The organism is Streptomyces sp. RK62 (genome assembly GCF_018070255.1).
Taxonomy (GTDB): domain Bacteria; phylum Actinomycetota; class Actinomycetes; order Streptomycetales; family Streptomycetaceae; genus Streptomyces; species Streptomyces nigra.
The window spans coordinates 449,093-503,441 of sequence record NZ_JAGPYD010000003.1; the positions used below are offsets into that span (position 1 = coordinate 449,093).

The 54,349-nt window shown below is 72.5% G+C and carries 57 protein-coding genes and 1 riboswitch (2 of these 58 cut by a window edge); of the genes, 25 read left to right on the forward strand and 32 right to left on the reverse strand.

Annotation, left to right across the window (positions count from 1 at the left end):
- The 3 genes in view from KBY32_RS08370 to KBY32_RS08380 are tightly spaced (at most 50 nt apart) and all read right to left on the reverse strand, a layout consistent with a single transcriptional unit that may run on beyond the window.
- A protein-coding gene (locus KBY32_RS08370; protein WP_055622225.1) for a low specificity L-threonine aldolase crosses the window boundary here: on the reverse strand, positions 1-511 show its start. It extends 560 nt beyond the left edge of the window; only the first 511 of its 1,071 coding nucleotides appear in the window; it begins with the start codon at positions 509-511; its stop codon lies beyond the left edge, outside the window.
- Entirely contained in the window at positions 508-1,257 is a 750-nt protein-coding gene (locus tag KBY32_RS08375) for an SDR family NAD(P)-dependent oxidoreductase (RefSeq protein WP_210979448.1), read from the reverse strand. Before KBY32_RS08375 ends, KBY32_RS08370 begins: the two co-directional genes overlap by 4 nt.
- 50 nt (positions 1,258-1,307) lie before the next feature.
- A complete protein-coding gene (locus KBY32_RS08380; RefSeq protein ID WP_210979449.1) occupies positions 1,308-2,705 on the reverse strand; it encodes a DUF6421 family protein in 1,398 nt (465 codons plus the stop codon).
- Positions 2,706-3,093: 388 nt separating this feature from the next.
- On the opposite strand from KBY32_RS08380, the gene KBY32_RS08385 reads away from it, so the two are divergent.
- On the forward strand, positions 3,094-3,777 hold the full coding sequence (locus KBY32_RS08385; RefSeq protein WP_055622228.1) for a glycerophosphodiester phosphodiesterase family protein: 684 nt from the start codon (positions 3,094-3,096) through the stop codon (positions 3,775-3,777).
- A gap of 25 nt (positions 3,778-3,802) precedes the next feature.
- Here the strand turns inward: KBY32_RS08385 and KBY32_RS08390 are convergent, their stop codons facing one another.
- On the reverse strand, positions 3,803-4,354 hold the full coding sequence (locus KBY32_RS08390; RefSeq protein WP_210979450.1) for a GNAT family N-acetyltransferase: 552 nt from the start codon (positions 4,352-4,354) through the stop codon (positions 3,803-3,805).
- A gap of 71 nt (positions 4,355-4,425) precedes the next feature.
- Between KBY32_RS08390 and KBY32_RS08395 the strand changes: the two genes are divergently transcribed.
- The gene (locus tag KBY32_RS08395; protein ID WP_210979451.1) at positions 4,426-4,818 is read left to right on the forward strand and encodes a VOC family protein; all 393 of its coding nucleotides are present in this window, start codon (positions 4,426-4,428) and stop codon (positions 4,816-4,818) included.
- Between the two features lie 15 nt (positions 4,819-4,833).
- On the opposite strand, the gene KBY32_RS08400 is transcribed toward KBY32_RS08395, so the two are convergent.
- A complete protein-coding gene (locus KBY32_RS08400; protein ID WP_055622231.1) occupies positions 4,834-5,370 on the reverse strand; it encodes a MarR family winged helix-turn-helix transcriptional regulator in 537 nt (178 codons plus the stop codon).
- The gene (locus tag KBY32_RS08405; RefSeq protein WP_308293675.1) at positions 5,367-6,833 is read right to left on the reverse strand and encodes an FUSC family protein; all 1,467 of its coding nucleotides are present in this window, start codon (positions 6,831-6,833) and stop codon (positions 5,367-5,369) included. The genes KBY32_RS08400 and KBY32_RS08405 overlap by 4 nt, the downstream gene beginning before the upstream one ends.
- A gap of 144 nt (positions 6,834-6,977) precedes the next feature.
- Between KBY32_RS08405 and KBY32_RS08410 the strand changes: the two genes are divergently transcribed.
- From KBY32_RS08410 to KBY32_RS08420, 3 genes are all read left to right on the forward strand, one after another.
- On the forward strand, positions 6,978-7,517 hold the full coding sequence (locus KBY32_RS08410) for a DUF5134 domain-containing protein (RefSeq protein ID WP_210979452.1): 540 nt from the start codon (positions 6,978-6,980) through the stop codon (positions 7,515-7,517).
- A 169-nt stretch (positions 7,518-7,686) separates the two neighbouring features.
- Positions 7,687-8,394 carry a phosphatase PAP2 family protein gene (locus KBY32_RS08415; protein WP_210979453.1) on the forward strand — a complete coding sequence of 236 codons (708 nt, stop codon included), beginning with the start codon at positions 7,687-7,689 and terminating at the stop codon, positions 8,392-8,394.
- A 75-nt stretch (positions 8,395-8,469) separates the two neighbouring features.
- Complete coding sequence (locus KBY32_RS08420) at positions 8,470-9,159, forward strand: HAD family hydrolase (RefSeq protein ID WP_210979454.1); 690 nt, start codon at positions 8,470-8,472, stop codon at positions 9,157-9,159.
- Between the two features lie 97 nt (positions 9,160-9,256).
- On the opposite strand, the gene KBY32_RS08425 is transcribed toward KBY32_RS08420, so the two are convergent.
- A complete protein-coding gene (locus KBY32_RS08425) occupies positions 9,257-9,772 on the reverse strand; it encodes a hypothetical protein (RefSeq protein WP_247689135.1) in 516 nt (171 codons plus the stop codon).
- A gap of 334 nt (positions 9,773-10,106) precedes the next feature.
- On the opposite strand from KBY32_RS08425, the gene KBY32_RS08430 reads away from it, so the two are divergent.
- Positions 10,107-10,799, forward strand: coding sequence for a TetR/AcrR family transcriptional regulator (locus KBY32_RS08430; RefSeq protein ID WP_210979455.1), 693 nt, complete (start codon positions 10,107-10,109; stop codon positions 10,797-10,799).
- On the opposite strand, the gene KBY32_RS08435 is transcribed toward KBY32_RS08430, so the two are convergent.
- Complete coding sequence (locus KBY32_RS08435; RefSeq protein ID WP_210979456.1) at positions 10,787-12,283, reverse strand: LVIVD repeat-containing protein; 1,497 nt, start codon at positions 12,281-12,283, stop codon at positions 10,787-10,789. The two genes, KBY32_RS08430 and KBY32_RS08435, sit on opposite strands and share 13 nt — an antisense overlap.
- Positions 12,284-12,346: 63 nt before the next feature.
- Here KBY32_RS08435 and KBY32_RS08440 point away from each other — a divergent pair, with 63 nt between their 5' ends.
- Positions 12,347-13,030 carry a DUF305 domain-containing protein gene (locus tag KBY32_RS08440; RefSeq protein ID WP_210979457.1) on the forward strand — a complete coding sequence of 228 codons (684 nt, stop codon included), beginning with the start codon at positions 12,347-12,349 and terminating at the stop codon, positions 13,028-13,030.
- An 82-nt stretch (positions 13,031-13,112) separates the two neighbouring features.
- On the opposite strand, the gene KBY32_RS08445 is transcribed toward KBY32_RS08440, so the two are convergent.
- Positions 13,113-13,568 carry a DUF6214 family protein gene (locus KBY32_RS08445; RefSeq protein WP_210979458.1) on the reverse strand — a complete coding sequence of 152 codons (456 nt, stop codon included), beginning with the start codon at positions 13,566-13,568 and terminating at the stop codon, positions 13,113-13,115.
- 200 nt (positions 13,569-13,768) lie between these two features.
- Between KBY32_RS08445 and KBY32_RS08450 the strand changes: the two genes are divergently transcribed.
- On the forward strand, positions 13,769-15,112 hold the full coding sequence (locus KBY32_RS08450; RefSeq protein WP_210979459.1) for an FAD-dependent oxidoreductase: 1,344 nt from the start codon (positions 13,769-13,771) through the stop codon (positions 15,110-15,112).
- 38 nt (positions 15,113-15,150) lie between these two features.
- Here KBY32_RS08450 and KBY32_RS08455 read toward each other — a convergent pair whose 3' ends face one another.
- Complete coding sequence (locus KBY32_RS08455) at positions 15,151-15,510, reverse strand: helix-turn-helix transcriptional regulator (RefSeq protein ID WP_210979460.1); 360 nt, start codon at positions 15,508-15,510, stop codon at positions 15,151-15,153.
- 147 nt (positions 15,511-15,657) lie between these two features.
- Here KBY32_RS08455 and KBY32_RS08460 point away from each other — a divergent pair, with 147 nt between their 5' ends.
- Positions 15,658-16,737, forward strand: coding sequence for an NADH:flavin oxidoreductase/NADH oxidase (locus tag KBY32_RS08460; protein ID WP_210979461.1), 1,080 nt, complete (start codon positions 15,658-15,660; stop codon positions 16,735-16,737).
- Positions 16,738-16,801: 64 nt separating this feature from the next.
- Here the strand turns inward: KBY32_RS08460 and KBY32_RS08465 are convergent, their stop codons facing one another.
- Positions 16,802-17,563: a PaaX family transcriptional regulator C-terminal domain-containing protein gene (locus KBY32_RS08465; protein WP_210979462.1), complete on the reverse strand. Its 762-nt coding sequence runs from the start codon at positions 17,561-17,563 to the stop codon at positions 16,802-16,804.
- A 75-nt stretch (positions 17,564-17,638) separates the two neighbouring features.
- On the opposite strand from KBY32_RS08465, the gene KBY32_RS08470 reads away from it, so the two are divergent.
- Complete coding sequence (locus KBY32_RS08470) at positions 17,639-19,333, forward strand: DNA alkylation response protein (RefSeq protein ID WP_210979463.1); 1,695 nt, start codon at positions 17,639-17,641, stop codon at positions 19,331-19,333.
- A gap of 90 nt (positions 19,334-19,423) precedes the next feature.
- On the opposite strand, the gene KBY32_RS08475 is transcribed toward KBY32_RS08470, so the two are convergent.
- Positions 19,424-20,011, reverse strand: a complete 588-nt coding sequence (locus KBY32_RS08475) for a hypothetical protein (RefSeq protein ID WP_210979464.1) — start codon at positions 20,009-20,011, stop codon at positions 19,424-19,426.
- 221 nt (positions 20,012-20,232) lie between these two features.
- Between KBY32_RS08475 and KBY32_RS08480 the strand changes: the two genes are divergently transcribed.
- The 4 genes from KBY32_RS08480 (at position 20,233) to KBY32_RS08495 (ending at position 24,177) form a co-directional block, all read left to right on the forward strand.
- The gene (locus tag KBY32_RS08480; RefSeq protein ID WP_210979465.1) at positions 20,233-21,375 is read left to right on the forward strand and encodes a sialidase family protein; all 1,143 of its coding nucleotides are present in this window, start codon (positions 20,233-20,235) and stop codon (positions 21,373-21,375) included.
- 73 nt (positions 21,376-21,448) lie between these two features.
- Complete coding sequence (locus KBY32_RS08485; RefSeq protein ID WP_210979466.1) at positions 21,449-22,126, forward strand: uracil-DNA glycosylase; 678 nt, start codon at positions 21,449-21,451, stop codon at positions 22,124-22,126.
- Positions 22,123-23,133, forward strand: coding sequence for a BadF/BadG/BcrA/BcrD ATPase family protein (locus KBY32_RS08490; RefSeq protein WP_210979467.1), 1,011 nt, complete (start codon positions 22,123-22,125; stop codon positions 23,131-23,133). The genes KBY32_RS08485 and KBY32_RS08490 overlap by 4 nt, the downstream gene beginning before the upstream one ends.
- 120 nt (positions 23,134-23,253) lie before the next feature.
- Complete coding sequence (locus tag KBY32_RS08495) at positions 23,254-24,177, forward strand: sirohydrochlorin chelatase (RefSeq protein WP_210979468.1); 924 nt, start codon at positions 23,254-23,256, stop codon at positions 24,175-24,177.
- A 72-nt stretch (positions 24,178-24,249) separates the two neighbouring features.
- Here KBY32_RS08495 and KBY32_RS08500 read toward each other — a convergent pair whose 3' ends face one another.
- Together KBY32_RS08500 and KBY32_RS08505 are read right to left on the reverse strand one after the other, a co-directional pair.
- A complete protein-coding gene (locus tag KBY32_RS08500) occupies positions 24,250-25,299 on the reverse strand; it encodes a lactonase family protein (RefSeq protein ID WP_210979469.1) in 1,050 nt (349 codons plus the stop codon).
- Positions 25,300-25,387: 88 nt separating this feature from the next.
- Positions 25,388-26,884, reverse strand: coding sequence for an FUSC family protein (locus KBY32_RS08505; RefSeq protein ID WP_210979470.1), 1,497 nt, complete (start codon positions 26,882-26,884; stop codon positions 25,388-25,390).
- Between the two features lie 198 nt (positions 26,885-27,082).
- Between KBY32_RS08505 and KBY32_RS08510 the strand changes: the two genes are divergently transcribed.
- Both KBY32_RS08510 and KBY32_RS08515 read left to right on the forward strand, forming a co-directional pair.
- A complete protein-coding gene (locus tag KBY32_RS08510) occupies positions 27,083-27,562 on the forward strand; it encodes an Lrp/AsnC family transcriptional regulator (RefSeq protein ID WP_055622249.1) in 480 nt (159 codons plus the stop codon).
- 19 nt (positions 27,563-27,581) lie between these two features.
- Positions 27,582-28,268 carry an HAD family phosphatase gene (locus tag KBY32_RS08515; protein WP_210979471.1) on the forward strand — a complete coding sequence of 229 codons (687 nt, stop codon included), beginning with the start codon at positions 27,582-27,584 and terminating at the stop codon, positions 28,266-28,268.
- Position 28,269: 1 nt separating this feature from the next.
- Here the strand turns inward: KBY32_RS08515 and KBY32_RS08520 are convergent, their stop codons facing one another.
- Positions 28,270-29,049, reverse strand: a complete 780-nt coding sequence (locus tag KBY32_RS08520; protein WP_210979472.1) for a LysR family substrate-binding domain-containing protein — start codon at positions 29,047-29,049, stop codon at positions 28,270-28,272.
- A gap of 58 nt (positions 29,050-29,107) precedes the next feature.
- On the opposite strand from KBY32_RS08520, the gene KBY32_RS08525 reads away from it, so the two are divergent.
- Positions 29,108-29,500 (forward strand): DUF5997 family protein, encoded by a 393-nt coding sequence (locus tag KBY32_RS08525; RefSeq protein ID WP_115505996.1) that lies wholly within the window; start codon positions 29,108-29,110, stop codon positions 29,498-29,500.
- A gap of 66 nt (positions 29,501-29,566) precedes the next feature.
- On the opposite strand, the gene paaE is transcribed toward KBY32_RS08525, so the two are convergent.
- The 5 genes from paaE to paaA are packed head-to-tail and all read right to left on the reverse strand — an operon-like array spanning position 29,567 to position 33,290.
- Positions 29,567-30,682, reverse strand: coding sequence for a 1,2-phenylacetyl-CoA epoxidase subunit PaaE (gene paaE / locus KBY32_RS08530; protein WP_210979473.1), 1,116 nt, complete (start codon positions 30,680-30,682; stop codon positions 29,567-29,569).
- Positions 30,682-31,191, reverse strand: a complete 510-nt coding sequence (paaD, locus tag KBY32_RS08535) for a 1,2-phenylacetyl-CoA epoxidase subunit PaaD (RefSeq protein WP_210979474.1) — start codon at positions 31,189-31,191, stop codon at positions 30,682-30,684. Before paaD ends, paaE begins: the two co-directional genes overlap by 1 nt.
- Positions 31,185-32,012, reverse strand: a complete 828-nt coding sequence (gene paaC / locus KBY32_RS08540) for a 1,2-phenylacetyl-CoA epoxidase subunit PaaC (protein ID WP_055622254.1) — start codon at positions 32,010-32,012, stop codon at positions 31,185-31,187. Before paaC ends, paaD begins: the two co-directional genes overlap by 7 nt.
- Before the next feature lie 10 nt (positions 32,013-32,022).
- Positions 32,023-32,316 (reverse strand): 1,2-phenylacetyl-CoA epoxidase subunit PaaB, encoded by a 294-nt coding sequence (gene paaB, locus KBY32_RS08545; protein ID WP_055622255.1) that lies wholly within the window; start codon positions 32,314-32,316, stop codon positions 32,023-32,025.
- On the reverse strand, positions 32,313-33,290 hold the full coding sequence (gene paaA / locus KBY32_RS08550; RefSeq protein ID WP_055622256.1) for a 1,2-phenylacetyl-CoA epoxidase subunit PaaA: 978 nt from the start codon (positions 33,288-33,290) through the stop codon (positions 32,313-32,315). Before paaA ends, paaB begins: the two co-directional genes overlap by 4 nt.
- A 279-nt stretch (positions 33,291-33,569) precedes the next feature.
- A riboswitch (cyclic di-AMP (ydaO/yuaA leader) is annotated at positions 33,570-33,741 on the forward strand.
- 8 nt (positions 33,742-33,749) lie between these two features.
- Between paaA and KBY32_RS35805 the strand changes: the two genes are divergently transcribed.
- Positions 33,750-35,450, forward strand: coding sequence for a C40 family peptidase (locus KBY32_RS35805; RefSeq protein ID WP_308293677.1), 1,701 nt, complete (start codon positions 33,750-33,752; stop codon positions 35,448-35,450).
- Positions 35,451-35,505: 55 nt separating this feature from the next.
- Here KBY32_RS35805 and tgmB read toward each other — a convergent pair whose 3' ends face one another.
- The 8 genes from tgmB to KBY32_RS08595 all read right to left on the reverse strand — a co-directional run bounded on the left by tgmB (position 35,506) and on the right by KBY32_RS08595 (position 42,982).
- A complete protein-coding gene (gene tgmB / locus KBY32_RS08560) occupies positions 35,506-36,474 on the reverse strand; it encodes an ATP-grasp ribosomal peptide maturase (protein WP_210979475.1) in 969 nt (322 codons plus the stop codon).
- Positions 36,475-36,489: 15 nt separating this feature from the next.
- Entirely contained in the window at positions 36,490-36,681 is a 192-nt protein-coding gene (gene tgmA / locus KBY32_RS08565; RefSeq protein WP_055622259.1) for a putative ATP-grasp-modified RiPP, read from the reverse strand.
- Positions 36,682-36,832: 151 nt separating this feature from the next.
- Positions 36,833-38,311, reverse strand: a complete 1,479-nt coding sequence (locus KBY32_RS08570) for an MFS transporter (protein WP_055622260.1) — start codon at positions 38,309-38,311, stop codon at positions 36,833-36,835.
- Between the two features lie 277 nt (positions 38,312-38,588).
- A complete protein-coding gene (locus KBY32_RS08575) occupies positions 38,589-39,983 on the reverse strand; it encodes an FAD-binding oxidoreductase (protein WP_210979476.1) in 1,395 nt (464 codons plus the stop codon).
- Positions 39,984-40,212: 229 nt separating this feature from the next.
- A complete protein-coding gene (locus KBY32_RS08580; protein ID WP_308293678.1) occupies positions 40,213-40,890 on the reverse strand; it encodes a sigma-70 family RNA polymerase sigma factor in 678 nt (225 codons plus the stop codon).
- A gap of 239 nt (positions 40,891-41,129) precedes the next feature.
- Entirely contained in the window at positions 41,130-41,840 is a 711-nt protein-coding gene (locus KBY32_RS08585; protein ID WP_210979478.1) for a hypothetical protein, read from the reverse strand.
- Between the two features lie 50 nt (positions 41,841-41,890).
- Positions 41,891-42,490, reverse strand: coding sequence for a DUF998 domain-containing protein (locus KBY32_RS08590; protein ID WP_210979479.1), 600 nt, complete (start codon positions 42,488-42,490; stop codon positions 41,891-41,893).
- Between the two features lie 87 nt (positions 42,491-42,577).
- Positions 42,578-42,982: a hypothetical protein gene (locus tag KBY32_RS08595; protein WP_210979480.1), complete on the reverse strand. Its 405-nt coding sequence runs from the start codon at positions 42,980-42,982 to the stop codon at positions 42,578-42,580.
- A gap of 288 nt (positions 42,983-43,270) precedes the next feature.
- On the opposite strand from KBY32_RS08595, the gene KBY32_RS08600 reads away from it, so the two are divergent.
- Complete coding sequence (locus tag KBY32_RS08600; RefSeq protein ID WP_055622265.1) at positions 43,271-43,771, forward strand: hypothetical protein; 501 nt, start codon at positions 43,271-43,273, stop codon at positions 43,769-43,771.
- Between the two features lie 19 nt (positions 43,772-43,790).
- Here KBY32_RS08600 and KBY32_RS08605 read toward each other — a convergent pair whose 3' ends face one another.
- The gene (locus KBY32_RS08605) at positions 43,791-44,213 is read right to left on the reverse strand and encodes a secondary thiamine-phosphate synthase enzyme YjbQ (RefSeq protein ID WP_210979481.1); all 423 of its coding nucleotides are present in this window, start codon (positions 44,211-44,213) and stop codon (positions 43,791-43,793) included.
- Between the two features lie 60 nt (positions 44,214-44,273).
- On the opposite strand from KBY32_RS08605, the gene KBY32_RS08610 reads away from it, so the two are divergent.
- Entirely contained in the window at positions 44,274-45,359 is a 1,086-nt protein-coding gene (locus tag KBY32_RS08610) for an NAD(P)-binding domain-containing protein (RefSeq protein ID WP_210979482.1), read from the forward strand.
- Between the two features lie 102 nt (positions 45,360-45,461).
- Here the strand turns inward: KBY32_RS08610 and mltG are convergent, their stop codons facing one another.
- Together mltG and KBY32_RS08620 are read right to left on the reverse strand one after the other, a co-directional pair.
- Positions 45,462-46,316 (reverse strand): endolytic transglycosylase MltG, encoded by an 855-nt coding sequence (gene mltG / locus KBY32_RS08615; protein ID WP_210979483.1) that lies wholly within the window; start codon positions 46,314-46,316, stop codon positions 45,462-45,464.
- Between the two features lie 43 nt (positions 46,317-46,359).
- Positions 46,360-48,162, reverse strand: a complete 1,803-nt coding sequence (locus KBY32_RS08620; protein ID WP_210979484.1) for an ABC transporter ATP-binding protein — start codon at positions 48,160-48,162, stop codon at positions 46,360-46,362.
- A gap of 94 nt (positions 48,163-48,256) precedes the next feature.
- Between KBY32_RS08620 and KBY32_RS08625 the strand changes: the two genes are divergently transcribed.
- Entirely contained in the window at positions 48,257-48,706 is a 450-nt protein-coding gene (locus KBY32_RS08625) for a MarR family winged helix-turn-helix transcriptional regulator (RefSeq protein WP_210979485.1), read from the forward strand.
- Positions 48,707-48,765: 59 nt separating this feature from the next.
- Here KBY32_RS08625 and KBY32_RS08630 read toward each other — a convergent pair whose 3' ends face one another.
- Positions 48,766-49,509 (reverse strand): L,D-transpeptidase family protein, encoded by a 744-nt coding sequence (locus tag KBY32_RS08630; RefSeq protein ID WP_210979486.1) that lies wholly within the window; start codon positions 49,507-49,509, stop codon positions 48,766-48,768.
- Positions 49,510-49,727: 218 nt separating this feature from the next.
- Between KBY32_RS08630 and KBY32_RS08635 the strand changes: the two genes are divergently transcribed.
- The 4 genes from KBY32_RS08635 to KBY32_RS08650 all read left to right on the forward strand — a co-directional run.
- The gene (locus tag KBY32_RS08635) at positions 49,728-51,566 is read left to right on the forward strand and encodes an ABC transporter ATP-binding protein (RefSeq protein WP_210979487.1); all 1,839 of its coding nucleotides are present in this window, start codon (positions 49,728-49,730) and stop codon (positions 51,564-51,566) included.
- Complete coding sequence (locus KBY32_RS08640) at positions 51,563-53,350, forward strand: ABC transporter ATP-binding protein (RefSeq protein ID WP_210979488.1); 1,788 nt, start codon at positions 51,563-51,565, stop codon at positions 53,348-53,350. Before KBY32_RS08635 ends, KBY32_RS08640 begins: the two co-directional genes overlap by 4 nt.
- A gap of 291 nt (positions 53,351-53,641) precedes the next feature.
- Positions 53,642-54,112: a DUF5709 domain-containing protein gene (locus KBY32_RS08645; RefSeq protein WP_055622272.1), complete on the forward strand. Its 471-nt coding sequence runs from the start codon at positions 53,642-53,644 to the stop codon at positions 54,110-54,112.
- Positions 54,113-54,199: 87 nt separating this feature from the next.
- Positions 54,200-54,349, forward strand: the 5' portion of a protein-coding gene (locus KBY32_RS08650) for a type B 50S ribosomal protein L31 (protein ID WP_115506012.1). It continues 114 nt past the right edge of the window; only the first 150 of its 264 coding nucleotides appear in the window; its start codon is at positions 54,200-54,202; its stop codon lies off the right edge, out of view.

Below are 54,349 nucleotides of genomic sequence, written 5' to 3' on the forward strand. Positions count from 1 at the left end.
AGATCGCGCGGATCTCCGCCGGGGTGTAGAGGGTGCCCAGCTCGGTGCTCTGGGTGATCGAGACGACCTGGGGCATGGCCCGGTGTTCGTCGTCCCAGCCGTACGCCTGCCGGTCGATCAGCTCGGGGGTGAGCTTGCCGTCCGGGGTGGGCACCGTGAGCAGCTTCAGTCCGCCGACCCGCTCCGGCGCCCCGCACTCGTCGACGTTGATGTGGGCGCTCTCGGCGCAGATCACCGCGCCCCAGCGGTCGGTGACCGCCTGGAGCGCGACGACGTTGGCTCCGGTGCCGTTGAAGACCGGGAACGCCTCCGCCGTGGCACCGAAGTGCCCGCGGACGATCTGCTGGAGGTTCTCCGTGTAGGCGTCCTCGCCGTACGCCACCTGGTGCCCGCCGTTGGCCAGGGCCAGGGCGGCGAGCACCTCGGGGTGGGCGCCGGCGTAGTTGTCGCTGGCGAAGCCGCGGACGTCCGGGTCGTGATGACGGCGGGCGTCGGTCTTCGGAGGGTTCACGGCTGCTCGGTCAGCCACAGGCGCTTTCCGTTCACTTCGGCGGCGGGCTGGTCCCAGACGCCCACGACCGCGTCGGCCAGGTCGTGGACGTCCGTGAAGCCCGCGAACTTCGCGTTGGGGCGGTCGGCGCGCATCGCGTCGTGGACCAACGCCTTGACCACCAGGATGGCAGCCGCCGAGGTCGGGCCCTCGGGGCCCCCCGCCTTGCGGAAGGCGTCGGCGAGCGCGAGCGTCCACGCCTCGGCGGCGGCCTTGGCGGCGGCGTACGAGGCGTTGCCCGCGGTCGGCTTGGTGGCGCCGGCCGCGCTGATCAGCACATAGCGCCCCCGGTCGCTGCGCTGGAGGGCCTCGAAGAAGGCGAGCGAGGTGTGCTGCACGGTGCGGATCAGCAGCAGCTCCAGGAAGTCCCAGTCGTCGAGGCTGGTCTTGATGAAGGTCTCGCTGCCGCGCCAGCCACCCACGAGGTGGACGAGCCCGTCGACGCGCCCGAACTCCTTCTCGGTGCGCAGCGCCCAGTCACGGGTGGACTCCAGATCGAGCAGGTCGACCGTCTCCCCGGTCACGGTCGCCCCGCCGGAGGCGTAGCGGGCCGCGTCGACGGCCTCGGCGAGCCGCTCGGGGTCGTTGTCCGCGCCGACGACGGTGGCGCCCGCCTCGGCGAGCCGCCGCAGTGCCGCCCGGCCGGCGGGTCCGCCCGCTCCGGCCACCGCGATCACCGCACCGTTGAGTGCACCGTTCCCCACCATGCGCCTCGCCTCCTGGGCAGCCTGAGCCGTGTTGCCTGTGTCCCGGTCGCTCACGCGGCGATCCGCTCGGCGTCGTCCGCGGTGATACCCCGGGTCGAGGCGATCACGTTCTTGAGCTTCTTGGACAGGGCCTCATAGAACATGCTCAGCGGAAACTCGTCCGGAAGCACGTCATCGACGAGTTTCCGGGGCGGCTGGCTCAGGTCGAGGGCGTCGGGGCCCTTGGCCCACTTGGATCCCGGGTGCGGTGCCAGGTAGGTGGAGACCAGCTCGTAGCCGGCGAACCAGTGGACGAGCTTCGGGCGGTCGATGCCGTCGCGGTACAGCTTCTCGATCTCGGCGCACAGCTGGTTGGTGACCTGCGGGGCGCGGTCCCAGTCGATGTGCAGCTTGTTGTCCGTCCAGCGGACCACGTCGTGCTTGTGCAGGTAGGCGAAGAGCAGCTGGCCGCCGAGGCCGTCGTAGTTGCGCACGCGCTCACCGGTGACGGGGAAGCGGAACATGCGGTCGAAGAGGACGGCGAACTGCACGTCACGGGCCTGGGAGACGCCCTCGGCCTCCAGCTTCACGGCCTCCTTGAAGGCGGTGAGGTCGCAGCGCAGCTCCTCCAGGCCGTACATCCAGAACGGCTGACGCTGCTTGATCATGAAGGGGTCGAACGGCAGGTCGCCGTGGCTGTGGGTGCGGTCGTGGACCATGTCCCACAGGACGAACGCCTCCTCGCAGCGCTTCTGGTCGTGGACCATCGCGGCGATGTCCTCGGGCAGCTCCAGGCCCAGGATGTCGACGGCGGCGTCGGTGACACGGCGGAAGCGCGCCGCCTCGCGGTCGCAGAAGATGCCGCCCCAGGTGAAGCGCTCGGGCGCCTCGCGCACGGCGATCGTCTCCGGGAAGAGCACCGCGGAGTTGGTGTCGTAGCCCGCGGTGAAGTCCTCGAACTTGATGCCGCAGAACAGCGGGTTGTCGTAGCGGGTGCGCTCCAGCTCGGCCAGCCAGTCCGGCCAGACCATGCGCAGGACGACGGCCTCGAGGTTGCGGTCGGGGTTGCCGTTCTGCGTGTACATCGGGAAGACGACCAGGTGCTGGAGGCCGTCCGCACGGCCCGCGGCGGGCTGGAAGGCCAGCAGCGAGTCCAGGAAGTCGGGTATGGCGAAGCCGCCCTCGGCCCAGCGGGTCAGGTCCTTCACCAGGGCCTGGTGGTACGCGGCGTCGTGCGGCAGGAGCGGCGAAAGCTCCTCCACGGCCTCCACGACACGCCGTACGGCGGCCTCGGCGTCACCGCGCTCGGGTGCGCCCTCGGCCGAGAAGTCGATCGACCCGTCCTTGGACTGCCATGGCCGGATCCGCTCCACGGCATCCTTGAGCACGGGCCATGCCGGGTGCTCCACCACCCTGGTCACGGGAGGAATCTGGTCCCCCGAAGCCGCCTGCACAAGAATTTCCGTCATGTCCCATCCTCCACGGGAGAACCTCGCGTAAAGAGACCGTATACATACGAGGTTCCTCCCAGCAAGAGGAGGCTCGGGAAATTATCCTGCGCACCCTCAAGGTCACCGCACTTTTTCCTGTCGCACCCGAGGAATGCGATTGAGCCGCCGTCAGATGGGCATACGTCGCTCCTACCCAGCAAGCCCCGGTCAATCCCCACAGGACTCGCCCACCCCAGGGTGACGGCCCACCGCCGTGTCTGCCAGCCGTGCCCTGTCACGCAGCGCGAACCCCGTGCACATGTGGGGTTCATCACGCGCGGCGGCCACTAGGCTCGGGCTGCCACGCGAACAGTGCCCTCCGGTTCGCCTGCGTGCCGAGCCGCCGTCGACGGAAGCGAGTTGAGTCTTGAACTTCCTTACCATCGGTCACCGCGGAGTCATGGGTCTCGAACCCGAGAACACCCTCCGTTCCTTCGTCGCCGCCCAGCAGGCCGGCCTCGACGTCATCGAACTCGACCTCCACCTGAGCAAGGACGGCGCCCTCGTCGTCATGCACGACACCGACGTGGACCGCACGACCGACGGAACCGGCGCGATCGCCGACAAGACCCTCGCCGAGCTCCGCGCCCTGGACGCGGGCCGCGGCGAGCGCGTACCGGTGTTCGAAGAGGTGCTGGACGCGGTACGGACGCCGCTGCAGGCGGAGATCAAGGACGTGGCCGCCGCCCGGGCGCTCGCCGAGGTGATCACCCGCCGCGATCTCGTCTCCCGCGTGGAGGTGTCCTCGTTCCACGACGACGCCGTCGCCGAGATCGCCCGCCTGGTGCCCGGGATCCGCACCGCGCTGATCGCCAGCCGCTACGGCACCGACATCGTGGACCGCGCGGTCGCCGTGGGCGCGGCGACGGTCTGTCTCAACATCCGACGTCTCACCCTGGAGATCGTCGAGCACGCCCGCAAGGCCGACCTCAGGATCATCGGCTGGGTCGTCAACACGCAGGACCATCTGCGGCTCGTCCGCGCCCTGGAACTGGACGGCGCGACCACCGACTACCCGGAGATCAAGCGCACCGGCCGCTTCACCGCGTAGCCGCCCCCGCAGGGGCGCGTACCGCTCAGCCGAGCTCCTTGACCAGCAGCTCGAACTGGAGGTCGTCGCGCTGTGGGATGCCGAAGCGCTCGTCGCCGTACGGGAACGGCGTCATCCGGCCCGTACGGCGGTAGCCGCGCCGCTCGTACCAGGCGATCAGATCGTTCCGTACCGAGATCACCGTCATGTGCATCTCGGTCACCCCCCAGGTCGCACGGGCCTGCCGCTCCGCCTCCGCGATGATCACCTTGCCGAGACCGGCGCCCTGCAGCTCCGGGCTGACCGCGAACATCCCGAAATAGGCGTACGTCCCGCGGTGCTCGAGCTGGCAGCAGGCCACGATCCGGCCGTCGCGCTCGACGGTGAGCAGCCGGCTGTCGGGCGACTTGACGACCTGCAGCACACCCTCGGGGTCGGTCCGCTGCCCTTCGAGGATGTCGGCTTCGGTCGTCCAGCCGGCGCGGCTGGAGTCCCCGCGGTAGGCCGACTCGACGAGCGCGACGATCGAGTCCACATCGGCGTCGGTGGCGTCCCGGAAGACGAGTCCGGCACGGGCGTCGGGCGCGGCGGTGTCCATGGTGCGTTCTCCCCCATCTCGGGCGCGGCTAGGGCACCGCAGAGCCTAACGCGCCACTAGTCTGCGGCTGCATGGTGCATGTACTGAGCGGCCGGACCCTCCTGCGTCCCACCGACCCCGAGCGGTCCCGAGCGTTCTACGGCGAGCAGCTGGGCCTCGCGGTGTACCGCGAGTTCGGGACGGGCGCCGAGCGCGGCACCGTCTACTTCCTCGGCGGGGGCTTCCTGGAGGTCTCCGGCCGGTCCGAGACCCCGCCGTCACCGGCGATCCGGCTGTGGATGCAGGTCGAGGACGTGGCGGCCGCGCACGAGGAGCTGGTGGCGAAGGGCGTCGAGATCGTCCGGCCGCCGCTGCGGGAGCCGTGGGGCCTGATCGAGATGTGGATCGCCGACCCGGACGGCACACCGATCGTGCTGGTCGAGGTACCTGCGGAACATCCGCTGCGCTACCGCCCCGGCATCTGAGCCACGGCCCGCCCGTCAGGCCCGCAGGCTGCCGAGCCGCCCCTCCAGCCGGGTGAGCAGATCGCCCAGCAGGGAGGCGAGCTCTTCCTGGCCGTCGGGGTCGAGGTCGGACAGGACGGCCGTCTCGTAGGCGAGCTGTTCGGGCAGGATGCCGTCGACGAGGTCCCGGCCGGCGTCGGTGAGGCGGACGTGGGCGACCCGGCGGTCGCGGGTGTCGCCGCGCCGCTCGACCAGTCCGCGTTCGCTGAGCGCCTTGAGGCGTTTGGTGACGGCGGCCCCGGAGGAGAAGGTCTCGCGGGTGAGCTCGCTGGGGGTGAGTTCGTGGCCGGTGCGCCGCAGCGCGCCCAGCAGGTCGAACTCGGCACGGCTCAGGCTGGCCCGGCGCAGCGGCGCGTCCTCGGCCTGCTGGAGCAGGGCGGCACAGCGGTTGATCCGGCCGATGATCTCCATGGGGGCGGTGTCGAGGTCGGGGTGCACGGTCCGCCACTGGCGGACCACGGCGGCCACCGTGTCCTGTCGCGTCCCGGTCGGCCCGCCGTTCGTCGCCGTCATGGCCGTACGCCCTCCGTCGTGTCGCTCTGTGTGCGCTGGTCTGGGTGCGGCACCTCGCGGTGTTCCGCCCCGGCGAGCGTACGGGGTGTCCCGCGCCCGCTTCGCACGACCCGCGCGCGGGCGCGGTCCGGGACGGCCAGGGCGGCGAGCAGACCGACGAGCGCGCCGACGATCGTGTCCAGCACGCGCTCGCCGATGAGGCGTCCCGGGTCCTGGAAGCCGGCGAACTCGGTGATGAGCAGGGCCATGGGGGTCACACAGACACTGCCGAGCCAGTAGTTGCGGCCGATGAGGGCCTCGGCGCCGAAGTTGAGGGCGGCGCAGCACAGGACGAGGGCGAGGCCGCCGGTGTGCGCGAGGGGCACGAGGGCGGCGAAGAGGAGGACGCCGAGGAGGTTGCCGACGACGCGCTGGACGCCCCTCCCCCAGGTCAGCGTGAGGCTGGCCTGGTAGAGCGAGGCGGCGGTGACCAGCGCCCAGTACGGGCGGCCGACGCCCAGCGCGAGGGAGGCGTAACCGGCGAACGCGCAGCCCAGGGCGGTACGTACGGCGAGCCGGCCGAGGGGGCGGACCCGCGCCCACAGCGGGTCCCGCGGGGCGGGTTCGCCCCGCAGGAGTGTGAGGTCGTCGACCAGCGGTACGGGCTCGGTTCCGCGCAGGTCCCGGGCCCAGGCGCGCAGCAGGTCCGGGTCGGCGTCGGCGGGGGCCGCGAGCGCGATCTCGGCACGGTCGAGGAGGCGGCCGAGCGCCCGGCGGGCGTCGGTGGCGCGGCCGGCGCCGAGCAGGGCCTGGCGGGCGGCGGCCAGGGCGGTCGCGGCGTTTGCGCTGTCGGTGTGGTCGTGCACGGCGGCGGACTCGGCGTGGGCGCGGGTGTGCTCGCGCACGGACTCGGCGTACGGGGCCGTCGCGCGGAGAGCCGCCGCGGTGGCCCGGCGCTCGGGGCCGTGCGGGCGCAGCAGGCCCGGTGCCATGCCGACCAGCCAGGCCCAGGCGCCGGCGGCGGCCCCAAGGGCGAGGTGGCCGGGGATCTCGGCGAGCGTCTGGGGCACGAACAGGGCGGCGGAGCTGACGAAGGTGAGGATGACGTTGCCGGGCGGGCCGATCCGGGTGGCGTCGCACAGCACTTTCTGGACGGCGGCCAGGACCGCGCCGACGGTGACGAGGACGACGGCACTGCCGGTGAGCGAGGCGGCGAGCAGGGCGGCGGCGAGACCGCCGAGCATGCCGAGCAGCACCCACGCCAGGGTGCGGGCGCGGGCGGCGTAGGGGCGGTTGTGGGCGTAGAGCGCGCACAGGGATCCGGCCATCGTGTACATCGCCAGGTCGAGCCGGTCCAGCGCCACCAGGGTCAGGTTGGGCGGGGCGACGGCGGCGACCACGCTGAGGGCGGGCTTGAACCAGATCTCCGGGGGCCGGCCGAGGCGCAGCACGCGGGCGACCTCAAGCGGAATTCGACTACTCACTTCATCACTTTAGCGAGTGTTTTACCCGTGAATCAAATGCCGGTGCACCTCCGAACGCTCCCCGTGTACACCTCTGCGCCCGCGTGGCCCCCACCGCGCCCGGGCATCGACGCACTGTCCGAACCGTCGAGCGGGGAGGTACGCGTGCACGGACCGGCTTCGCCCGGCTGGCTGCTGGTCGCGCTGTGCGCGGTGACCGGCGCCTACTGCCTGCTGCGGATGCGCAGCCAAGTGGAGGAGCAGCGCCGGGCCGCGGGCGGCGAGGCGCTGATGGGTTTCGGGATGGCGGTGATGGCGGTGCCCGCGGCGGTCTTCACTCCGCCCGACTGGGCCTGGCCCGTCTACGCGGCCGTGTTCGGCGCGGCGGCGCTGCACGCGCTGTGGTCGGCGCGGGCCGGCGGACACCATCTGCACCATCTGGTGGGCGCCGCCGCCATGGTGTACATGTCCCTGGCGATGGCCGCCGCACCGGGGGGCGGGGGCGGACACGGTGACGCGGGCGTCCCGCTCCTGACGGGCGTCCTGCTCGCCTACTTCACGGGCTATGTACTCCTCTCCGGGGTCCGGATGGTGCCGGTCGTGGCGGGCGGGCCTGGGGTGGGCTGGGGCGACCGCCCGGAGCTGGCGCGCGCGTGCCGGCTGTCCATGGGGATCGCGATGCTGGCGATGCTGCTGACCCTCTGAACGGGTTCCGCCGGGCGGCCGTACAGAAGCGCACGGATACGCGGGGTGGCCCTGGGTATGCGGTGGACCACGGTGTTCATCCTGGGGGCGGCCGGAATGGCCGCGGCGCGGGCCGCGGACGCACCATTGGTAGTGGAGTCCCGCCCCACGAGTCGGCGAGGATCCCTGTATGCCCACCCGGTCCGTCGAGTCCCCGCCCCATCCGAGGGCCGAGCGCACGGTCCCCCGCTGGGCCGGCGCCCTCGGCTTCGCCTCGGCACTCCTGCTCACCCTCGTCGTGCTCCGCTGGAACCCGCTGATGCGCCTGGACGCCGACATCGCGGACACCTCACACGGCTGGGCCGTCGATGCGGACGCGATGACGCAAGCCTGCCGCATCCTGACGGACTGGGTGTGGGACCCGTGGACGATGCGGATCCTGACCTTCCTGGTGGCGATCTGGCTCGTGTGGCGCCACGCCGCCCTCTGGACGGCGGTATGGCTGGTCATCACATGTGCGCTGGCCACACTGGTCCAGCAGACACTAAAGGCAGCCGTCGACCGGCCCCGCCCGGTGTGGCCCGACCCCGTGGACTCCGCCCACTACGCCGCCTTCCCGTCCGGGCACGCCATGACCGCGACGGTCGTCTGCGGCCTCCTGTTGTGGCTGCTGCACCGGTATGGCGTCGTCGGCCTCGTGTGGCACACGGCGGTCGCGGTGGCGGTCGTGTCGGTGGCCGGGGTCGGACTGACCCGGGTGTGGCTGGGCGTCCACTGGACCACGGACGTCGTCGGAGGCTGGCTGCTGGGCGCCTTGGTGGTGGTCCTGGCGGTAGGCGTCGACATCCGCCGCCGCTCACGGGACCAGGCGCACCCGACCGACGAAGTGCCGCTCTGACGCACAGGGCACCCCGCCCACCCCCATGGCGCGATCTTGCCTCACGGCACCGAGCGGCCACCTACGATCACACCCATGACCGCAGTGCTGTTCGATTTCTCCGGGACGCTCTTCCGTGTCGAGTCCACCGAGTCATGGCTGCGCGGCACCCTCGCCGAGGCCCCCTGGGACCTCCCCGAGGCCGAGCTGCTGGAGGCGGCGCGGGCCCTGGAGGTGATGGGCGCGCTCCCCGGCGGCGCCCCGCCCTCCTGGCTCCCCGAGGAGGTCGCCAGCGTGTGGGGCGTGCGGGACACGAGCGAGGAGCTGCACCGAACCGCGTACACCGGCCTCTCCCGGCAGGTACCACTGCCGGACGACCGTCTGCACGACCTGCTGTACGACCGGCACATGACCCCGGCCGCCTGGGCGCCCTACCCGGACGCGGGCGACGTGCTGCGGACCCTGCGCGAACGCGGGGTGGGCGTCGCGGTGGTCAGCAACATCGGCTGGGACCTGCGCCCTGTGTTCCGGGCACATGGACTCGACCCCTATATCGACGCCTACGTGCTGTCCTTCGAGCACGGCGTCCAGAAACCCGACCGCCGCCTGTTCACGGTGGCCTGCGAGGCGCTCGGCGCCGATCCCCGGGACGTCGTCATGGTCGGCGACAGCCGCCGGGCGGACGGCGGCGCGGCGGTCCTGGGCTGCACGGTCCACTTCGTGGACCACCTCCCGGCGACAGAACGCCCGGACGCCCTGCTGCCGGTCCTGGACCTCGTGGGCTGAAGCGCCCCGCACCCGCCGCCGGAGCGGGGGTGCGGGGCGTCGCGCCGGACGGCGTGGCCGCGACCAGGCCGATGCCGGGCCGGCGTCCGTGGTTTCGTCAGTAGTTGCCGTTGGAAATCATGTCGCCGTCGCTGCCATAGACGGTGACGAGACCGTTCTTCGACTCGTAGCAGGACGCGAACGCGGACGCGATCAACTTGGCGTCGCCGTTGTTCTTGCTCAGGAGGCCCCCGGTGTAGTCGGTGAAGACCTCGGCCGCGTCGAGGATGTCGTTGCTCTTGTCGGCACCGGTGACCTTCGTGACGTGCTTGACGGCAGCCTTTTCGGCGGAGGTACCCGACTCGGCGACGCAGTCCTTGAACTGGTCGGCCTGGCTCTGGTCCTTCGCGGCCGGCTGCTCCTTCGCCGTCTTGTCCGCGTCGTCGTCACGGGCGGCTTTCGGCTTGTCAGAGGTGACGGCGGCAGCCTTGTCCTTGTTGCTGTTGTCGGTGGCGCTGTCGTCTCCGCCGCCTGCGACGGAGCCGATGACGACGAGCCCGAGGAAGACGGCCGCGCAGATCCCGACGATCTTGCCCGTGCTGCGCTTCTTCGTGAAGATGGTGTGTGGTTGCACTGTTGAGCCATGAACTTTCACGACCTCACCCGAACGGGGCACACGCGTCATGGCGGGCGGTCACGCTTCCGGAAAGAACACGCGGCTCGCGGCGCAGGCAGTCACCGAGGAGGAATGCGCGGAAGGGCCCGGCCGCTCGAGCCTTCGAGATGCAGGCGGCGATGACGTCGGAGCCGCGGCCGTCTCCGGACCTGCGCCGAGACACGTCAAGTCCGCCCTGGACGATCCCCCGCGTCGCCCAGGGCGGACGACAGAACCCGGGCGGGCGCTACGGCTCCGGACGGGCTTCGCTGAGTATAGTTGGCTGGCAGCCAGTCAACGCAGGAGTTACAGGATGTCCCCGCGCAGCGCCTCGGTCAATGAAGAGTTGCGGCGGCGTTCCCGGGAGCGGCTCCTCCAGGCGGCGGTGGAGCTGGTCGGCGAACGCGGGTTCGACGCGACCACGTTGGGTGACATCGCGGACCGGGCCGGATCGGCGCGCGGACTGGTGTCGTACTACTTTCCCGGCAAGCGCCAGCTGGTGCAGTCGGCCGTGCACCGGCTGATGCACCGGACGCTGGAGGAGGCGCTGGAGCGCGAACCCCGCACCGAGGACGGCCGGGAGCGGATGGCACGGGCCATCGACGCCGTGCTGGGCCTGGCCCGGGACCGGCCGGTGCTGATGCGCCAGCACATGGCGGGCATCCTGCAGGCGGAGGGCTTCGTGCAGTGCCCGGAGCAGCGGCGGCTGGCCGAGCTGCTGCGGGAGACCTGTGAGCGGTACGGCTCGCGGGACGTCGACGCGGACTATCCGATGCTGCGCGCTCTGCTGATGGGCGCGGTGTTCGCGGCGCTGGTGCCGGGGGTGCCGATGCAGGTGCCGGTGCTGCGGGCCGAGTTGTTCAAGCGCTACCGGCTGGACTGGGAGATGGGCGTCCCGCCGGACGCGGAGGCCGCGTCCGGCGGGACGTGCGACGAGGATCTGTCGCGGTTCTTCGCGACCGGGAGCGGGAACGGCCCCGGTCGTCCGGACGGTCAGTCGAAGTAGTCCGGCTGCGTCTGGACGTTGAGTTCACGCAGGTGGATCCGGCGGGCCGGGTCCGTGCGGCGGTCGTCGATCTTCAGGACGTCCAGGCCGCGCGCGATCTCGTTGGAGTAGATGTAGCCGTTGTAGTAGTACGCCGACCACGAGCCCGCGATCTGCAGGGTGTCCGTGGTCAGGGTGCCGCGGTCGAAGTAGGCGATCTCCTTCGGACGCTTGGAGTCGGTGAAGTCCCAGACCGAGATGCCGCCCTGGTACCAGGCCTGGACCATGAGGTCCTTGCCCTTGACCGGGATCAGGGAGCCGTTGTGCGCCACGCAGTTCTCGGTGTCGGCCTGGTGCCGGGGGATCTTGAAGTAGCTGCGGAAGACCAGCTTGCGCTCGTCGCCCTTGCCGACGATGTCGTAGATGCCGTCGGCGCCGCGGTCCGGGCCGATCTCGGCGTTGCAGGTGGCCGCGCCGCCACCGCCGAGCTCGTCGGTGAAGACGACCTTGTTCGCCTTCTGGTTGAAGGTCGCCGAGTGCCAGAACGCGAAGTTCACGTCGTCCCGCACCTGGTCGATGACCTTCGGGCGCTCCGGGTTCTTGATCGACAGCAGGATGCCGTCACCCATGCAGGCACCGGCGGCCAGGTCCTTGGACGGCAGGACCGTGAGGTCGTGGCAGCCCGTGGTCTTGCTGACGCGGCCGGGCGTGCCGGGGTTGCCGCCGCCGTCCGGGCCCTCACCGGGGAAGAGCACCGGGAAGTCGATGACTGCCGCCTTCTCGGGCGCGTGGCGCGGCACCTTGATGACGGAGATGCCGTCGTGCGGCGGCTGGCAGTCCGGGTAGGTGGCGCTGGGCGAGTAGGAGGAGACGTAGATGTAGACGTTCTTGCGCTCGGGCACCAGCGTGTGGGTGTGCGAGCCGCAGGCGGTCTCGACGGCGGCGACGTACTTCGGGTTGCGCTTGTCGCTGATGTCGAAGACCTTCATGCCCTCCCACGACGACTTCTCGGTGGCGGGCTGGGTGGTGCTGTTGCAACTGCTGTCGCTGCGCGAGGAGTCGGTGGACAGGAAGAGGAGGTCGCCGGAGACGGTGATGTCGTTCTGCGAGCCGGGGCAGAGCACCTGCGCCACGGTCTTCGGGGCCCTCGGGTTGCTGATGTCGAAGATTCGGAAGCCGTCGTAGTTGCCCGCGAAGGCGTACTTGCCCTGGAAGGCGAGGTCGGAGTTGGTGCCCTGGAGGGCGTCCTTGGGGACGTTCGCCACGTGCCGGATGTTGGCGGAGTGGACGATCTCGTCCTGGCCGGGTATCTCGCCGTCCTTCAGCGCCTTGCGCACCTCGGCACGGGTGCTCTCCGAGATCTTCTGCTCCTGGGCGGGTCCGTCCCCGGGGTCGGGGGTCGCGGTCGCCGGCTGCGCGGTCAGCAGAGCGCCGAGGAGTCCGGCGGCGACGGCCACAACTCCCAGGTGTCTGCGTCGGGTTCGGGAATTGCCGAACAGGATCACTGTTTTCCTCCCTTGTGCCGTTCGCACTGGAACGGTTCACGCACGCCCGAGTATCGTCTCAGCATGCCCATATCAAAAGGGGACCAGGCAGATGTGACACCGCTTTCATGGCGCCGGGCCCGCGTCGCCCTGACCGCGGCCGCCCTCGTGCTCGCGCTGGGAGCCTGCGACTCCGGCACCGACGCCAAGTCGCCTGCGGACAGCGGGCCTTCGGTGATCGTGCCGGGTGAGCCGGGCGAGCCCAACAGGGTGCTGTCCGCGGAGGAGGCCGCACGGCAGCGCTCCGAGGACGACTCCCCCAACTCCGCCGACGTCTCCTACGCGCGCATGATGATCCAGCATCATGAGCAGGCCCTGGCGATGACCGAACTCGTGCCGGAGCGGGCGCAGTCGGCGAAGGTGAAGAAGCTCGCGGCACGGATCGCCGCCGCACAGGGCCCGGAGATCGACGCCATGAAGGGCTGGCTGAAGACCCACGGCAAGGGCACCGAGGCCGAAGGCCACGAGCACGCGCACGCGCCGATGCCGGGCATGGCGACCGAGGCGCAACTGGCGAAGCTGCGCGCCGCGCGTGGGCAGGCGTTCGACCAGCTCTTCCTCACCCTGATGATCACCCATCACGACGGGGCGGTCACCATGGCCACCGATGTGAAGGCGCAGGGCAACAACATCCAGGTCGAGGAGATGGCCGACGACGTCGTCGCGCAGCAGACGACCGAGATCTCACGGATGCGGGACCTGCTCTGACCGAGCCGGACGCGCTGGACGAGCCGGACAGGGGACGCGCCGACGGGCGCCGGCGCGGCCCCGGGCCCGCCGACCGGCTACGTCACCGGCGGGCGCGGCGCGGTGGCAGGAATCCCGCGTCGCGCGCCTGCCCGATGAGCCGCAGCGACCGGCGACGGCTGTGCCCGGTCGCGCCCATCACCGCCAGAACGGGGTCCGCGCCCCGTTCCTGGGCCTGGCGGTACTCCCGCGCGACGAGCCACTGTCCCTCGACGCCGAGCGGCCACTCCGGGCGCGCCCGGCTCGCCCCGGAGCCGCCGCCCTGCCGCCCCGCGGCACCGCACGCCTGGGAGAGCGGATCCTCGATCCAGTCGGCGAGCGCCGCGAGGTCGTCCAGCGAGAGCGCCGGTACGGCCCGGACGTCCTCCAGGTAGACGCCGCCCTCGCCGACCACGGCGACCGCGTCCACATGTGCGCCGTCACCGAACTCCAAGCGGACACCCAGCCACGAGGTGGCCCCGGCGCCGTCCCGCACTTCCCACGCGGGCCACACGGACACGGTGCCGTCTGTCGCACAACGATCGGAAAGATTAAGAAAGGATGCTTCCAGCACACACGCAACGTAACCGCATGATCACATTCCATAACGAACGAACACGCTCCCCACGCACGGCACAGCACCCTGTCAGCGGAGCGGCGGCGGTGCGATGCTGGGAGTCGAGAGCGACTCCCGACCTTCCATGACCGAGGAGTTCCGCCGTGCTCAGGATCGCCGTCGTCGGTTCCGGCCCCAGCGGGTGCTACACCGCCCAGGGGCTCGTCCAGCAGCATCCCGGCGCGCTCGTCGACGTCCTGGACCGGCTGCCGTGCCCGTACGGCCTCGTGCGGTACGGGGTGGCACCCGACCACGAGAAGATCAAGTCCCTGCAGAACACCCTGCGCACGGTGCTGGAGCACGAGCGGGTCCGGTTCCTCGGCGGGGTGCCGGTCGGCCCGGACGGCGTACCGGCGGCCCGGCTGCGGGAGCTGTACCACGCGGTGGTCTACTGCGTGGGCGCCGCCGGCGACCGGCGCCTCGGGATCCCGGGCGAGGATCTTCCGGGCAGCTGGTCGGCGACCGAGTTCGTGTCCTGGTACAGCGCGCATCCCGACGCCGCCGCCGACGGGTTCCTGACCGGGGTGGGCTCCGCGGTGGTCATCGGCGTCGGCAATGTCGCGGTCGACGTGACGCGGATGCTGGCGCGCGGCGTGGCCGAGCTGAGCCCCACCGACATCCCGCACGCCGCGCTCACCGCCCTCGCCGCGAGCCGGGTGTCCGAGATCAGCATGGTGGGCCGGCGCGGCCCGTCTCAGGCCCGCTTCACCACCAAGGAGCTGCGCGAGCTGGGCGCGCTGCCGGACACCGAGGTCGTGGTGGACGGGCGGGAGCTGGCGATGGACCCGGCGTGCGCCGAGCCCGCCGCGCTGCCCGCGCCGCAGCGCCGGAACGTGGAGGTGCTGCGTGCCTGGGCCGAGGCCCCGGCGCGGGCCGCCCGGCACCGTATCCGGCTGCGCTTCTTCCTGCGCCCGGTCGAACTCCTGCCCGCCGACGGCCGCGTCGGCGCGGTGCGGTTCGAGCGGACGGCACCCGACGGGCGGGGCGGTGTGACGGGCACGGGCCGGTTCGAGGACGTCGAGGCGCAGTTGGTGCTGCGGTCGGTCGGTTACCGCGGAGTGCCGCTGGAGGGGCTGCCGTTCGACCCGGCGACCGGCACGGTGCCGCACCGGGACGGACGGATGCTGCGCGACGGGGCCGTGGCGCCGGGCGAGTACGTGGCCGGCTGGATCAAGCGAGGGCCGACCGGTGTCATCGGCACCAACCGGCCGTGCGCGAAGGAGACGGTCGCCTCCCTGCTGGCGGACGCGTCCGCGCTGGAGGGGAAGTCCGTGCCCGAGGAGCCGGTCACGGCCCTGCGGGCGGCCGGGATCGACCCGGTGCGCTGGCAGGGCTGGTGCGCGATCGAGCAGGCGGAGGCGGAACTGGGCGCGTCGCTCGGCCGGGGCACGGTCAAGCTCCCCGACTGGCAGTCACTGATGCGCGCGGCGCAGGGCGGCGGGTCCTAGATCGCGCCGGGCGCCGGGCGGGACTTCGCGGGCATGGCTCAGGCCTCGTCCTCACCGAGCCGTGCGGCCTGCCGTCCGGCCGCATCCAGGAGCGCGTCGAGGAGTCCGGGGAAGAGGTCGTCCAGGTCGTCGTCGCGCAGGCCGTTCATCTTGGCGGTGCCCCGGTAGATCTGCCGGATCACGCCGCTCTCCCGCAGCACCCGGAAGTGGTGCGTGGTGGTCGACTTGGTGACGGGCAGATCGAAGTGCGAGCACGTCAACTCCTGCCCGACCGACGCGAGTTCGCGCACGATCCGCAGCCGCATGGGATCCGACAGGGCGTGCAGCACCCCTTCGATACGGATCTCCTCGCGCGCCGGGTGCGGCAGGTCTCGGCTGCTGACGGCGGGGCTGGTCACGGCGGCTCCAGTTCGTCGGGCCCGCTGACGCGGTGCCCCTCACTCGGTTCCGGTCATTGTACGAGACCTCTCGTAGTTTGACATCCACCGTACTACGATGCCTATCGTACGAGTCGACCACCGGCCCCGTGACGAATGGAGTCCGCCGTGAGTGCGCTCTTCGAGCCCTACGCCCTGCGCGACCTGACCATCCCCAACCGCGTGTGGATGGCGCCCATGTGCCAGTACTCGGCGGCACCGGAGGGCCCTGACACGGGCGCCGCGAACGACTGGCACTTCGCGCACTACGCCGCCCGCGCGACCGGCGGCACGGGCCTGATCCTCGTCGAGGCCACCGCCGTCCACCCCGACGGCCGGATCACCCCGTACGACCTGGGCATCTGGAACGACCGGCAGGTCGAGGCGCTGCGCCGGATCACGGACTTCCTGCGGACCCAGGGCACCGTGCCGGGGATCCAGCTCGCCCACGCCGGGCGCAAGGGTTCGACCGGGCGCCCTTGGGAAGGCGGCGGGGCGGTGGGACCGGACGCGCACGGCTGGCAGCCGGTCGCGCCCAGCGCGATCGCCTTCGCCGAGGGACACCCGGTGCCGAGCGAGCTGACGGTCGACGGGATCCGTGACGTGGTGCGGCAGTTCGCGGACGCCGCCCGCCGCGCCCTCGCGGCCGGCTTCGAGGTCGCCGAGATCCACGGCGCCCACGGCTATCTGATCAACGAGTTCCTCTCCCCGCACTCCAACCACCGCACGGACGAATACGGCGGCTCGTACGAGAACCGCACCCGTCTCGCCCTCGAGGTCGTGGACGCCGTGCGCGCGGTGTGGCCGCAGGAAAAGCCGCTGTTCTTCCGGATCTCGGCCACCGACTGGCTGGGCGAGGACGGCTGGACCGACGACGACACGGTCCGCCTCACCGCCGATCTGCACGCCCACGGCGTCGACCTGCTCGACGTCTCGACCGGCGGCAACTCCCCCAGCGCCAGGATCCCCGTCGGCCCGGGCTACCAGGTGCCGTTCGCCGCGCGCGTCAAGACCGAGACTCCCCTGCCGGTCGCCGCGGTGGGGCTGATCACCGACGCCGAGCAGGCGGAGAAGATTCTCGCGAACGGCGAGGCGGACGCCATCCTGCTCGGCCGTGAGCTGCTGCGGAACCCGTCCTTCGCCCGCCATGCGGCGCGCGAGCTGGGTGGCGAGGTGCGCGTGCCCGACCAGTACCACCGGTCGGTCTGACCCACATCGAGGCCCGGCGGGCCACCGACCGCACCACACGGTCTCGGCCCGCCACCCCGAACCTCTACACCGCCTCGGACGTCAGCCCGCGCGTCTCTCCGGCCATCTCCCGCCGGTAGCGGGCGTACGCCGCCCGCAGGGCCGCGCCCGGCCAGTCGTCCGGGAGCAGGGCGGGCGGCAGCACCGGGTCGGCCGGCAGATGCCGTACGACCGCGGCGAAGGCGGTGAAGCGGGCGGACGGGGTGTCGGCGCGGGCCACATGGTCCAGCAGGGCGTGCCCGGTGGCGGCCCAGGCGTCCAGGTCCCACAGACCGGCGGCCACTTCACGGGCGCTCAGATCGGGCCGGGCCCGGTAGCACTGGGCGACCTCGTCGAGGGCCTCCGGCAGGGGGCGGCGCAGATTGGCCGGGCGCAGCCAGACGCCCTCGCGCAGTTCGGCGAGGCGGAGCCGGGTCAGCCGGGCGCGCAGTTCCGCCCGGTCGGCCGGGTCGCGTCCGGTGGCCGTGACCACCACCATCTCCCAGTCGCCGTCCCAGGTCCGGGTCTCCGGGTGGACGGCGTCGTCCTGCCGGCGCTGCCGCTCCAGAAGACGGTCGCTGAGCGCGTACACGCCGTCCGCGCGACGCAGGTCACCGGCCGCGACCATACGGCTCAGCGCCGCCCGCAGTGTGGTGCCCGCGATCCCGAACGGCTCGACGGCGCGCACCAGTTCCCGTACGGGCAGCTCCGGGGGGTGCAGGCCGAGCAGCAGGCTGAGGACGACCGAGCGGGCGGACAACGGGCGAAGCTCCACCTCGTCACCCCGCTGTCCCGCGTCCTCGCCCATGAGCAGGTAGCTTACGTGCCGGATCGGCGTATTACAGTATTGCTGCGGTCGTAGCGATGGTGCAACATGGGCCGCATGGTCTCGACACCCGCCCAGGAGCAGCCCGTGGACCCGCAGGACCGGTCCGGGCCGTACGCCACCCACGACGTCTCCAACCAGCCGCCTCCGCTGGCCCCCTACGACGCGTCGCAGGAGATCGCGCTGTTGGAGGGGCTGCGGCGCGAGGGCGCCGGCTGGGCCGAGGAGGACATCCGGCGGCTCGGCCTGCGGGCCGGCAGCGCCGAGGCGCAGGAGTGGGGCGAGCTGGCCAACCGCCACGAGCCCGAGCTGCGCACCCACGACCGGTACGGCCATCGCGTCGACGAGGTCGAGTTCCACCCGAGCTGGCACCACCTGATGCGGGTCGCGGTCGGCGAGGGCCTCGCGGCGGCGCCCTGGGCGGACGACCGGCCCGGCGCGCACGTCGCCCGGACCGCGGGCGGGCTGGTGTGGGGACAGACCGAGGCCGGCCACGGCTGCCCGACGTCGATGACGTACGCCGCCGTCCCCGTGCTGCGCCGGCAGCCCGAGCTCGCCAAGGTGTACGAACCGCTGCTGACCAGCCGGGAGTACGACCCGGGCCTGCGGGTGCCGATGGAGAAGCGGGGCCTGCTCGCCGGCATGGGGATGACGGAGAAGCAGGGCGGCTCCGACGTCCGGACGAACACGACGACGGCGTGGCCGTCCGCCGAGCCCGGCGTGTACACCCTGCGCGGGCACAAGTGGTTCACGTCGGCGCCGATGTGCGACGTCTTCCTGGTGCTCGCGCAGGCCCCCGGCGGTCTGTCCTGCTTCCTGGTGCCGCGGGTCCTGCCGGACGGCAGTCGCAACACCTTCCGTATCCAGCGGCTCAAGGACAAGCTCGGCAACCGCTCCAACGCGTCCTCGGAACCGGAGTTCGACGGGACGGTCGCCTGGCTCGTCGGACCCGAGGGGCGGGGCGTGAAGACCATCATCGAGATGGTCAACTGCACCCGGCTCGACTGTGTGATGTCCTCGGCGACGCTGATGCGCAAGACGCTGGTCGAGGCGGGCCACCATGTGCGCCACCGCAGCGCGTTCGGGGCCCGGCTGATCGACCAGCCGCTGATGCGCAACGTCCTGGCCGACCTGGCGCTGGAGTCGGAGGCGGCGACAACGCTGACACTGCGACTGGCAGGAGCCGCCGACCGGTCGGTGCGCGGGGACGACCCCGACGGCACCGAGTCGGCGTTCCGCCGGATCGCCACCGCCGTCGGCAAGTACTGGGTGACGAAGCGGGGCCCGGCGTTCACCGCGGAGGCCCTGGAGTGCCTGGGCGGCAACGGCTACGTCGAGGAGTCGGGCATGCCCCGCCACTACCGCGAGGCACCGCTGCTGTCGATCTGGGAGGGCTCCGGGAACGTCAACGCCCTGGACGTGCTGCGGGCGCTGAGCCGGGAACCGGCCACCGTCGACGCGCTCTTCGCGGAGCTGGCCCTCGCGCGTGGGGCGGACGCCCGGCTGGACGCCTCCGTCACCCGGCTCAAGGCCGGGCTGGCCGAGGGGTCCGAGGCCGGGGCCCGGCGCCTGGTCGAGCGGATGGCCCTGACCCTCCAGGCCGCCCTGCTGGTCCGGCATGCCCCGGCAGCGGTCGCCGACGCGTTCTGCGCGACCCGGCTCGGCGGCGACTGGGGGCACGCCTTCGGGACCCTCCCGGACGGCGCGGACCTCGACGCGATCCTGGCGCGGGCCCTGCCGGACGGCGTCTGAGGGCCGCGCCGCGCATCAGGTGGCGGGCCCGCACCACACCGGGCCCCCACCGGGGGTGCCTCGCCACCTCGGGCCCACCAAGGAGCCGCCTCACCAGGTGGGGCGTCCGCCCCAGGACGGTCCGAAGCGGGCCCACTCCCGGCCCCACCACTCGATACGGCGGCTCTCCAGGCGGGTGCGCAGGGCGCGGCCCGCGACGAACGGGACGGCGGCCGCGCACAGACCCGCGAGGCCGCCCACCAGCGTCGCCCGCGTGTGCGCCTCGGCGGGGTTGGCGGGGCGGCCGACCAGGTGTCCTTCCGGGTCCGTCCACACGGTGACGGGTGTGCCGGCCGGGCTGCCGGGGCGGACGCGGGCCTGACCGGAGCGCGGGGAGCCGTCCGGCGCGCTCCAGCGGACCTCGGCCCAGACCCGCTCGGCGTTCGACGAGGCGGTGCGGGCGCCGGCCCGGCCCGGCGCGTCGTCGCCGAGCAGGGCGACGACCGGCCGCCACTCGGCCCGTTCGCGGGCCAGGCCCCGCTCCACGGTGCCGGCGGTCGTCAGACAGGTGAGGACACCGGCGAGGACCATGGCCGCCCAGACCGCGAGCAGGACCCACGACTCGAGCGCGTCGGCGCGGCGCTTGAGCGGATTGCGCCGCCACCGCCACAGCCACACCCTGCGACCACGGAACGCCATAGGCGGCTGCCTCCTCACGAGCGCACGGACGCGCGGCACGGACGTGCCGGGCCGGCTCACACCCATACGGGCCCCGGCGCGCGGTTGCTCACGCCGCGGGACCGTCGCGGGCGTGGGCCGCGTCACGCAGTACCGGCGTCCGTCCGGCCCGGGAGGCCGTCGCCGGGGAGCGTCATCGCCGCTCCGACCTGCGGTGTCGCCCTTCGCGGGGGTGACTGTCAGTGGTGGGGTGCAGACTGGCCGGTGTCTGGGACAAAGGCGTCGCGGAGGTGACCGTCATGACCGAGGTATTGCTCGCAGTGGGCACACGCAAGGGCCTGTTCATCGGCCGGAGGCGAGGGGGGACCTGGGAGTTCGACGAGAGTCCGTACTTCAACGCACAGGCGGTGTACTCGGTCGCCGTCGACACCCGGGGCGACCGCACCCGGCTGCTCGTCGGCGGGGACAGCGCGCACTGGGGCCCGTCCGTGTTCCACTCGGACGACCTGGGCCGCACCTGGACCGAACCGGCGCAGCCGGCGGTCAAGTTCCCCAAGGACACGGGGGCCTCGCTGGAGCGGGTGTGGCAGCTGCACCCGGCCGCCGCGGAGCCCGACGTGGTGTACGCGGGCACCGAACCGGCGGCGCTGTACCGCTCGGAGGACCGGGGCGAGACGTTCGAGCTGGTCCGGCCGCTGTGGGAGCACCCGACCCGGTCCAAGTGGGTGCCGGGCGGCGGGGGCGAGGGCCTGCACACCGTGGTCACGGACCCGCGCGACCCGAAGACCCTGACGGTCGCCGTCTCCACGGCGGGCGTGTTCCGCACCACCGACGGCGGGGCGAGCTGGACACCGTCCAACTCCGGTGTCTCGGCGGTGTTCCTGCCGGATCCGAACCCGGAGTTCGGGCAGTGCGTCCACAAGGTCACGCAGGACGCGGAGGACGCGGACTGCCTGTATCTGCAGAACCACTGGGGGGTGTACCGCAGCGACGACGCGGGCGGGCACTGGACGGACATCGGCGAGGGCCTGCCGTCCACGTTCGGGTTCGCGGCCGCCGCCCACCCGCGGCGCGGCGGGACGGCGTACGTCTTCCCGATCCAGGCCGACTCCGACCGCGTACCGGCGGAGCGGCGCTGCCGCGTCTTCCGTACGGCGGACTCGGGCGGGACCTGGGAGCCGCTGACGGCGGGTCTGCCGCAGGAGGACCACTACGGCACGGTGCTGCGGGACGCGCTGTGCACCGACGACGCCGATCCGGCGGGCGTGTACTTCGGCAACCGCAACGGCGAGGTGTTCGCGTCGGCCGACGACGGCGACTCCTGGCGTCAGCTGGCCTCCCATCTGCCGGACGTGCTCTGCGTCAGGGCGGCGGTGATCGGATGACCGGGCGCGGCTTACGGGCCGCCTCCGGCCACCGGTTGATCGGCGCCTCCCGTACGGCAGTAGGGTGACGCCCGTGGCTCCACGACCCTTGCATGAAATCGTCGAACCGGGCTGGGCGAAGGCCCTGGAACCGGTCGCCGACCGGATCGCCGCGATGGGGGACTTCCTGCGCGCCGAGATCGCGGCCGGACGCACCTATCTGCCCGCCGGGCCGAACGTCCTGCGGACGTTCCAGCAGCCGTTCGACGAGGTGCGGGTCCTGATCGTCGGTCAGGACCCCTACCCCACCCCGGGGCACGCCGTCGGTCTGTCGTTCTCGGTGGCCCCCGAGGTGCGCCCGCTGCCCGGCAGTCTCATCAACATCTACCGGGAGCTGGGTTCCGACCTGGGGCTGCCGCAGCCGTCCAACGGCGATCTGACGCCCTGGACACAGCAGGGCGTGCTGCTGCTCAACAGGGCGCTCACCACGGCCCCGCGCAAGCCGGGAGCGCATCGTGGCAAGGGCTGGGAGGAGGTCACCGAGCAGGCGATCCGCGCGCTCGCCGCACGCGGCAAGCCTCTGGTGTCCATCCTCTGGGGCCGCGACGCCCGCAACTGCCGTCCGCTGCTCGGGACCCTTCCGTCGGTGGAGTCGGCGCACCCCTCGCCGATGTCGGCCGACCGCGGGTTCTTCGGCTCGCGTCCGTTCAGCCGGGCCAACGACCTGCTGATCCAGCAGGGCGGTCAGCCCGTGGACTGGCGTCTGCCGTGACCGGTACCGGGGGCGGGCCGGCCGGGTTCCTGGCCGTCGATTCCGGCGGTTCGGGGCTGCGCGTCGTCGTCGGCGAGGCCGGACGCGGGGTGCTGGCCCGGCGGGAGTCGCGCGAGCCCCTGCGGACCGGGGACCGGGGGCTCGACCCCGACCACCTCATGGGGCAACTGGTGCCCATGGTGCGTGCGTTGACCGCAGACGCCGGGGTCAGCCGGCTCGGCGCCGCCGCGATCGGCGCGGCGGGGATGGCCTCCCTCGGGGACGCCCTGCGGGACGAGCTGCCCCTCGCGCTGGAGCGGGCGTTCGGCATCCGGCGGGTCGCTCTCGCCGCAGACGCGGTCACCGCCTATGTGGGCGCACTGGGCTCCCGGCCCGGAGCCGTCGTGGCCGCCGGTACGGGTCTGATCGCGATCGGCACCGATCTGACGGCGTGGCACCGCGCCGACGGCTGGGGGCATCTGCTCGGCGACTGCGGCGGCGGCGCCTGGATCGGGCGGGCCGGACTGGAGGCGGCGCTGCGCGCGCACGACGGGCGCTCCGGGGGTTCCGCCGCGCTGCTGGCGGCCGCCGAGGAGCAGTTCGGGCCAGTGCGAGGGCTGCCGGGCGCGGTGTATCCACGTACGGACCGGGCGGCCGTCCTCGCCTCGTTCGCCCCGCGGGTGGCCGCCTGCGCGGCCGACGGGGACCCGGCGGCCGTGGAGGTGCTGCGGGGCGCCGCGCGCCATGCGGCGGACTCGGCGGCGGCCGTCTGCCCGCCGTCGGGCACGCCGCACCTGGCGCTCACCGGTGGCCTGTTGAAGCTGGGTGACCCGTTGCTCGGCCCGCTGGACGAGGAGATGGCGCGGCGGCTGCCGCACGCGCGGCGCGTGCCGGCCGCCGGGGACCCGTTGGAGGGCTCCGTGTGCCTCGCGACCGACCTGGTGACGGGCCGACTGGCACTGCCCGGCGACCCGGCGATGCTGACCGTGATCGAGGGGGCGACCGTGACAGAGGGCGACGAGGAGTGATCTTCCGGGGTCGCGCGATCCCCCTCTGCGCGGCAACCAATCCGACAAAAGCGGACGGATACCGCTCACCTGCACCCTCCCCGAACAGGGGAGCCCAGGAAACCAGTAACATGCGGCGCCATGAGCTCCCCCACTGGACCCGCGTCCGGCCTGCCAGTACGAATGCCGCGACCCCGCCAGCCCGGGCGGCACCGCCGACCCGAGCCCCTGGCGGCTCCTGAAGGCGCGCCCGCGCTCGTCCTCGCGGTGCCCGGCACACCGAGTGCCGCAACCCGCGGCCTCGCCGAGGAGGTCGTGAGCATCGCCCGCTCCGAGCTTCCCGGCCTCGACGCCCGCATCGGGTACGTCGACGGTGACGACGGGGAGTTCCCCACGCTCCAGTCGGTGCTCACGCGGGCCGCCGAGGAGCGCACCGCCCGTTACGAGCAGGCGATCGCCGCGGGCGTGGAGGCCAAGCAGCCCGAGGGCCCCGTCGCCGTGGTCGTGCCGCTGCTCGCCGGCCCGGACAGCGCGCTGCTGCGCGTCATCCGCCAGGCCGTGATGGACAGCCGTGTCGCGGCCGATCTGACCGATGTGCTCGGCCCGCACCCGCTGCTCGCCGAGGCCCTGCACGTGCGCCTGTCGGAGGCCGGTCTGGCCCGCGCCGACCGGGCGCGCCTGTTCACCGTGGCCACGGCCGCGGACGGCATCATCCTGGCCTCGGTCGGCGGTGACGAGGCCGTGCAGGCGGCCGGCATCACCGGCATGCTGCTCGCCGCGCGGCTCGCCGTGCCGGTGATGGCGGCGGCCCTGGACCAGGAGGGCTCGATCGCGGCGGTCGCCGAGCAGCTGCGGTCCTCAGGTTCGCAGCAGCTGGCGCTGGCCCCGTATCTGATCGGCCCGGAGATCGACGCCGCCCTGATCGAGGAGGCCGCGCGGGAGGTGGGCTGCTCCGCCGCCGAGGCGCTCGGCCCCTACCCGGCGATCGGCAAGCTGGCCCTGTCGCAGTACACGACGGCGCTGGGCATCGCCCCGCAGCAGGCGCAGGGCACGCCGGTGCGCTGACGCCCGCACAGACCGTGACGCGGAAGGGCCCGCCCCCCCCCCCTCACAGGGAGCGGGCCCATCGGCGTACGGTCAGAGCGCGCCCGGGGCCTCGCCGACGACCACGCAGGAGGCGGCGGGCACCTCGACGGAGCCCTGGTGGCGCGGAAGCCCGGACTCCGGGTCCACGGAGAACCAGGCCACGTCGCCGGACCGCTCGTTCGCCACGTACAGGACGCCGTCGGCCTCGGTGAGGGCGCGCGGCCAGTGCCCCGCGCAGGACACCGTGCCGACCAGCCGCAGCTCCTCGTCGTCGACGGCGAAGGCCGACAGGACGTCCTCGCCGCGGGTGGCGACCCACAGGAAGCGGCCGTCCGGCGAGATCGCGATGCCCGACGGGTACGCGTCGCCGGAGGGGGCGTCCACGAGCACCGGGTGCTCCGTCAGCGGCTTCAGGGTGCCGTCGTCGCCGTCCCAGTGGCAGACCGTGACGGTCGGGCTCAGCTCGTTGACGACGTAGGCGTACGGGCGGAGCGGGTGGAAGGCCAGATGGCGGGGGCCGGAGCCGGGCCGAAGGGCGATCTCGCGGTGCAGGGCGAGGGTGCCGTCGGACAGGGTGCACACCCGGACCGAGTCGGTGCCGAGGTCGACGCTGACGATCCAGCGGCCGCTCCGGTCGGGCTGCACCTGATGGGCGTGCGGGCCCTGCTGGCGCGGTGTGTAGGGGCCGGAGCCGGTGTGCCGCAGCTCGGCGAGCGGACCGCCCGCGAGGGAGCCGTCGGAGCGGACGGGGACGGCGGTGACGCTCCCGGAGCCGTAGTTGGCGGTGAGGACGTGCCCGTCGTGGAGGGCGAGGTGGGTGGGGCCGTTGGCGTCGAGCCCGACCGGGGTGCCGATCCGCTCCGGACCGTCGCCGGTCACCCGATACGCGGCCACGGCGCCCTCAGCCGTCTCGCTGACCGCGTAGAGCGTGTCGCCGCCGGGTGCGAGGGCGAGGTACGAGGGGTCGGGCACGTCCCGTACGCCAGTCAGCACGGTCAGCGCCCCGTTGTCGGCGACGACCGCCGTGCTGATGCCCGCGCCTCCGGCGGCCGTGAACGACCCGATGTAGGCCCGTCTCCCCCGCTTGCCGGCGTCTGCCACCGCTGTCCCCTTCCGCTCGGGTCCCCGTGCGGCCGACGGTAGCAGTGGATCACTCGAAGGCGACCGCCCCGAGTCGTGTCCGGCGCTGTTACTCCGCCGCCACCAGGCGCCGCTCCGAAGCGGTGCGCAGAGGGTGGGCCAGTTCGGACAGGGCCTGCTCCAGGCTGTGGAGGTGGGCCAGGGCCGGGTCCATGGCGGTCGGGCGGTCGGTGGGAGCGGTGATGGCCGCGTTGCCGCCGGTCAGAGCCTCCACGGCGCTCTCCACGCGCCAGCAGGCGGCGGCGAGGCGGGCGTCGTGCGACGCCTCCGGGTCCGCGGCGACGGCGGCCAGGCCGCGCACCTCGCGGACGCAGTCGTCCAGCAGGGACAGGACGTGACGGGCGCGCCGCTTGCGAGCCGGCAGGGGGTTCAGCGGGTGTACGAGCGGGGCGACCGAGAGCCGGACACGGGCGAGCAGCTGCTCCAGCTCGGCCACGCGCTGGGCCGGGTCGGCGCTCTCGTCGCCGGCGAGGCGGGCGGCGGCCTCGGCGGTGGCCGAGTGCACACAGCGCAGCGCCCGCTGGATCCAGGCGTCCGTGATGGCGTGGGTGGTGACCGGCAGGACGAGGAGCACGGCCAGGACGGCGCCGACGGCCCCCACGGCCGTCTCCGCGAGCCGCACCGCCAGCAGGGCGGGCTCGAGGACGCCGAGGAGGCCGTACAGGAGCTCGGCGAGCACCGTGACGCAGAGCATCATCCAGGTGTAGGAGACGGCGGCCGAGTAGAAGATGCCGAAGACGCAGGCGGCGAGCAGGACGGCCGTGGGCAGGTGGGCGCCCTGCAGCGGGACGGCGACGAGGAAGCCGAGGGCGATGCCGAGGACGGTGCCCATGACCCGGCGGAAGCCGCGCACCAGGGTCTCGCCCCGCGAGGTCGTGTTGACGAAGATCCACCAGGTGGCGCCGACAGCCCAGTACCAGCGCTCTCCGGAGATCACCTGCCCCACCACGAGGGCGAACCCGGCGCCCGCGGTGGCCTGGACGGCCTGGCGGGTGGTCACCCGGGCGAGGCCGCGGCCGCCCGGCGGCGCAGGGACGGCCGCCGGGGGCATCCGGCGCTCGTAGCACCACAGGCCGAAGCGCACGGCGGCCGCGCTCGCGACGGACAGCAGCAGGGCGGCGTAGAGCTCCGGCAGCCGCCCGGGCGTCGCGTGCAGGAACTGCGCCACGAAGTACGTCATGAAGGCGAACACGCCCAGGCTGTGGCCGCGCGGCCCCCAGCGGCGGGCGTAGACGCCGGCGCCGACGACGGCGAGGAAGGTGAGGTCACGGGCGACCGGCTGGTCGTGCAGTTCGGCCGCCGCCGCGAGGACGGGCAGACCGGCGAGGGGCAGCAGCGCGGTGGTGACGGCCTGCCCGCGCACGGTCGCGTCGGTGACCGTGAACAGCGCGAGCAGCGCGGCGAGGCCACCGGTGACCATGCCGACGAGGGTGTGTCCGGCGACTCCGCTCACGAGCACCGCGAAGCCGATGCCGAGGACGCCCCGGGCGGCGAAGCGCAGCCGAACGCGCCCCGGGTCCGGCGCCACGAACACCCTCTTCAGCAATGTGAACCCCCTGATGGACGGCACAGAAAAGGCGCCGCGGGGATCCGCAGCGCCATCGACCGTCCCATTGGAGCATCACCGGGCCTACTGGCTCAAGTGACCTCCCTTAGAGTGGGCCATTGGCACAGACATTCCGGTCCTGGATCGTCCATCGGCGGGCCATCGGACCAGGATCGAACAGCGAGAAGGGTCGGCAGCATGGCCGTGGACGAGCTCGACACCCGCATCCTGCGGCTGCTGCTGGAGCAGCCGCGCACCAGCGTCCGGGAGTACGCCCGGATCCTGGGGGTCGCGCGCGGCACGCTCCAGGCCCGGCTGGACCGGCTGGAGCGGGACGGCGTGATCACCGGCATCGGGCCGACGCTGTCACCGGCCGCCCTGGGCCACCCGGTGCTGGCGTTCGTGCACATCGAGGTCACCCAGGGGCATCTCGACGACGTGGGTGCCGAGCTGGCCGCCGTGCCGGAGATCGTGGAGGCGTTCTCGATCACGGGCGGCGGCGATCTGCTGACCCGGGTCGTGGCCCGGGACAACGCGCATCTGGAGGACGTGATCCAGAAGCTGATCAGTCTGCCCGGTGTGGTCCGCACCCGCACGGAGGTGGCGCTGCGCGAACGCGTCCCGCACCGGCTGCTGCCGCTCCTGGAGTCGGTCGGGCGGGCGTCGGCGCGCGGCTGACCGTTGACATCCTGGGGCCATGAGCGATCTCGGCGGCACTTCGGTCATCTTCGATCTCGACGGAACACTCGTGGACAGCGAGCCCCTCTACTTCGAGGCGGGCCGGCGGCTCCTCGCCGAGCACGGCGTGACCGGCTTCACCTGGGCCGACCATGAGAAGTACGTCGGCATCAGCACCCTGGAGACCGTGACGCTCTGGAAGGACGCCTACGGTCTGCGGGCCGGCGTCGGCGACCTGCTCGCCGCCAAGAACCGCCACTATCTGGACCTCGCCGCCGGCGGCATCCGTGTGTACCCCGAGATGCGCGCGTTCGTGGAACTGCTGGCCGCCGACGGTGTCCTGATGGCGGTCGCCTCGGGCTCGTCACGCGAGGCCATCACCGCGATCCTGACCGGCACCGGCCTGGACGCCCACCTGCGCACCGTCGTCTCCGCCGACGAGGTGGCTCAGGGCAAGCCCGCCCCGGACGTCTTCCTCGAGGCGGCCCGGCGCCTCGGCGCGGACCCGTCGGCCTGTGTCGTCCTGGAGGACGCGGCACCGGGTGTGGCCGCCGCACACGCCGCCGGGATGCGGTGTATTGCCGTGCCCTATGTGGCCGCCGAGGCCGACGGCCCACAGTTCGCCACCGCCGAGCTGCTGCTGCGCGGCGGGCAGGACGAGTTCTCGGCCCGGTCGGCCTACGCGTGGCTGCGCGGAGCGGTGTAGCTCAGGAGCGGCGGCGCGGCTTGCCGCGCTGGGCGCCGCCCTTGCTGCCCTTGGCGCCCTTGGCCCCGCCCGAGGTGCCGCGACGGCCGGCTCCGCCGCGTGCGGCGCCCCCACCGGACTCGGGGCGCTTGCGTCGGGGCTGCTCCTTGGCGGCCGGGGCCTGGGACGTCGTACGCCCCCGGGTACTGTTGACCGTGCGGCCGCGGACCACGCCGATGAAGTCTTCGACGAGGTCGGTGGTCGCCTCTTCCGGCCAGGACAGGGCGACGCTCGACTGCGGGGCGTCGACCAGGGTGCGGTAGGTGAGGTCCTTGCGGTGGTGGAGGCGGGCCAGCGACTGGGGGACGACGAGCAGGCCGACGTTGGCCGCGACCAGCTCCACGGCGTCCGCGGTGGTCGCGGGCCGTTCGAAGCCGGGCTGTCCGGGCGGCCGCTCCCAGCCGAGGACGTCGTCCAGGGGGTGGAAGACCACCTCGTCGGCCAGGTCCTCGGTGGTGACCTCCTCGACGGCGGAGATGACGTGGTCCTTGGGGACGACGACCACCGTGGCCTCGGTGTAGAGGGGGATCGCGCTGAAGAACTCCCGGTCGACCGGGAGTCGTACGAACCCGGCGTCGGCGCCGCCGTCCCGCAGCAGCTCGGGCGCCTCGGCGGCGGTCACCGCGTGGAGGGTGAGGGGGACGTCGGGGAAGCGTTCGTTCCAGATCCGCACCCATTTCGCGGGTGTCACTCCCGGGACGTACGCGAGCCGGAACGAGGAGGGTGCCGCCGAGCCTGTCACCTGGCCAGGTTACCGGCCGTGGTCGGCGGAGGTTCACCCGGTGGATACCCTGGACCCCATGACGTCGCACCACACCACTCAGTCCATGAAGCCCGCCACCGCGGCGAAGAAGCTGGGTGTGTACCTCGAAGCCACCCCCGCCGAGTTCCGGGAGGGCGTGGTCACGCGCGCGGAGCTGAACGCGCTCCAGGCCGACCCGCCGCAGTGGCTGCTCGACCTGCGCCGCGACGGCCCGCACCCGCGCCCGGTTGTCGCGCAGAAGCTCGGCGTGTCCATCGCGGGGCTCGCCCGCGGCGGTGTCACCGAGGCCCTGACCACCGAGCAGATCGAGGCCCTGAAGCAGGAGCAGCCCGAGTGGCTGGTCAAGGAGCGGGCCACCCAGGCCGAGGTCCGCAAGGAGGCGGCCCGGCTGCGGCAGCGCGACGCCGAGCGGGCGTCGAAGGACGCCTGACCCGCACGCTCGTGAGCGCGCCCCGGTGACCGTCTTTCGATGGTCACCGGGGCGCATCTGCGTTCGTCAGCTGTCGTAGTCCACCGTCAGCGACTCGGAGACCGGGTACGACTGGCAGGTCAGCACATACCCGGCGTCGACCTCGGCGGTCTCCAGCGCGAAGTTGCGCCGCATGTCCGCCTTGCCGTCGGTGACCAGGGCCCGGCAGGTGCCGCAGACCCCGCCCTTGCAGGCGAACGGCAGGTCGGGGCGGGTCTGCTGGGCGCCGTCCAGCAGGGTCCGGTCCCGCGGCAGGGCCGCCGTGGTGGAGCGCCCGTCGAGGGTGATGGTGACCTGGCTGACGGGGCCTTCCGGCCCGCTCTCCACGTGCCGGAACTCGCGCACCGGCTCGTCGTCGGCGTAGAAGAGCTCCTGGTGCACACGCTCGTCCGGCACGCCGAGGCCGGCCAGGACCCGCTGCGCGTCCCGCACCATGCCGTGCGGCCCGCACAGCCACCAGTGGTCGGCCGTCCGCACGTCGACCAGCGCCTCGACGAGGGTCGCGAGGCGTTCGGCGTCGATGCGCCCGGACAGCACCTCGGCCTCGCGCGGCTCGCGGGAGAGCACATGGGCGAGCTGGAACCGCGCCGGGTACAGGTCCTTCAGATCGGCCAGCTCGTCGGCGAACATCACCGTGTCCGTGCGGCGGTTGCCGTAGAGGAGGGTGACCGTCGAGCGGGGGTCGGCGGCCAGGACGGACTCGGCGATGGACACCATCGGGGTGATGCCGGAGCCCGCCGCGATCAGCACATGGTGGCCGGGGGTGCCGAGGTCGGGGGTGAAGGCGCCGGTGGGGGCCATCACCTCGACGACGTCGCCGGGCCGTACGTCGTGGACCAGCCAGGTCGAGAACAGCCCGCCGGGCACGACCCGTACGCCGATGCGCGGACGCGCGCCGACGGGCGAGCAGATCGAGTACGACCGCCGCTCGTCGCGCCCGTCGATCTCGCGGCGCAGCGTCAGCGACTGGCCGGGCGCGAACGCGAACTCCTCGGCCAGCTCGTCCGGGATGTCGAAGCTGACGGCGACCGCGTCCGAGCACAGCGGCTGCACGGCGGCGACCCTCAGCTTGTGGAAGGCCGGACGGCGGCGGACGCGCGGGCCGGGCGCGGCGGCCGTCTGTGCTTCCCTGAGGCCTTCCATCAGATCTCCTTGACGTACTCGAACGGCTCTTTGCAGGCGCGGCAGCGCCACAGTGCCTTGCAGGACGTGGCGGCGAACCGGGAGGTCTCCTCGGTGTCCGCAGAGCCGCAGCGCGGGCAGGCCACGGCGTGCCGGGTCGGTGACAGCACGAGCGCGACGGGGCCGCCGCGCGGGGCGGGGCCGGGCGGGGCGATGCCGTGCTCGGCGAGCTTGGCGCGGCCGGCCGGGGTGATCCAGTCGCTGGTCCACGGCGGGTCGAGGACGGTGCGGATCTCCACGCGCGAGTATCCGGCGGCACGCAAGCGTGCGGCGACGTCGGCCCGCATCTCGGCCATCGCGGGGCAGCCGGAGTAGGTCGGGGTGAGGCTCGCGACGACCGTGCCGTCCTCGGTCAGCTCGACGTCCCGCAGGACGCCCAGGTCGGCGAGGGTGAGCATGGGCAGCTCGGGGTCCGGCACCTGGGCGGCGATGTGCCGGGCGCGCCGGGCGTCGAGGAGCGTCGTCACCATGTCGCCTCCGGGTGCGCGCGGGCGACGCCCTGCAGCTCGGCGAGGAGCGGGGCGAGGTGCTCGGTGTGCTCGCCCTCGCGTCCGCAGCCGGGCAGCGGGCGGTACACGGGCATCGGCAGTCCGGCCGCGTCGGTGACCTGCTTGAGGTCGGCGACGACCTCCTGCCGTACGTCGAACGCGGTGAACAGCTCGCCCAGATAGGGGGCGACCTGCTCCTGGGCGCGGCGCATACGGCGGTGGGACTCCTCGGTGCCGTCGCCCAGGCGCACCGCCCACTCGGCGGCGTACTGCCGGTGGTAGCGCAGTTCCTTGGCGCCCTTGGTGGCGATCGCCGAGAGGACGGGGTCGGGGTGGGACGCCAGCCGCTCGAAGTGCGCGAGCCGCCAGCTGGACAGCACCAGCAGCCGGACGATCGTGAACGCGAAGTCGCCGCCTGGCAGTTCGGCCAGGCGGACGTTGCGGAAGTCGGCGGCGTCGCGGAAGTAGGCGTACGCGTCCTCGTCGCGTCCGGTGCCGTCGGTCTGGCCGGCGCGGGAGTAGAGCAGCCGGGCCTGGCCGAGCAGGTCGAGGCCGATGTTGGCGAGCGCGACCTCCTCCTCCAGCTCGGGGGCGCGGGTGACCCACTCCCCCAGGCGCTGCGCCGAGACGAGCGCGTCGTCGCCGAGGGCGACGCACAGGGCGGCCAGCGCTGCGGCGTCGACGCCGTCCGGCACGGTGGTGTCGACGCCGTGCAGCGGGTCCTCGAAGCCGGTGCCGTAGGCCCAGCGGGTGTCGTCCTCGTGTCCCTCGGCGAGGGTCAGATAGACATGGTCGTCACTCATGCCCTCTCCTTCAGATGTGGGGGACGTCGTCGGGGATGTCGTAGAAGGTCGGGTGGCGGTAGACCTTGTCGGCGCTGGGCTCGAAGAACGGGTCCTTCTCGTCGCGCGTGGAGGCGGCGATGTGCTCGGAGCGCACGACCCAGATGCTCACGCCCTCGTTGCGCCGCGTGTACAGGTCGCGGGCGTGGGTCAGCGCCATCCGGTCGTCGGCGGCGTGCAGCGAGCCGACGTGGACGTGGTTCAGTCCGCGCTTGCCCCGGACGAACACCTCGTACAGCGGCCAGTCCTGCTTTCCGGTGCTCATGCCACCGCTCCCTTCTCCGCGCGGGCGGCCTGCTTGGCCGCGTGGGCGGTGGCCGCCTCCCGCACCCAGGCGCCCTCTTCGTGGGCGCTCCTGCGTCGTTCCATCCGCTGTGCGTTGCACGGGCCGTCGCCCTTGATGACCCGCATCAGCTCGTCCCAGTCGGGCGTGCCGAAGTCGTGGTGGCCGCGCTCGGCGTTCCAGCGCAGCTCCGGGTCGGGCAGGGTGACGCCGAGCTTCTCGGCCTGCGGGACCGTCATGTCGACGAAGCGCCGGCGCAGCTCGTCGTTGCTGTGCCGTTTGATCTTCCAGGCCATCGAGCGGGCCGAGTTGGGCGAGGAGTCGTCGGGCGGTCCGAACATCATCAGGGAGGGCCACCACCAGCGGTTCACCGCGTCCTGGACCATCTCCCGCTGGGCCTCGGTGCCGCGCATCATCGTCATCAGCAGCTCGTAGCCCTGCCGCTGGTGGAACGACTCCTCCTTGCAGATCCGCACCATCGCGCGTGCGTACGGTCCGTAGGAGCTGCGGCACAGCGGCACCTGGTTGCAGATCGCGGCGCCGTCCACGAACCAGCCGATCACGCCGACGTCGGCGAAGCTCATCGTGGGGTAGTTGAAGATCGAGGAGTACTTCTGGCGGCCCTCGATCAGCCGCTCGGTCAGGTCGGCGCGGTCGGCGCCCAGGGTCTCGGCCGCCGAGTACAGGTACAGACCGTGTCCGGCCTCGTCCTGCACCTTGGCGAAGAGGATCGCCTTGCGGCGCAGCGAGGGCGCCTTGGTGATCCACTCCCCCTCCGGCTGCATGCCGATGATCTCCGAGTGGGCGTGCTGCGCGATCTGCCGGATCAGCGTGTTGCGGTAGCCGTCCGGCATCCAGTCCCGCGGCTCGATGCGCTGGTCGCGCGCGATCGTCGCGTCGAAGTGCTCCTCAAGCGGCCCTTGTGGGGGCGCCTCGGTGGAGTGTGAGGTCGTCATCGCTCCCGCTTCCCAACCGACCATTCGTTCGGTACCAGTGTGACGTGTTTCGGATGGCTGGGCAAGACCTTGACCGAGCGCCGGAGGGGTCGCGTGCGTCGCTACCCTCCGTATTCACGCAGGCGCATGGCGCGGCGGCGATGACCGACCGCCGTCACGAGCGTCGAAGGTCACAAAAACGTATCGGACATTTCACACGTCAATCTTCACTGCAGGCACACAAGTTGGCTAAGTTACGGCCCAGGACGCGCGTTGAACTCCGGCGATCCCCGCCGGGACGTGCGACCTCCGCCGAGTCGGCGCGTCCTTCGGGGCCGCGGAGCCGGGGACCCAACCGAATCATGGGGTGAATCGACCCGAGGCCGTGACGGGCCGGGTCGTAGGGCACACCTTCCGACGCGAAACGCCCGAACCCGTCAGCTAACTCGGTAGGCGGAGTACGGAAGGAGCACGTCGCCCATGGCGCCGGAACGCACCGGCATGCGCAACTCCGCGCTCGCCTCGGCAGCAGCCCTCACCTCGGTGGCCCTGCTCGGCCAGTCGGCCGGCGCCGCCCAGGCGGACGAGGGGCCGAGCCGCGAGGAGGTCAGTCGGCGGGTCAGTTCGCTCTACGACCGGGCCGAGACCGACACGGGGACCTTCAACGCCACCCGCGCCTCGTCCACGGGACCGCGCAAGCGCGCGGGCAGCCCGGCGGCCTCCGGACGCGACGGTGACGGCGGCCGTGGCGCCGCCCCGCTCGACGACGTGGCCCGGCAGTGGTTCGACATCGCCCGGTCCAAGCTCGGTCCGACGGTGCAGGCCACGCTGCCCAAGGACCGGATGCCGGAACGGCCCGCCGCCCCGGCGCGGGGTGCGCGCCCGTCGGCCGGGGGTGAAGGGGCGCGCGAGATATCTGGGCGTACGGCCTTGGAGCTGCCTGCTGGATCGGGTGCCCCTGTCGCCGAGTTGACGTCCGGTGCCTCGCGTTCGGCGGCTGTGGGTGAGCTGACGGCGGGGCCTGTGGCGGCTCTGCCCGCGGGCGGTGAGGCGGGGGGCGCGCTGGCCCTTCCGGCGGCGCCTGCCGCGTCTTCTGCGCCTGTCGTGCAGCCTGAGGTCGATCAGCGGGCCTCCCTGCGTACGACCAAGGAGCGCAGCCAGCGGAAGTTGGCGCAGGCGCGTGAGTTGCTGTCGGCGTACACCGGGCGGTCCATGGCGGCGATCGAGGCGCCGGCCGCTGTTCCTGCGACTGCTCCTGCCCCTGCCCCTGCTTCGGCGCAGAACCAGTGGGATGCCCTGGAGGCGCAGAGCCCCGCCGATCTGATGACGGTTCCGCCCGGTTCGACGGCTTGGACCGGGCAGTCCTCGGAGGCGTCGGCTGCCTCGGCTGCGTATCTGACGGCAACTCCTAGCGGTGGCCCGGAGTTGAGGGGCCCTCAGGGTTACGGCGTGCCTGACGCGGGCTTCTCCGCGGCTGCGGCTGCCCAGACGGGGAGCTTCCCGGCGGTCGACCAGACCGGCGGCTTCCCTGTGGTCGACCAGACCGGTGGGTTCCCCGTGGTCGACCAGACCGGTGGGTTCCCCGTGGTCGACCAGACCGGTGGGTTCCCGATGGTGGACCAGACCGGGAGCTTCCCCGCGGTCTCGCAGACCGGGAGTTTCCCGGCTGTCGGTCAGATAGGTGGCTTCCCCGCCGTGGACCAGACCGGCAGCTATCCGGCGGTGGCGCAGACGGGTGGCTTCCCGGCGGTGGACCAGACCGGCAGCTTCCCCTTGGTCGCTCCGACCCCCGCGGCAGCTCCGGCGGCGGCCCCTGCGGCCCCGCAGGACAGCCGGGCCCTGCGGGCCCTGGAGTTCGCCCGGGCCCAGACCGGCAAGCCCTGTGTCTGGGGCACGACGGGACCCAACACCTACGACGGCCCCGGGCTCACCCAGGCCGCCTGGAAGGCCGCCGGTATCGCGCTCCCCCGCACCGCCCAGGAGCAGGCCACCGCCGGCCAGGGAGTCGCCCTCACACACCTGGAGCCCGGTGACCTGGTCCTGTACCACGCCGGTCACGTCGGCATCTATTCCGGCAACGGCATGATGATCCACGCCCCCGGCCCCGGCACGGTCATCCGCGAGGAGTCCATCCACTACGCCGGCGAGGACGCGATCCACAGCGCGATCCGGCCCGCCTGAGACGAACGCACCCCCGACGCCGTCGTGTCGGGGGTGCGTTCGTGGTCGTAGGGGCTCAGGGGCGCCCGATGCCGGCTTCCTTGCCGCGCCGGTCCGGGCGGCGCTGCAGCGCCAGCCAGTCGGCGACCGCGGCCGCGATCGGCTGCCCGGTCTCCAGCTCGACGAAGCCGAACTGACCCCCCTGGTTGCACTCCAGAAACCACCAGATGCCGTCCTCGTCCTCCGCGAAGTCGAAGGCGGCGTACGCCAGTCCGGCCAGGGTGACGTACTCCTGCACCGACTTGCCGATCCGGCCGGGCACCGGGACCGGTTCCCACGGATGCCCGGTGTCGCCGTACCGGCCGTCGATCTGGTCGGGTTCGGCGGTCTTGCGCGCGGCGAACATTCTGGTGCCGACGCAGGTCAGCCGGATGTCCGCCCGCTTGGGGACGTACCGCTGGAGCAGGGCCGGTCCGGCCGCGACGGCGGAGAAGTCCGCGTCGGGGCCGATCAGGGTGGTGGGCAGGGCCAGCGGAGGCTCGCCGGGCGGCGGTCCGGAGGCGGACTTCACCACGACCTCCTTGTGCTGCTCGACGAACGCGCGCGCCAGCCGCGGTGCCGTGGTGAACACCGTGGGCGGTACGGCGAACCCGCTGAGGTGGGCGAGTCTGAGCTGCCAGGGCTTGAGCCGTGCCTGGTCGGCGTTGCGGGGATGGTTCATCCACCGTGCGGCGGCGGAGTGCAGCATGCCGTACAGCGCCTGCCGGGTCTCGGCGGTCAGCCAGGGCGAGGGGTCCGGTGCGTGGGCGGCCGGTTCACCGGGCCGGCGCACCCAGATGGAACGCAGCCCTCCCATCGACAGCACATGGCCGTTGACCGACAGATGCCCGTCGAAGTCGCCGTGGGCGTAGTCCGCGGACAGCACGGCCTTGCCGGGCAGGTCGGCCGGGTCCAGCCGCAGCACGGGCGTGCCCGTGGCGTGCAGTTCGCTCACCACCATGTCGGCGGTCACGTCCTCCTCGGACGTGAGGATCAGTACCGTCATGCGCCGGCCGGTTCGTCAGTCGTCGAAGTGGGTGGCGGAACCGGCCGTGGACGTCGTCGTGCCGGCGGCGAGGAGGAGATCCGGGTCGCTGACGGCCGGGCGGCCGTCGGGCAGCATGTTCAACTGCCGGGCCGGGTCGAACGTGTACGGCGTCACCGCCTGGGTGACTCCTCTGGGGAACGCGTAGTTCAGGGTGAAGGGTCGCATCGAAACCTCCGCGGTCGCGTGATGCCTGCGCTACCGTCCCTTACGCGCCTGTTGTGTAACGCATTCACTACATCCAGCCACATGGGGGGTGAACGTCGTCACACCCAACGGGGTGATGTGGGAGCCGCGTTGGGGCTCCGCGGGGTGCCGGTCAGGCCGCCGGTACGCCGCCGCCCTGGAGGCGTTCGAGGTCCGACGGGCGCACCTGGATGACGAGCAGGGCGATGACCGCGGCGATCGCCGTGAAGATCGCGGCCGTGATGAAGGCGGCGGAGACACCGGCGCTGAGGATCTCGTCGGCGAACCGCGCCGGGAGCTGTCCGGTGCGTTCGAAGCGCAGCCGTTCCAGCGGGGTGGCCTGGGCCAGGAAGGCCGGGATCTGTTTGTCCGCCTCGTTGTTGCTGGCCGTCCCGTACATGGTGACCAGGATCGACAGTCCCAGTGATCCGCCGACCTGCTGGGTGGCGTTGAGCAGCCCGGATGCGGCACCGGTCTCCGCGGGGGTCACGTTGGACAGCGCCATCAGCGTCAGGGACACGAACTCCATGCCCATGCCGAGACTGAAGACCAGCATGGGTCCGAGGATGCTGCCCAGGTAGGTCGAGTGGACGTCGGTCAGGGTCAGCCAGGCCAGCCCGGCGGCGGCCAGGATCGCCCCCGTCACCATGAACGGTTTCGGCCCGTACTTGGGCAGGAGCTGGGAGGCGAGCCCGGCGCCGACCGCGATGACGGCGCTCACCGGCAGGAAGGCCAACCCGGCTTGCAACGGGCTGAAGTCGAGCACGTTCTGCACGAACAGCGTGAGGAAGAAGAACATCCCGAAGATCGCCGCGGCGAGGCTCAGCATGATGCCGTAGGTGCCCGCGCGGTTGCGGTCGGCGAACATGTGCAGCGGTGTGATCGGCTGTCTGGACCGCTGCTCGACCAGGATGAACAGCAGCAGGAAGACGACGGCCGCCCCGAACGAGCCGAGCGTCAGCCCGTCCCGCCAGCCCTCCTGCGCGGCCCGGATGAAGCCGTAGACGAGCAGCACCATGCCGATGGTCGACGTCATCGCGCCCAGGATGTCGAAGTGCCCGGCGTGCCGCTCGGACTCGCGGATCCAGCGAGGTGTGGCAAGCACGATGAGCAGGCCGATGGGCACGTTGACGAACAGCACCCAGCGCCAGTTGAGCCACTCCACGAGCATGCCGCCGGCCAGCAGCCCGATCGCACCACCGCCCGCCGACACCGCGGCGAAGACCCCGAACGCCCGGTTGCGCTGCGGTCCTTCGGGAAACGTCGTGCTGATCAGCGCGAGCGAGGTCGGGGAGGCGATGGCACCGCCGACGCCCTGGAGGGCGCGAGCGCTGAGGAGTTGCCACTCGTTCTGGGACAGTCCGCCGAGCAGCGAGGCCAGGACGAAGAGCAGCACACCGAAGACGAACACCCGTCGTCGGCCCAGGATGTCGCCCATCCTGCCGCCGAGGAGGAGCAGTCCGCCGAAGGTGAGCGTGTAGGCGTTGACCACCCAGGACAGGCTGGTCGTCGAGAAGTCCAGCGACCGCTGGATGTCCGGGAGGGCGATGTTCACGATGGTGATGTCGAGCACCACCATCAGCTGACAGGAAGCGATGACGAACAGCGCCATGGCGTTGCCGCGGCCTTTGTCCCGCTCCGCGTCCTGCGGGGTGGTCGTTGCTTGGGGTGTCGGCTCCGAAGGGCTCATCGCATCGCCGTGGGCGGGGGTTCGGGGGCCGGGTCGGAATCGGACTGGCTGCCCGCCACCTTTCGACCGTACGCCGGTGCCGTACGCCCCTCCAGTCGATCACCGACCGGACGGCACGGGCCTCTTGAGGGGCACGCGGGCCCGCCCGTCGACACGCCCCGGCCGTCGTCGGGGCGCGTGTAGGGGGACGGTTGGCTGCTCAGGCGGCCGGGGGGATGTTCTGGTTGGCGCGGAAGAAATTGTCCGGGTCGTACGTCCGCTTGACGGCGGCGAGCCGGTCGTAGTGCCCGCGGTAGGTGTTCCGGACGCGGTCCGTCCCCTCCCCCTCACCGATGAAGTTGATGTACGAGCCGCCCATGGAGTACGGGTGCAGATCGGTCTGGTACGCGACCGCCCAGTCACGGATGACGTCGGCGTTGGCGGGGTCGGGGTCGACGCCCGCGATCACCGCGGACCACACGGCGTCCCGGTACGCCCAGGCCGTGTCGTCGGGCCCCACCTGATGGGCGGCGGCGTCGACGGGATACAGGTGCATCAGGGACAGCGGGGTGGGGAGGTTCTCCCCGTACTTGTGGTGCACGTCGATCGAGGAGTCGCTGATCGAGTCGAAGAAGTCACCGCGCCAGTACCACTGGTAGCCCTTCGGGATCAGCTCGTCGAACATGCTCTGCACGGCCGGGTACGGCATGGGCGCGCTGAAGTGGAAGGCGGGCGGCGCGGGATCGTTCACCGGGGCCAGTAGCCGCTCGAACTGATCGTCCTCCGGATCGCCGGTGTAGCACCAGACGACTCCGCACATCTTCTGCCCGTGGATCGCCTCCGGGAACGGGGGGCCGGGCGGGATGCTGAACAGGGTGAAGAATCCGTACAGGTCCGCCGGCGCCGCGGGCAGGAAGTCCCGGTACCAGCGCAGCACTTCGGGCGTCCGGTCGACCGGCCACACCGTCACGCCGAACCCGACCGTGCCCACCGGGTGCAGACGGAAGGTGAACGACGTCACCACCCCGAAGTTCCCGCCGCCGCCGCGCAGCGCCCAGAACAGATCGGGGTGCTCCTCCTCGGAGGCGGTGACGAAGCTGCCGTCGGCGAGCACGACGTCGGCGGAGGTCAGACTGTCGATCGTCAGGCCGTACTTGCGGGTCAGGTACCCGTGCCCGCCGCCCAGCGTCAGGCCGCCCACGCCGGTCATCGAGACGATGCCGGCCGGCACACCCAGTTCGAACGTGTGGGTCGCGTGGTCGAGATCGCCGAGCTGTGCCCCGCCGGCGACCTGCGCGGTCCTCGTCTTGGGGTCGACGCGGACCCCGCGCATGGTCGACAGGTCGAGGACGAGCGCGTCGTCCACCAGGCAGAGGCCCGGACCGCTGTGCCCGCCGCCCCGCACCGCGAGTTCCACCCCGGTGTCCCTGGCGCAGGCGATCGCCGTGCGCACGTCCGCGACGTCCACGCACTGCGCGAACGCGGCGGGACGCCGGTCGATCATCGCGTTGTAGATCTTGCGGGTCTCGTCGTACTCAGGGTCCTGCGGGGTGATGACGGGTCCCCGCATTCCCGCGCGCAGTTCCTCGAGTGCCGTTGCGTTGATGGCGCCCATAACCGGACCCCTTCGCTCGAAGTCGGTGAGCCACGGATGGCGGCACCCGGCCTCCGGCGTCCGGGCGGGAGCAGGGGCGCACGGTGCGGCTGATCCGTTCGCACCTCGTGCAGATGTCGGCAGAACGCCTCGTCCCGCCGTTCTCCAGTGTTCTCCGGTCGTGGGGCGGACGCACGTCGATCGTGGACCGGCCCGCCGGGGGTGTGGGTGAGGGCGGGCCGGTCCTTGATCAGGCGGCGACGGCCTCTCGGTCGGCGTCGGCGTCGGCTTCGCCTCCGGTTTCGGCTCCGGCTTCGGCCTTAGCTCCGGCTTCGGCGTCGGCGTCGGCCGTTGCTTCGGCTTCGGCGAGGAGGCGGGCGAGCGTGGCGCGGGCTCGGGCCACGCGTGAACGGACCGTCCCCACGGGGCAGTCGCTCCACTCGGCGGCCTCCGCGTACGGCAGTCCGGCCAACTGGGTCAGCACGAACGCCTCACGCCGCTCGTCGGGCAGCGCGTCCAGCAGGTCGAGCAGCACGACCCCTTCCTCGAAGCCGGGCAGACCGGCGGGCTGGGCGCGTTCGGCGGCGCGCGTCCAGTCGTCGGTCTCGCACAGCCGGGGCCGGGCGGCCGCGTACCGGTGGCTGTCGATCACCGCGCGCCGCGCGATGGCCAGCAGCCAGGTGCGCGCCGACGAACGGCCCTCGAACCGGTGCAGACTGCCGAGCGCCCGCAGGAACGTGTCCTGCGCCAGGTCGTCGGCGGCCTGCGGATCGGCCGACAGATGGGTTACGTACCGTACGACGTCCCGGTGCAGGGAGCGGACGAAACGCTCGGCGGCGTCCGGGTCGCCGGCGCGGGCCGCCAGCGCCCACGTGGTCGCCGGCTCGTCCTGGGGCACGCGCGGGGCGGGCAGGGCAGGAGTGATCACCTGAGTCCTTCTCGGGTAGCCCGGACTCCGGTACGGCGGATGCGTGACAGGGCATGACAGTGCAGGACAGACGCACGCACGCGCGGTGCCGGAGAGCCCGGGGATGCGGGGCATGGCCACGGCCGTACGGGCGCACGACCGTGGGCCCGAGGCACGGTCGGCATCGGCATATCGCCGTGTCTCCGTGTCGCCAAATCGTCACGGCACGGGATCGGATGGCCTCGGGTGAACCGGCTGTCTCAGACGACAGCGGGCCCTGCGGGCGGCCCCCGAGAGGTGATGGTGTGGACGAGCGGGAGCAGGCGCGGCGCCCGCTCGGAGCGAGCCCGGCGCGGCCGAAGGCGTGGGCGGTCGGGGGGCGGCGCGGGCAGGAAGAGGACAAGGCGCAGCGGCGCGGCCAGCCAGCCGGCGACGGCCCGCAGGATCCGGAAGGCGGCCCGCTCGCCGTGCCCCAGCCACAGGCCACACAGCAGCGCGGCGAGTGTGTGGGCGGCGAACATGGCGAGCGACGCGTCACCGCTCACGTCGTGGGCCATGGACATGGGCGGCGCGCCTGTGTGGGCCGCACCCATGTGTTCCAGCGCCGTGTGCGCTGTGTGGGACGCGCCCATGTGGTCCGGACCCATGTGGTGCAGGGCTGTGTGGCCTTCATCCACGGGCCCACGGCCCATGTCCGCCGATGCCCCACCCACCCCGACGCCCTGCGCCAGCTCGAACACCGCGTGCAGCGCGCCTTGGGCCACGACCACGACGGACACGACCAGCGGCAGTCCCCGTTCCCGGCCGGCGAGGCACCAGCCCACGCCACATGTGGCCAGCAGACCGGCGACGAGCGTCCACCACGGGACGGCGGCACCCGACATCGAGGTGTGACCGAGGGCAGCGAGCAGCACACAGACGGACGCGAACACCGCGGCCCGTATCGCACGCACGCCCCACCCAGCACCCATGACGGCCTCATCCTCGCATCCCGGGCCGGCTCGTCAGCGGTGGATACACATCACTGGGGGACAGTACGGCGGTGCCGATGCCACAGGCATGAGGCGACGACCACGAACGGCCACACGGACTGAATGGCCGTCACCAGCCGCTCGGCCACCCCGGCGGCACCGTCCTGCTCCATCTCGATCATGAACCAGGCGGCACTGCCCAACATCACGGCGGTCGCGGTGAACGCGGGGACGGGGCGCAGCCCCCAGGGCGCTGTCGCACTTCGGTGCGCGGCCAGCACGGGCCACACCGCGAGAAAGGCGAACCCGATCCCGGTGACCGTTCCATGGCTGAGGGAGCCGCCGCTGCTCGGCGGCGGCAGCAACGCCACCACGACCGCCGTGATGCCGCCGGCGCCGAGGGCGAGCCGGCCGGGGAGCGCCGCGGGGCGCAGTCCGAGGGCGGTGCAGAGGTGGCAGACGCCGAGGGCGGCGAGCGCCGAGGTCATCACCCAGAACCCCCGGGCCCCGTAGGCTGCCAGGACGCTGATGGTCTGGGTCACCGGGTCGTATGCCGGCCCTTCGAGGTGCGCCGCGATCAGCCAGCCCCCGATCAGTACGACCGGCGCGGATCCCGACGACAGCAGAGCCCACGTAGGCACAAGTCGCATCAAACCACCGTAAAGCCGACTTATTGCCGGTTTCACGACGTACACGCGGAGGGGTTCTGGGGGCGGGGCGGGTGAGGTGGTGGTGGCTCAGTCGTCCGTGGCGGGAGGGGCGACGACGCTGACGTGACCGGCGGCGCCGTCCCACTCCCACAGGTTCACCGGGCCTGGCAGGCCCCGGGGGACGACGACGGCGGGGACCGGCTCGGTGGTGGCGAAGGACCGTTCGGTCCCCCGGTCCGGTTCCTTGGTGCCGGCCGGGCCACGCCACCGGCCGACCGCCCAGGAGGTGCCGGCGGCCCCGAGTCCGGTGGCGGAGGAGTCCCGCCGTGTGTCCAGACGTGTGGGGACGGTGCGGCCGTTGGCCCGCCACTCCGCGACGAGCGCGGCGTAGATCGAGGGGCGCCCACCGGGTGTGCCGGTGGGCGGTACGACGTACGACAGGGGCGCGGAATCGTTGCCCAGGACACGCCGCGCCGTGTCTCTGTTGTCCATGCCAGAGCAAACGGTTCGGCGTGCGCCGGTGGTACGCGCAATGCCACCGCCACCACCCGGTCGGGTGAGACCGTCCCCCGTATGGCCCACAGGGATCGCGCCAAAACGGTGCGGGGTCTGGTGCGGCGCCGGGCGCGCACGGCTCGGTTCGGGGCGCGCGTTCCACCTTCCGCCTGTTTGGCGCGCGGGCGCTCGCCCCATACGGGGAATTGCGCTCCGCCGTATGGCCGCAGCACCCGTCACCCGGTCCACTGAGGCCTTCACCGCTCACATCGGGAGGCTTCCTACATGGCACTGACGGAGTGGACGAGGTCGATGGAGTGGCTGGCCGCGGCCTCGGCGGATCCCGGCGCGTGCAAGCACGAGTGGCAGAACGGCACGACCGGCGTGGCCCTCCTCGCGGCGGGGCGCTTCTGGGACGTGCTGGTCGTGCCGGAGGAGCTGGGCCTGCATGTGGCGGACCTGCTGGACGAGTTACCGCTGCTGGACCGCGGCCCCTGTCTGCTGGACACCCGGCGCCGCCGGGTGGGCTTCCTGCTGCCGCCGGAACCGCGGACGGTGTGGGTCGGCACCGGCGTGCGGCTGCTCGGGGCGGGCTCGTGGATCGCCGCTCCCGCCCCGCACTGCCGCTGGGGCGCGCTGCGCTGGCTGGTCCCGCCGGACGGCACCGGCACGCTGAACATCCCGGAGGTCATGGAGGTGGCCCTCGAACGCTGCGCGGGCGAGCTGTCCCGCCTCCAGGGCCGTGCCGCGCCGGCCGCGCGGGACAGGCGTACGGCCCTGCTGTGACCGGCCGGTGTCTCGCCTCTCAGCCGAGGAAGCTGAGGCGGACCTGCCGGTTCGGGTTGTCGCGGTTGGTGTCCACCAGGCACACGGACTGCCAGGTGCCGAGTTCGAGCCGTCCGCCCACGACCGGCAGCGTCGCGTGGGGCGGCACGATCGCGGGGAGGACGTGGTCGCGGCCGTGGCCGGGGCTGCCGTGCCGGTGCTGCCAGCGGTCGTCGGCGGGCAGCAGGGTGTGCAGCGCGGCGAGGAGGTCGTCGTCGCTGCCGGCGCCGGTCTCGATGATCGCGATGCCGGCCGTGGCGTGCGGCACGAAGACGTTCAGCAGGCCGTCGCGGCCCCCGGCGGCCTCCCGCAGGAAGGACTCGCAGGCGCGGGTGAGGTCCACGACCCGCTCCGAGGAGCCGGAGGCGACGTTCAGGACTCGGGTGGTGAAGGCGTCTGACATGCCGTCCATCCTGGCTCATCGCACGGGAAGATCCGTGCCCGCCGGTCCGTTGGTTGAGATGTGAACAGCATTGAGGCGGTCGAGACGGTCGACGTGGTGGTCATCGGCGCCGGTCAGGCGGGGCTGTCGAGCGCGTATCACCTGCGGCGCACCGGGTTCGAGCCCGGTCGTGACTTCGTGGTGCTCGACCACTCCCCCGGTCCGGGCGGCGCCTGGCAGTTCCGCTGGCCCTCGCTGACGTACGGCAAGGTGCACGGAATGCACTCGCTGCCCGGTATGGAGCTGACCGGCGCGGACCCAGAGCGGCCGTCGTCCGAGGTGATCACGGAGTACTTCGCGGACTACGAGCGGACGTTCGACCTGCGCGTCCGGCGCCCGGCGGAGGTGCGGGCCGTCCGCGAGGGCGCCGACGGCCGGCTGCTCGTCGAGAGCTCGGCCGGAACGTGGGCGACACGGGCGCTGATCAACGCGACCGGCACCTGGGACCGGCCGTTCTGGCCGCGCTACCCCGGCCAGGAGACGTTCCGGGGGCGGCAGTTGCACACGGCGCAGTACCCCGGGCCGGAGGCCTTCGCGGGGCTGCGGGTCGTGGTGGTCGGCGGCGGCGCGTCGGGCACGCAGCACCTGATGGAGATCGCCCCGTACGCGGCGGCCACGACCTGGGTGACCCGGCGTCCGCCGGTCTTCCGGGAGGGGCCCTTCACCGAGGACCTCGGCCGGGCGGCCGTAGCCCTGGTCGAGGAGCGGGTCCGGCAGGGGCTGCCGCCCAAGAGCGTGGTGTCGGTCACCGGGCTGCCGCTGACCGAGCCCGTGCGGCAGGGGATCGCCGACGGCGTGCTGGACCGGCAGCCGATGTTCGACCGGATCACGCCGGACGGCGTGGAGTGGAAGGACGGGCGGCAGGTGGCCGCCGACGTCATCCTGTGGGCGACCGGTTTCCGGGCCGCCATCGATCATCTGGCGCCGCTGCGACTGCGCGAGCCGGGCGGCGGCATCCGGGTGGAGGGGACGCGTGCGGTCGCCGATGCCCGGATCCATCTCGTCGGCTACGGGCCGTCCGCCAGCACGATCGGCGCCAACCGCGCGGGCCGCGCGGCCGTCCGGGACATCAGACGGCTGCTGTCGGAGGAGCCGGTGGCGGCGTGATCGGGCGTTCTGCGGTTCGGCGGCCGGAGTGCGGGGCCGGCCTGAAGGTCAGCGGCGGGGGCACGGGGCCGACCCACTGAGTGAGGGGGACCGACCCGCGGGTCAGCTGCTCGGTGACGGCGCGGCCTTGCTGCGGAGCGCGCTGGATTCGGCCACATTGCGCTGGTGCTCCGCGTAGTCGGCGGTGAAGCGGGTGTCGCCGGGCTTGACGGTGACGAAGTACAGCCAGTCGCCGGTGGCCGGATTGACGGCGGCGCGCATGGCCTCCTCGCCCGGGTTGGCGATCGGCGTGGGCGGCAGGCCCATCCGCTGGTACGAGTTGTAGGGGCTGTCGATCCGGGTGTCGGCCTGGCTCGCGCGCCCGGAGGAACGCTTCAGCGCGTAGTTCACCGTGGAGTCCAGCTGCAGCGGCATGCCGCGCTCCAGCCGGTTGAACACGACCCGCGCCACCTTGGCCATGTCGGCCTTGGTCGTGGCCTCGGCCTGGATGATGCTCGCGATGGTGACCGCCTGGTAGACGTTCATGGCGTTGCGCTGGGCCCCGGCGGCGATCGGCGCGCGGCTGAACTTCTGGTCGGCCTTGGCGACCATGTCCGCGAGCAGCGTCTCCGGTGTGACCCGGGTGCCGTCGCGCTCCAGGGAGTACGTCGCGGGGAAGAAGTAGCCCTCGGGGTTGCCGTCGGCCTCGTTCGGCAGCTTGAGGTTCGCCTTGCCCAAAGACTTCCTGGTGCTGCCGGGCGGCAGGGCGAGGGCCTTGTCGACCGCCGCGTAGACCTGGCCGGCGCGCCAGCCGGGCGGGATCACGAGGGAGGTGGGCAGCGCCGGTTCCTCCTCGCCGGTGATCAGCAGCGGCACCGCCACGGCGGTGCCGGCCACGACGGCGCCCGCGGCGATGAGGGCGATACGGCCCCGGCGCGTGAGCCGGATGGTGCTCCGTGACGGAGTGTTCAGATACATGCGGGAACGGTAACCCGCACAACCTCACAAAAGCGGCATATCGTCACCCCGTCGGCTCCAGTTGTGCGTCCCTGCGGACCAACGCGGCGTAGCGGCCGTCGCGTGCCAACAGCTCCTCGTGCGTACCGCGTTCGGCGAGGCGCCCCGCGTCGAGGACGACGATCTGGTCGGCGCCCCGAATGGTCGACAGCCGGTGGGCGATGGTGACCGTGGTGCGGTTGGCCGAGAGGGCGTCGATGGCCTGCTGGACGGCGTGCTCGGTACGGGTGTCGAGGGCGCTGGTCGCCTCGTCGAGGATCAGCACCGGCGGGTCGCGCAGGATGGTGCGGGCGATGGCGAGGCGCTGCTTCTCGCCGCCGGAGAAGCGGTGGCCTCGTTCGCCGACGACGGTGTCGTACCCGTCGGGCAGCGAGGCGATGTGGTCGTGGATCTGGGCGGCCATCGCCGCCGCGTGCAGCTCCTCGTCGGTGGCGTCCGGCTTGGCGAAGCGCAGGTTGTCGGCGACGGAGGCGTGGAAAAGGTATGTCTCCTGCGAGACGACGCCCACGGCCCGGGCGAGGGTGTCGAAGTCCAGGTCGCGCACGTCGACGCCGTCGAGGGTGACGCGGCCGCCCGTCACGTCGTACAGGCGGGGCACGAGGTGGCCCAGGGTCGACTTGCCGGCGCCGGTGGGGCCGACGACCGCGAGGCTGCTGCCGGCCGGGACGGTGACGTCGATGCCGTCGAGGATCGGACCGCTCTTGCCGTCGTAGCGGAACTCGACACTCTCGAAGCGGACCTCGCCCTTGACGCGGTCGAGGTGGACGGCGTCCTCGCGCTCGGTGATGTCGATGGGGAGGTCCAGGTACTCGAAGATGCGCTGGAAGAGCGCGAGCGAGGTCTGGATCTGCACGCCGGTGGAGAGCAGGCTGACGGCGGGCCGGAACAGGCCCTGCTGGAGCGAGACGAACGCGACGATCGTGCCGATGGAGACCTGCGGGCCGCCGAGTTGGAGCGCCAGGCCCGCGGTCCAGTAGATGAAGGCCGGCATCGCGGCCATGACGATGGTGATGACCGCCATCCGCCAGCGGCCCGCCATGCTGGAGCGCACCTCGAGGTCGACCAGTTGCTCGGACTCGTCGGAGAACGCCTTGGTCAGCGAGTCGGAGCGGCCCATGGTGCGGCCGAGCAGGATGCCGCTGACGGAGAGCGACTCGGTGACGGTGGCCGCCATCGCGGCCATCTGCTTCTGCCGCTGGGTGGTGATCTTCTTGCGTTCATTGCCGACGCGGCGGCTGATCCAGACGAAGACGGGCAGCAGGAGCAACGACACGAGGGTGAGCCGCCAGTCGAGCGCGATCATCGCGACGATGGTGGCGACCACGCTGGTCGCGTTGGAGACCAGGGAGGTCGCGGTGGAGGTGACCGTCGCCTGCATGCCGCCGATGTCGTTGGCGATGCGGGACTGGACCTCGCCGGTGCGGGTGCGGGTGAAGAAGGCGAGCGACATGCGCTGGAGCCGGCCGTAGACGGCGGTGCGCAGATCGTGCATGACGCGCTGGCCGACCGTGGTGGAGATCAGCGTCTGGAGCACGCCGAAGACGCTGGTGAGGACGGCGCTGAGGATCATGCCGAGCGCCAGCAGACTGAGCAGACCGGTGCGGCCCTGAGGGATCGCTACGTCGAGGATCTCCTTCAGCAGGAACGGCGTGGCGACGCCGACCAGCGACGAGGCGCCGACCAGCAGGCCGACGACCGCCAGGCGGCCTCGGTACGGGCGGAAGAGCCGCAGGATGCGGCGGACCTGCCGCGGCTGCTCGGGGTCGGCTGCGGGTGGGGTCCAGGCGGGTTCGCGGTCGGGGTGCATGGGCTCCTACGGAGGTGGGCGGGCGCGGGACTGACGGAGCTTAGCTCATTGTTACCTATGCTCACAATGAACGTAGTCCTGATATTGTTCCCGCATGACCATGCCCGATGCCGAAGGCCCGCTCGCCGAGCATCTGCTGCGCCTCACCCGACGGGTGCACCGGATCCAGAAACGGCACCTGCAGGAGTGCGGCGTCGGGATCACTCCGGCGCAGTCCCGCCTTCTGCGCACCCTGGCTCACTACGACGCGCCCCCGCGGATGGCCGACCTCGCCGAACGGCTGGAGGTGGTCCCACGCGCCGTGACGACCCTGGTCGACGCGCTGGAGGAGAGCGGGAAGGTACGCCGGGTCCCGGACCCCACCAACCGCCGGGTGATCCGCATCGAGCTCACCGACGACGGGCGCAGCACCCTGCGTGAACTGCACCGGGCGCGGCGCTCGGCCGCGGAGGAGATCCTCGCGCCGCTGACGGACGAGCAGCGGAAGGTCCTGGGCGGTCTGCTGGACACCCTGGTCGACGGGGGCACGGGTCGCGGCTGCTGAGCGCGGCCGCTGTGTCGGTGGGAGTCAGCTTGCGGGCCGGTGGGAGCGCGATCGCCGTGTCAGCGGGAGCGCCGCAGGTCGGCTCTGTCACCCATGACGATCACAGGATGCCGCGCCGGATCGAGCGTGCGCAGCAGATACCGCATGGCCGTTTCGGACACGCTGACGCAGGCGGACGTGCCACTGCCGTGGTCCATGTGCAGCCAGATGCTTCCGCCCTTGCGCCGGCCCTCGGGACGGGTGGGGTCGTTGGGAGACGTGCCCCTGATCCGGTTGTAGTCGATGGCGATGACGTAGTCGAAGTCGTGCCAGTGCGACTCCGCCCACCAGCGCGGTGCCGCGAACGCCGGTGAACGCGTGTACGGCAGCTTGGCGCCCGGGTCCTCACGTACGCCGCCCGCGTCGCTCAGCGTGAACACGCCGACCGGGCTGCGGTTGTCGCCCTCGTGGTGGTCGGTGTTCCAGCCCTTCTTGCCGTTGTGCGCGGGCCAACCGCGCACCCGTTCCCAGGTGGAGCCCTGCTTGCGGTAGTACACGACCGTGGCGTCCGCTGAGTTCCTGCCGTCGCCGTAGACCACCACGGCCTGCCTGGATGTCGCGGGGATGCGTGCGTGCCAGTGGTCGCCGACGCCGGGGATGCGCGTCGGCTCCGCCGCGTCGGCCGAGGGTGCCCGTGATGTCCGGGCGGCTTGCGCGCCCGCTCCCGCGCCGGGTCGCGCGCCGTCGCACGCCGTGAGGATCGTCAGGAGGGACGCGACAGCGGCCGCCGCGGCCACCGCCCGTCGAGTGCCGGTGGTGCGCATCGGCCCATGGTCGCACCGAGCACCCGCCGGGGGCGGGAAGGCGGGCGGTCCGAGCCGGGACCGGCCCGGACCGGATCCGAGCGGCGCCGCGGAAAACCGTTTGCGCGCGGCCACGCCCCGACGTCAACCTGTCACGGTTTGCTGCCGCCGTGCGAGGCCGCTGCTCACGCACCCGCCCTCCTCCTCTCCCCCTCCCTGCCACGAGCCACTGGGACGTCATGCAGATTCAAGACCTTCCGTATCCCGACCCGGGTGTGCCCGACGCGCGCTCCGGGCCCCGCTTCCTGTGGTGGCTCTTCAAGAACCAGTTGGACGGCCAGCTCAAGGCCCTCGCCTGGGGCATGCTCCACTTCCTTTCGGTGTCCGCGCTGCCGTTCTGCGTGGGCGTCGCCATCCAGGCCGTCGTCGACCGCTCCGGCGGCCGACTCGCCCTGGCGGGCGGGCTGTTGGCGCTGTGCTGCGCCGGGAGCGCGCTCGGCGACACCTTCCTGCACCGCGCCGCCGTCACCAACTGGATCACCGCCGCCGCCCGCGTCCAGCAGGTGCTGGCCCGCAAGGCCGCCCATCTGGGCTCGGCGCTGACCCGGCGGGTCGCGGCCGGCGAGGTCGTGGCCGTGTCGACGGGCGACGTCGAGAAGATCGGCTGGTTCGTCGAGGCGCTGTCCCGCTTCACCGCGGCCGCGGTCACCATCGTGCTGGTCTGTGTCGGGCTCGTCGTCTACCAGCCCGCGCTGGGCGTGATCGTCGCGGTGGGCCTGCCTGTGCTGGCGCTCGCCGTCCTCCCGCTGCTTCCGCGTGCGACCGGGCGGGCCGACGTGCAGCGAGAGAAGGCGGGCCGCGCCACGGAACTGGCCTCGGACACCGTCGCCGGCCTGCGCGTCCTGCGGGGCATCGGCGGCGAGGAGCTCTTCCTCGACCGCTACCGCGCCGCCTCGCAGGAGGTGCGCCACGCCGCGGTGCGCAGCGCCCGCATGTGGTCCCTGATCTCCGCCATCCAGGTCCTGCTGCCGGGCCTGCTGCTGATCACCGTGGTCTGGTACGGCGTCCGCCTCACCGGTCAGGGCCGCGTCGACGTCGGCGAACTCGTCGCCGTCTACAGCTCTGTCATGATCCTCACCTACCCGCTGCGGCACTTCGAGGAGATCGCGATGGCGTACTCCTTCTCACGGCCGTCGGCCCGCCGCGCGGCGCGGGTGCTGTCCCTGGAGCGCGCCACCGACACCGGCGGCACCCTGACCGGCGGGGAACTGCCGTCCGGCGACCTGTACGACCCGGCGACCGGACTGCTCGCCCCCGCCGGCCGGTTCACGGCCGTGGTGTGCGGCGACCCGGACGCCGCCGGACGGCTCGCCGAACGACTCGGCGGACACCCCTCGGAGAAGAGCGAGTCCGTCCTCCTGGGCGGCGTGCCCCTGGACGAGGTGCCGCTCGGCATCGCCCGTACGGCCGTCCTGGTGCAGGACAAGGACCCGGTGCTGCTCTCCGGCACCCTGCGCGAACTCCTCGACGTGCCCAAGTCGGGGGCCGTCGCCCCGGAACCGGCGCTGTCCGCCGCCCAGTGCGAGGACGTCCTCGCCGCGCTGGTCCAGGGGTCGGTCGACGCCGCGGACCCGATGGACGCGCGGATCACCGAACGCGGGCGGTCGCTGTCCGGTGGGCAGCGCCAGCGGCTCGCGCTCGCCCGGTCGCTGGTGACGGACCCGGAAGTCCTGGTCCTCGACGAGCCGACCTCGGCCGTCGACTCCCACACCGAGGCGCGGATCGCGCAGGGCGTACGGGACCTGCGGGCGGGGCGCACCACGGTGGTGTTCACCTCCTCGCCTCTGCTCCTGGACCGCGCCGACCGGGTCGTCCTCCTCCATGAGGGCGAGGTCGTCGCCGTCGGCGTCCACCGCGACCTGCTGCACTCCGAACCGCGGTACCGGGCCGTCGTGACCCGCGAGCCCGACGATGACCGGGACCACCACCGGAATGGGGACCTGCCGGTGGCGGCCGCGCACGGCTCCGCCCTGGACGACGTCATGAAGGAACTGGAAGAGATCGAGGAGTCGGCATGATCGGCGTTGCGCCTCCGGCCTACGACCCGGCGGCCCCGACGACGGCGCACACGCTGCCGGTCGGCGCCCCCGCGACCGTACGCGCCTATGTGGCCGAGCTGTTCCGCAGGCACCGCCGCGCGTTCCTGCTCCTCGTGCTGGTGAACACCGTCGCGGTCGTCGCCTCCATGGTCGGGCCCTGGCTGCTGGGCGGGCTGGTGGAGCGTGTGTCCGACGGTGCCGCCGGACGGGACCTCCGTCTGGAACTCACCGTCGACCTGTTCGTCGCCGCGCTCCTCGTCCAGGCCGCGTTCGTCCGGCAGGTGCGGCTGCGCGGCGCGATGCTCGGCGAGCGGATGCTGGCCGATCTGCGCGAGGACTTCCTCGTCCGGTCGGTCGGGCTGCCGCCGGGCGTCCTGGAGCGGGCCGGGACCGGCGATCTGCTGTCCCGGATCACCACGGACATCGACCGCCTCGCCAACGCGATGCGCGAGGCGGTGCCGCAACTGGCGATCGGTGTGGTCTGGGCGGCCCTGCTCCTTGGCGGGCTCGTCGTGACCGCTCCCCCGCTGGCCGCCGCCGTCCTGGTCGCGGTGCCGCTGCTGGTGGCGGGCTGCCGCTGGTACTTCCGGCGGGCGCCGTCGGCCTACCGGTCGGAGGCCGCCGGGTACGCCGCCGTGGCCGCCGCGCTCACCGAGACCGTGGACGCCGGGCGCACGGTGGAGGCCCACCGGCTCGGCGAACGCCGGATCGAGCAGTCCGATCTGCGGATCAAGCAGTGGACCGCCTGGGAGCGGTACACCCTGTGGCTGCGGTCGGTGCTGTTCCCGGTCATCAACGTCACCCATGTGACCGTCCTGTCCTCCGTGCTGCTCATCGGCGGGGTGTTCGTCCTGCAGGGCTGGATCGGGGTCGGCCAGCTGACCACCGGCGCGCTGATCGCGCAGATGCTGGTGGACCCGGTCGGGCTGATCCTGCGCTGGTACGACGAGCTGCAGGTGGCGCAGGTGTCCCTGGCCCGGCTGGTCGGTGTCCGGGACATCGAGCCGGACGCCGGGGACGCGCGGCTGACGCCGGACGGGCGGGACGTGCACGCCGACCGTGTGCACTTCGGCTACCGGGAGGGCGTGGACGTGCTGCGCAAGGTCTCCCTGGAGGTCGCGCCCGGCACCCGGCTCGCCCTGGTCGGCCCCTCGGGTGCCGGCAAGTCCACCCTGGGCAGGCTGCTCGCCGGTATCTACGCGCCCCGGGACGGCCGCGTCACCCTCGGCGGTGCCGAACTGTCCCGGATGCCCGCCGAGCGGGTCCGCGCCCATGTGGCCCTGGTCAACCAGGAGCACCACGTCTTCGTCGGCTCCCTCCGCGACAACCTCCTGCTCGCCCGCACCGGCGCGGGCGACGCCGAGCTGTGGGAGGCGCTGCGCGCGGTCGACGCGGACACCTGGGCGCGGGCGCTGGACGAGGGCCTGGACACCGAGGTCGGCTCCGGCGGGTTCGCGCTCACCCCGGCGCAGGCCCAGCAGATCGCGCTGGCCCGGCTGGTGCTGGCCGATCCGCACACCCTGGTCCTGGACGAGGCGACCTCGCTCCTCGATCCCCGGGCCGCCCGTCATCTGGAGCGCTCGCTGGCCCGGGTCCTGGACGGCCGCACGGTCGTCGCCATCGCCCACCGCCTGCACACCGCCCACGACGCCGACCTCATCGCCGTCGTGGAGAACGGACGCGTCAGCGAGCTGGGCAGCCATACGGAGCTGGTGGCGGCGGACGGCGCCTACGCGGCGCTGTGGCGGTCCTGGCACGGGTGACGGCGGCGCGGGCGAAGGCGGCCGGCGCGAGCCGGGTGGCCCCGGTGGCCCGGCGCCCCGGGCACCCGGAGTACGGCACGGCTCGGTGAGGTCCGGCGGGTCCGGGACCACTCGCCCGGGCCGTGCCGTTGCGCAGGGGTGAAAAGGGGTGGAAGGCTGGATATCGGCACCGGTTCGGGGAGCACCCGGGAACCTCGCGGTTCGCGCCGGGTGCGACCTGTGCCCCGCGGCGCGGCGCCACGCCGTCGACCGCGGTGACCTCGGGCCCTTCCCCACCACCTGGAGGTACCCGTGAACAGCGCCGACGGATGGGGTGACGACGTCTACCAGCCCGACAGCGACGAGCAGCGCGAGGACACCGGGCTCCTCGACGCGGAGGACACGCTGGAGGAGGACGGCGTCGACGATCCCCTCGACCGCGGCTGGTCCCCTCCGGAACGCCCCTGGGCGGTGGAGCACGACGGGGTCACCGCTGCCGAACGCCACCGGGGCGAGAGCCTCGACCAGCGGCTCGCCGAGGAGCTGCCCGACCTCGCCACCCCCGATGGCGACGGTATGGGGGACGCCGAGGACACCGACGGTGAACTGCTCGACGAGGAGGTCGGCGCCGCGCGCTCCGGACGGCTCGTGGCACCGGACGAGGGTGCCCATGAGGACGAGGAGAGCGCACTCGTCGCCACCGACGTCGGTATCGACGGTGCGGCCGCGTCCGCGGAGGAGGCCGCGATGCACATCGTCGACGAGGACGCCCTGTCCGGCTGAGCCCATCTCCGGTCCGTGCGGTCCGGCACCCGTCCTTTGGACCTCCGCCTCCCCTTCCGGCCCGACGCCGTCACACGAGGAGTACGCATGCAGCAGGACAAGCACCCCGACTACCACCCGGTCGTCTTCCGTGACCGGGCCGCCGGCTACGCCTTCCTGACCCGCTCCACCGCGACCAGTGAGCAGACCATCGAGTGGGACGACGGCGAGACCTACCCGGTCGTGGACGTCGAGATC

Bases quoted from the DNA above. Each gene is read 5' to 3' on its own strand.
- KBY32_RS08375 (WP_210979448.1), bottom strand. From the start codon at position 1,257: ATGGTGGGGAACGGTGCACTCAACGGTGCGGTGATCGCGGTGGCCGGA.
- KBY32_RS08380 (WP_210979449.1), bottom strand. From the start codon at position 2,705: ATGACGGAAATTCTTGTGCAGGCGGCTTCGGGGGACCAGATTCCTCCC.
- KBY32_RS08390 (WP_210979450.1), bottom strand. From the start codon at position 4,354: ATGGACACCGCCGCGCCCGACGCCCGTGCCGGACTCGTCTTCCGGGAC.
- KBY32_RS08395 (WP_210979451.1), top strand. From the start codon at position 4,426: ATGGTGCATGTACTGAGCGGCCGGACCCTCCTGCGTCCCACCGACCCC.
- KBY32_RS08400 (WP_055622231.1), bottom strand. From the start codon at position 5,370: ATGACGGCGACGAACGGCGGGCCGACCGGGACGCGACAGGACACGGTG.
- KBY32_RS08415 (WP_210979453.1), top strand. From the start codon at position 7,687: ATGCCCACCCGGTCCGTCGAGTCCCCGCCCCATCCGAGGGCCGAGCGC.
- KBY32_RS08420 (WP_210979454.1), top strand. From the start codon at position 8,470: ATGACCGCAGTGCTGTTCGATTTCTCCGGGACGCTCTTCCGTGTCGAG.
- KBY32_RS08430 (WP_210979455.1), top strand. From the start codon at position 10,107: ATGTCCCCGCGCAGCGCCTCGGTCAATGAAGAGTTGCGGCGGCGTTCC.
- KBY32_RS08440 (WP_210979457.1), top strand. From the start codon at position 12,347: ATGCCCATATCAAAAGGGGACCAGGCAGATGTGACACCGCTTTCATGG.
- KBY32_RS08465 (WP_210979462.1), bottom strand. From the start codon at position 17,563: ATGGGCGAGGACGCGGGACAGCGGGGTGACGAGGTGGAGCTTCGCCCG.
- KBY32_RS08470 (WP_210979463.1), top strand. From the start codon at position 17,639: ATGGTCTCGACACCCGCCCAGGAGCAGCCCGTGGACCCGCAGGACCGG.
- KBY32_RS08475 (WP_210979464.1), bottom strand. From the start codon at position 20,011: ATGGCGTTCCGTGGTCGCAGGGTGTGGCTGTGGCGGTGGCGGCGCAAT.
- KBY32_RS08495 (WP_210979468.1), top strand. From the start codon at position 23,254: ATGAGCTCCCCCACTGGACCCGCGTCCGGCCTGCCAGTACGAATGCCG.
- KBY32_RS08510 (WP_055622249.1), top strand. From the start codon at position 27,083: ATGGCCGTGGACGAGCTCGACACCCGCATCCTGCGGCTGCTGCTGGAG.
- KBY32_RS08515 (WP_210979471.1), top strand. From the start codon at position 27,582: ATGAGCGATCTCGGCGGCACTTCGGTCATCTTCGATCTCGACGGAACA.
- KBY32_RS08525 (WP_115505996.1), top strand. From the start codon at position 29,108: ATGACGTCGCACCACACCACTCAGTCCATGAAGCCCGCCACCGCGGCG.
- paaE (WP_210979473.1), bottom strand. From the start codon at position 30,682: ATGGAAGGCCTCAGGGAAGCACAGACGGCCGCCGCGCCCGGCCCGCGC.
- paaD (WP_210979474.1), bottom strand. From the start codon at position 31,191: ATGGTGACGACGCTCCTCGACGCCCGGCGCGCCCGGCACATCGCCGCC.
- paaC (WP_055622254.1), bottom strand. From the start codon at position 32,012: ATGAGTGACGACCATGTCTATCTGACCCTCGCCGAGGGACACGAGGAC.
- paaB (WP_055622255.1), bottom strand. From the start codon at position 32,316: ATGAGCACCGGAAAGCAGGACTGGCCGCTGTACGAGGTGTTCGTCCGG.
- paaA (WP_055622256.1), bottom strand. From the start codon at position 33,290: ATGACGACCTCACACTCCACCGAGGCGCCCCCACAAGGGCCGCTTGAG.
- KBY32_RS35805 (WP_308293677.1), top strand. From the start codon at position 33,750: ATGGCGCCGGAACGCACCGGCATGCGCAACTCCGCGCTCGCCTCGGCA.
- tgmB (WP_210979475.1), bottom strand. From the start codon at position 36,474: ATGACGGTACTGATCCTCACGTCCGAGGAGGACGTGACCGCCGACATG.
- tgmA (WP_055622259.1), bottom strand. From the start codon at position 36,681: ATGCGACCCTTCACCCTGAACTACGCGTTCCCCAGAGGAGTCACCCAG.
- KBY32_RS08570 (WP_055622260.1), bottom strand. From the start codon at position 38,311: ATGGCGCTGTTCGTCATCGCTTCCTGTCAGCTGATGGTGGTGCTCGAC.
- KBY32_RS08575 (WP_210979476.1), bottom strand. From the start codon at position 39,983: ATGGGCGCCATCAACGCAACGGCACTCGAGGAACTGCGCGCGGGAATG.
- KBY32_RS08585 (WP_210979478.1), bottom strand. From the start codon at position 41,840: ATGGGTGCTGGGTGGGGCGTGCGTGCGATACGGGCCGCGGTGTTCGCG.
- KBY32_RS08590 (WP_210979479.1), bottom strand. From the start codon at position 42,490: ATGCGACTTGTGCCTACGTGGGCTCTGCTGTCGTCGGGATCCGCGCCG.
- KBY32_RS08595 (WP_210979480.1), bottom strand. From the start codon at position 42,982: ATGGACAACAGAGACACGGCGCGGCGTGTCCTGGGCAACGATTCCGCG.
- KBY32_RS08600 (WP_055622265.1), top strand. From the start codon at position 43,271: ATGGCACTGACGGAGTGGACGAGGTCGATGGAGTGGCTGGCCGCGGCC.
- KBY32_RS08605 (WP_210979481.1), bottom strand. From the start codon at position 44,213: ATGTCAGACGCCTTCACCACCCGAGTCCTGAACGTCGCCTCCGGCTCC.
- mltG (WP_210979483.1), bottom strand. From the start codon at position 46,316: ATGTATCTGAACACTCCGTCACGGAGCACCATCCGGCTCACGCGCCGG.
- KBY32_RS08620 (WP_210979484.1), bottom strand. From the start codon at position 48,162: ATGCACCCCGACCGCGAACCCGCCTGGACCCCACCCGCAGCCGACCCC.
- KBY32_RS08625 (WP_210979485.1), top strand. From the start codon at position 48,257: ATGACCATGCCCGATGCCGAAGGCCCGCTCGCCGAGCATCTGCTGCGC.
- KBY32_RS08630 (WP_210979486.1), bottom strand. From the start codon at position 49,509: ATGCGCACCACCGGCACTCGACGGGCGGTGGCCGCGGCGGCCGCTGTC.
- KBY32_RS08635 (WP_210979487.1), top strand. From the start codon at position 49,728: ATGCAGATTCAAGACCTTCCGTATCCCGACCCGGGTGTGCCCGACGCG.
- KBY32_RS08640 (WP_210979488.1), top strand. From the start codon at position 51,563: ATGATCGGCGTTGCGCCTCCGGCCTACGACCCGGCGGCCCCGACGACG.